Annotated in this window: 56 protein-coding genes and 1 tRNA gene (1 of these 57 running past the window's edge); 34 read left to right on the top strand and 23 right to left on the bottom strand. The window is 67.7% G+C overall.

Annotated features, from left to right (window positions below; translation table 11 throughout):
• Nucleotides 1-56: 56 nt before the first annotated feature.
• The gene (locus ACFQQC_RS14765; RefSeq protein WP_376863220.1) at nt 57-698 is read right to left on the bottom strand and encodes a hypothetical protein; all 642 of its coding nucleotides are present in this window, start codon (nt 696-698) and stop codon (nt 57-59) included.
• A 1,232-nt stretch (nt 699-1,930) separates the two neighbouring features.
• On the opposite strand from ACFQQC_RS14765, the gene ACFQQC_RS14760 reads away from it, so the two are divergent.
• The 5 genes from ACFQQC_RS14760 to ACFQQC_RS14740 all read left to right on the top strand — a co-directional run bounded on the left by ACFQQC_RS14760 (nt 1,931) and on the right by ACFQQC_RS14740 (nt 6,450).
• Nucleotides 1,931-2,536, top strand: coding sequence for a hypothetical protein (locus ACFQQC_RS14760; protein ID WP_376863219.1), 606 nt, complete (start codon nt 1,931-1,933; stop codon nt 2,534-2,536).
• Between the two features lie 430 nt (nt 2,537-2,966).
• On the top strand, nt 2,967-3,686 hold the full coding sequence (locus tag ACFQQC_RS14755; RefSeq protein ID WP_376863217.1) for a helix-turn-helix transcriptional regulator: 720 nt from the start codon (nt 2,967-2,969) through the stop codon (nt 3,684-3,686).
• 79 nt (nt 3,687-3,765) lie between these two features.
• On the top strand, nt 3,766-5,277 hold the full coding sequence (locus ACFQQC_RS14750) for a serine hydrolase domain-containing protein (protein ID WP_376863216.1): 1,512 nt from the start codon (nt 3,766-3,768) through the stop codon (nt 5,275-5,277).
• Between the two features lie 193 nt (nt 5,278-5,470).
• Nucleotides 5,471-5,920 carry a hypothetical protein gene (locus ACFQQC_RS14745; protein WP_376863214.1) on the top strand — a complete coding sequence of 150 codons (450 nt, stop codon included), beginning with the start codon at nt 5,471-5,473 and terminating at the stop codon, nt 5,918-5,920.
• A complete protein-coding gene (locus ACFQQC_RS14740) occupies nt 5,917-6,450 on the top strand; it encodes a MarR family winged helix-turn-helix transcriptional regulator (protein WP_376863213.1) in 534 nt (177 codons plus the stop codon). Before ACFQQC_RS14745 ends, ACFQQC_RS14740 begins: the two co-directional genes overlap by 4 nt.
• A 329-nt stretch (nt 6,451-6,779) precedes the next feature.
• Here ACFQQC_RS14740 and ACFQQC_RS14735 read toward each other — a convergent pair whose 3' ends face one another.
• Entirely contained in the window at nt 6,780-7,049 is a 270-nt protein-coding gene (locus ACFQQC_RS14735; protein WP_376863212.1) for an usg protein, read from the bottom strand.
• Nucleotides 7,046-7,282: a hypothetical protein gene (locus ACFQQC_RS14730; protein ID WP_376863211.1), complete on the bottom strand. Its 237-nt coding sequence runs from the start codon at nt 7,280-7,282 to the stop codon at nt 7,046-7,048. The genes ACFQQC_RS14735 and ACFQQC_RS14730 overlap by 4 nt, the downstream gene beginning before the upstream one ends.
• Nucleotides 7,283-7,555: 273 nt before the next feature.
• Between ACFQQC_RS14730 and groES the strand changes: the two genes are divergently transcribed.
• Nucleotides 7,556-7,870 (top strand): co-chaperone GroES, encoded by a 315-nt coding sequence (gene groES, locus ACFQQC_RS14725; RefSeq protein ID WP_376863210.1) that lies wholly within the window; start codon nt 7,556-7,558, stop codon nt 7,868-7,870.
• A 55-nt stretch (nt 7,871-7,925) separates the two neighbouring features.
• Nucleotides 7,926-9,545, top strand: coding sequence for a chaperonin GroEL (gene groL / locus ACFQQC_RS14720; protein WP_376863209.1), 1,620 nt, complete (start codon nt 7,926-7,928; stop codon nt 9,543-9,545).
• A gap of 644 nt (nt 9,546-10,189) precedes the next feature.
• On the opposite strand, the gene bdcA is transcribed toward groL, so the two are convergent.
• Nucleotides 10,190-10,903 (bottom strand): SDR family oxidoreductase, encoded by a 714-nt coding sequence (bdcA, locus tag ACFQQC_RS14715; RefSeq protein WP_376863208.1) that lies wholly within the window; start codon nt 10,901-10,903, stop codon nt 10,190-10,192.
• 75 nt (nt 10,904-10,978) lie between these two features.
• Between bdcA and ACFQQC_RS14710 the strand changes: the two genes are divergently transcribed.
• A complete protein-coding gene (locus ACFQQC_RS14710) occupies nt 10,979-11,569 on the top strand; it encodes a TetR/AcrR family transcriptional regulator (protein WP_376863207.1) in 591 nt (196 codons plus the stop codon).
• A 24-nt stretch (nt 11,570-11,593) separates the two neighbouring features.
• Here ACFQQC_RS14710 and ACFQQC_RS14705 read toward each other — a convergent pair whose 3' ends face one another.
• Nucleotides 11,594-12,349 (bottom strand): SDR family oxidoreductase, encoded by a 756-nt coding sequence (locus ACFQQC_RS14705; RefSeq protein ID WP_376863206.1) that lies wholly within the window; start codon nt 12,347-12,349, stop codon nt 11,594-11,596.
• A gap of 70 nt (nt 12,350-12,419) precedes the next feature.
• Here ACFQQC_RS14705 and ACFQQC_RS14700 point away from each other — a divergent pair, with 70 nt between their 5' ends.
• The 5 genes from ACFQQC_RS14700 (at nt 12,420) to ACFQQC_RS14680 (ending at nt 18,542) form a co-directional block, all read left to right on the top strand.
• The gene (locus ACFQQC_RS14700; RefSeq protein ID WP_376863205.1) at nt 12,420-13,073 is read left to right on the top strand and encodes a TetR/AcrR family transcriptional regulator; all 654 of its coding nucleotides are present in this window, start codon (nt 12,420-12,422) and stop codon (nt 13,071-13,073) included.
• The gene (locus ACFQQC_RS14695; protein ID WP_376863203.1) at nt 13,073-14,005 is read left to right on the top strand and encodes an AEC family transporter; all 933 of its coding nucleotides are present in this window, start codon (nt 13,073-13,075) and stop codon (nt 14,003-14,005) included. Before ACFQQC_RS14700 ends, ACFQQC_RS14695 begins: the two co-directional genes overlap by 1 nt.
• A 277-nt stretch (nt 14,006-14,282) precedes the next feature.
• A complete protein-coding gene (locus tag ACFQQC_RS14690) occupies nt 14,283-15,497 on the top strand; it encodes a patatin-like phospholipase family protein (RefSeq protein WP_376863202.1) in 1,215 nt (404 codons plus the stop codon).
• 73 nt (nt 15,498-15,570) lie between these two features.
• Complete coding sequence (locus tag ACFQQC_RS14685) at nt 15,571-17,970, top strand: ATP-binding protein (RefSeq protein WP_376863201.1); 2,400 nt, start codon at nt 15,571-15,573, stop codon at nt 17,968-17,970.
• Entirely contained in the window at nt 17,970-18,542 is a 573-nt protein-coding gene (locus ACFQQC_RS14680) for a 2'-5' RNA ligase family protein (protein ID WP_376863200.1), read from the top strand. Before ACFQQC_RS14685 ends, ACFQQC_RS14680 begins: the two co-directional genes overlap by 1 nt.
• Here ACFQQC_RS14680 and ACFQQC_RS14675 read toward each other — a convergent pair.
• Nucleotides 18,539-19,024 (bottom strand): VOC family protein, encoded by a 486-nt coding sequence (locus ACFQQC_RS14675; RefSeq protein ID WP_376863199.1) that lies wholly within the window; start codon nt 19,022-19,024, stop codon nt 18,539-18,541. The genes ACFQQC_RS14680 and ACFQQC_RS14675 overlap by 4 nt on opposite strands.
• Before the next feature lie 68 nt (nt 19,025-19,092).
• Here ACFQQC_RS14675 and ACFQQC_RS14670 point away from each other — a divergent pair, with 68 nt between their 5' ends.
• A complete protein-coding gene (locus ACFQQC_RS14670; protein ID WP_376863198.1) occupies nt 19,093-19,440 on the top strand; it encodes an arsenate reductase in 348 nt (115 codons plus the stop codon).
• Between the two features lie 113 nt (nt 19,441-19,553).
• Here ACFQQC_RS14670 and ACFQQC_RS14665 read toward each other — a convergent pair whose 3' ends face one another.
• Together ACFQQC_RS14665 and ACFQQC_RS14660 are read right to left on the bottom strand one after the other, a co-directional pair.
• The gene (locus ACFQQC_RS14665) at nt 19,554-21,773 is read right to left on the bottom strand and encodes a glycoside hydrolase family 3 N-terminal domain-containing protein (protein WP_376863197.1); all 2,220 of its coding nucleotides are present in this window, start codon (nt 21,771-21,773) and stop codon (nt 19,554-19,556) included.
• A gap of 146 nt (nt 21,774-21,919) precedes the next feature.
• A complete protein-coding gene (locus tag ACFQQC_RS14660) occupies nt 21,920-22,159 on the bottom strand; it encodes a DUF2188 domain-containing protein (protein WP_376863196.1) in 240 nt (79 codons plus the stop codon).
• Nucleotides 22,160-22,388: 229 nt separating this feature from the next.
• Between ACFQQC_RS14660 and ACFQQC_RS14655 the strand changes: the two genes are divergently transcribed.
• Genes ACFQQC_RS14655 through ACFQQC_RS14645 form a run of 3 tightly spaced genes read left to right on the top strand, consistent with a single transcriptional unit; the run spans nt 22,389 to nt 23,679 of the window.
• Entirely contained in the window at nt 22,389-22,799 is a 411-nt protein-coding gene (locus tag ACFQQC_RS14655; RefSeq protein WP_376863194.1) for a hypothetical protein, read from the top strand.
• Between the two features lie 27 nt (nt 22,800-22,826).
• Nucleotides 22,827-23,366, top strand: a complete 540-nt coding sequence (locus tag ACFQQC_RS14650) for an RNA polymerase sigma factor (RefSeq protein ID WP_376863193.1) — start codon at nt 22,827-22,829, stop codon at nt 23,364-23,366.
• Entirely contained in the window at nt 23,356-23,679 is a 324-nt protein-coding gene (locus ACFQQC_RS14645; RefSeq protein WP_376863192.1) for a hypothetical protein, read from the top strand. Before ACFQQC_RS14650 ends, ACFQQC_RS14645 begins: the two co-directional genes overlap by 11 nt.
• Here ACFQQC_RS14645 and ACFQQC_RS14640 read toward each other — a convergent pair.
• Complete coding sequence (locus tag ACFQQC_RS14640; RefSeq protein ID WP_376863191.1) at nt 23,643-24,449, bottom strand: endonuclease/exonuclease/phosphatase family protein; 807 nt, start codon at nt 24,447-24,449, stop codon at nt 23,643-23,645. The two genes, ACFQQC_RS14645 and ACFQQC_RS14640, sit on opposite strands and share 37 nt — an antisense overlap.
• Nucleotides 24,450-24,609: 160 nt before the next feature.
• On the opposite strand from ACFQQC_RS14640, the gene ACFQQC_RS14635 reads away from it, so the two are divergent.
• The 8 genes from ACFQQC_RS14635 (at nt 24,610) to ACFQQC_RS14600 (ending at nt 31,737) form a co-directional block, all read left to right on the top strand.
• A complete protein-coding gene (locus tag ACFQQC_RS14635) occupies nt 24,610-24,987 on the top strand; it encodes a DUF6249 domain-containing protein (protein WP_376863190.1) in 378 nt (125 codons plus the stop codon).
• A gap of 25 nt (nt 24,988-25,012) precedes the next feature.
• Nucleotides 25,013-25,567, top strand: coding sequence for an RNA polymerase sigma factor (locus ACFQQC_RS14630; RefSeq protein ID WP_376863189.1), 555 nt, complete (start codon nt 25,013-25,015; stop codon nt 25,565-25,567).
• Nucleotides 25,557-25,967: a hypothetical protein gene (locus ACFQQC_RS14625; RefSeq protein WP_376863187.1), complete on the top strand. Its 411-nt coding sequence runs from the start codon at nt 25,557-25,559 to the stop codon at nt 25,965-25,967. Before ACFQQC_RS14630 ends, ACFQQC_RS14625 begins: the two co-directional genes overlap by 11 nt.
• A gap of 57 nt (nt 25,968-26,024) precedes the next feature.
• Entirely contained in the window at nt 26,025-26,861 is an 837-nt protein-coding gene (panB, locus tag ACFQQC_RS14620) for a 3-methyl-2-oxobutanoate hydroxymethyltransferase (RefSeq protein ID WP_376863186.1), read from the top strand.
• Between the two features lie 93 nt (nt 26,862-26,954).
• Nucleotides 26,955-27,734, top strand: a complete 780-nt coding sequence (locus ACFQQC_RS14615) for a tetratricopeptide repeat protein (protein WP_376863185.1) — start codon at nt 26,955-26,957, stop codon at nt 27,732-27,734.
• 23 nt (nt 27,735-27,757) lie between these two features.
• Entirely contained in the window at nt 27,758-29,176 is a 1,419-nt protein-coding gene (locus tag ACFQQC_RS14610; protein ID WP_376863184.1) for a PQQ-binding-like beta-propeller repeat protein, read from the top strand.
• A 32-nt stretch (nt 29,177-29,208) separates the two neighbouring features.
• Nucleotides 29,209-30,831 (top strand): ribosome biogenesis GTPase Der, encoded by a 1,623-nt coding sequence (der, locus tag ACFQQC_RS14605; RefSeq protein WP_376863183.1) that lies wholly within the window; start codon nt 29,209-29,211, stop codon nt 30,829-30,831.
• Complete coding sequence (locus ACFQQC_RS14600; RefSeq protein WP_376863182.1) at nt 30,832-31,737, top strand: DUF2071 domain-containing protein; 906 nt, start codon at nt 30,832-30,834, stop codon at nt 31,735-31,737. It begins immediately after the preceding gene.
• Here the strand turns inward: ACFQQC_RS14600 and ACFQQC_RS14595 are convergent.
• The 3 genes from ACFQQC_RS14595 to ACFQQC_RS14585 form a co-directional block, all read right to left on the bottom strand.
• Entirely contained in the window at nt 31,685-32,494 is an 810-nt protein-coding gene (locus ACFQQC_RS14595) for a LytTR family DNA-binding domain-containing protein (protein ID WP_376863181.1), read from the bottom strand. The two genes, ACFQQC_RS14600 and ACFQQC_RS14595, sit on opposite strands and share 53 nt — an antisense overlap.
• A gap of 8 nt (nt 32,495-32,502) precedes the next feature.
• Entirely contained in the window at nt 32,503-33,174 is a 672-nt protein-coding gene (locus ACFQQC_RS14590) for a hypothetical protein (protein WP_376863180.1), read from the bottom strand.
• A gap of 73 nt (nt 33,175-33,247) precedes the next feature.
• A complete protein-coding gene (locus ACFQQC_RS14585; protein ID WP_376863179.1) occupies nt 33,248-34,003 on the bottom strand; it encodes an SDR family NAD(P)-dependent oxidoreductase in 756 nt (251 codons plus the stop codon).
• A gap of 67 nt (nt 34,004-34,070) precedes the next feature.
• On the opposite strand from ACFQQC_RS14585, the gene ACFQQC_RS14580 reads away from it, so the two are divergent.
• The gene (locus ACFQQC_RS14580) at nt 34,071-34,328 is read left to right on the top strand and encodes a CopG family ribbon-helix-helix protein (protein ID WP_376863178.1); all 258 of its coding nucleotides are present in this window, start codon (nt 34,071-34,073) and stop codon (nt 34,326-34,328) included.
• Nucleotides 34,325-34,645 carry a type II toxin-antitoxin system RelE/ParE family toxin gene (locus ACFQQC_RS14575; protein WP_376863177.1) on the top strand — a complete coding sequence of 107 codons (321 nt, stop codon included), beginning with the start codon at nt 34,325-34,327 and terminating at the stop codon, nt 34,643-34,645. Before ACFQQC_RS14580 ends, ACFQQC_RS14575 begins: the two co-directional genes overlap by 4 nt.
• Here ACFQQC_RS14575 and ACFQQC_RS14570 read toward each other — a convergent pair.
• The 6 genes from ACFQQC_RS14570 to ACFQQC_RS14545 form a co-directional block, all read right to left on the bottom strand.
• Nucleotides 34,639-34,983 carry a VOC family protein gene (locus ACFQQC_RS14570; protein WP_376863176.1) on the bottom strand — a complete coding sequence of 115 codons (345 nt, stop codon included), beginning with the start codon at nt 34,981-34,983 and terminating at the stop codon, nt 34,639-34,641. The genes ACFQQC_RS14575 and ACFQQC_RS14570 overlap by 7 nt on opposite strands.
• Nucleotides 34,984-34,989: 6 nt before the next feature.
• A complete protein-coding gene (gene purF / locus ACFQQC_RS14565; RefSeq protein WP_376863175.1) occupies nt 34,990-36,504 on the bottom strand; it encodes an amidophosphoribosyltransferase in 1,515 nt (504 codons plus the stop codon).
• 29 nt (nt 36,505-36,533) lie between these two features.
• Nucleotides 36,534-37,130: a CvpA family protein gene (locus ACFQQC_RS14560; RefSeq protein WP_376863174.1), complete on the bottom strand. Its 597-nt coding sequence runs from the start codon at nt 37,128-37,130 to the stop codon at nt 36,534-36,536.
• Between the two features lie 27 nt (nt 37,131-37,157).
• Nucleotides 37,158-38,522, bottom strand: a complete 1,365-nt coding sequence (gene radA, locus ACFQQC_RS14555) for a DNA repair protein RadA (RefSeq protein ID WP_376863172.1) — start codon at nt 38,520-38,522, stop codon at nt 37,158-37,160.
• A gap of 77 nt (nt 38,523-38,599) precedes the next feature.
• Nucleotides 38,600-39,637: an alanine racemase gene (gene alr / locus ACFQQC_RS14550; protein WP_376863170.1), complete on the bottom strand. Its 1,038-nt coding sequence runs from the start codon at nt 39,635-39,637 to the stop codon at nt 38,600-38,602.
• Nucleotides 39,638-39,684: 47 nt separating this feature from the next.
• Nucleotides 39,685-40,764, bottom strand: coding sequence for an ABC transporter ATP-binding protein (locus tag ACFQQC_RS14545; protein ID WP_376863169.1), 1,080 nt, complete (start codon nt 40,762-40,764; stop codon nt 39,685-39,687).
• Between the two features lie 140 nt (nt 40,765-40,904).
• On the opposite strand from ACFQQC_RS14545, the gene ACFQQC_RS14540 reads away from it, so the two are divergent.
• Nucleotides 40,905-41,471 carry a biliverdin-producing heme oxygenase gene (locus tag ACFQQC_RS14540; protein WP_376863167.1) on the top strand — a complete coding sequence of 189 codons (567 nt, stop codon included), beginning with the start codon at nt 40,905-40,907 and terminating at the stop codon, nt 41,469-41,471.
• A 12-nt stretch (nt 41,472-41,483) separates the two neighbouring features.
• Nucleotides 41,484-43,628: a histidine kinase dimerization/phosphoacceptor domain -containing protein gene (locus tag ACFQQC_RS14535; protein WP_376863166.1), complete on the top strand. Its 2,145-nt coding sequence runs from the start codon at nt 41,484-41,486 to the stop codon at nt 43,626-43,628.
• A 2-nt stretch (nt 43,629-43,630) separates the two neighbouring features.
• Here ACFQQC_RS14535 and ACFQQC_RS14530 read toward each other — a convergent pair whose 3' ends face one another.
• On the bottom strand, nt 43,631-45,739 hold the full coding sequence (locus ACFQQC_RS14530; RefSeq protein ID WP_376863165.1) for a DEAD/DEAH box helicase: 2,109 nt from the start codon (nt 45,737-45,739) through the stop codon (nt 43,631-43,633).
• A gap of 192 nt (nt 45,740-45,931) precedes the next feature.
• Between ACFQQC_RS14530 and ACFQQC_RS14525 the strand changes: the two genes are divergently transcribed.
• Both ACFQQC_RS14525 and ACFQQC_RS14520 read left to right on the top strand, forming a co-directional pair.
• The gene (locus ACFQQC_RS14525) at nt 45,932-47,608 is read left to right on the top strand and encodes a caspase family protein (protein WP_376863164.1); all 1,677 of its coding nucleotides are present in this window, start codon (nt 45,932-45,934) and stop codon (nt 47,606-47,608) included.
• 15 nt (nt 47,609-47,623) lie between these two features.
• Complete coding sequence (locus tag ACFQQC_RS14520; protein WP_376863163.1) at nt 47,624-48,136, top strand: hypothetical protein; 513 nt, start codon at nt 47,624-47,626, stop codon at nt 48,134-48,136.
• Between the two features lie 13 nt (nt 48,137-48,149).
• Here ACFQQC_RS14520 and ACFQQC_RS14515 read toward each other — a convergent pair.
• Nucleotides 48,150-48,224 (bottom strand) — tRNA-Val (locus tag ACFQQC_RS14515).
• 137 nt (nt 48,225-48,361) lie between these two features.
• Between ACFQQC_RS14515 and ACFQQC_RS14510 the strand changes: the two genes are divergently transcribed.
• Nucleotides 48,362-49,597 (top strand): DUF418 domain-containing protein, encoded by a 1,236-nt coding sequence (locus ACFQQC_RS14510; protein WP_376863162.1) that lies wholly within the window; start codon nt 48,362-48,364, stop codon nt 49,595-49,597.
• Here ACFQQC_RS14510 and ACFQQC_RS14505 read toward each other — a convergent pair whose 3' ends face one another.
• Both ACFQQC_RS14505 and ACFQQC_RS14500 read right to left on the bottom strand, forming a co-directional pair.
• The gene (locus tag ACFQQC_RS14505) at nt 49,598-50,887 is read right to left on the bottom strand and encodes a dicarboxylate/amino acid:cation symporter (RefSeq protein WP_376863244.1); all 1,290 of its coding nucleotides are present in this window, start codon (nt 50,885-50,887) and stop codon (nt 49,598-49,600) included. It abuts the gene before it with no gap.
• A 92-nt stretch (nt 50,888-50,979) separates the two neighbouring features.
• Nucleotides 50,980-51,732 carry an SDR family oxidoreductase gene (locus tag ACFQQC_RS14500; protein WP_376863161.1) on the bottom strand — a complete coding sequence of 251 codons (753 nt, stop codon included), beginning with the start codon at nt 51,730-51,732 and terminating at the stop codon, nt 50,980-50,982.
• 105 nt (nt 51,733-51,837) lie between these two features.
• Between ACFQQC_RS14500 and ACFQQC_RS14495 the strand changes: the two genes are divergently transcribed.
• On the top strand, nt 51,838-52,245 hold the full coding sequence (locus tag ACFQQC_RS14495) for a winged helix-turn-helix transcriptional regulator (RefSeq protein ID WP_376863160.1): 408 nt from the start codon (nt 51,838-51,840) through the stop codon (nt 52,243-52,245).
• Here ACFQQC_RS14495 and ACFQQC_RS14490 read toward each other — a convergent pair.
• The gene (locus tag ACFQQC_RS14490) at nt 52,212-52,925 is read right to left on the bottom strand and encodes an HAD-IA family hydrolase (RefSeq protein WP_376863159.1); all 714 of its coding nucleotides are present in this window, start codon (nt 52,923-52,925) and stop codon (nt 52,212-52,214) included. The genes ACFQQC_RS14495 and ACFQQC_RS14490 overlap by 34 nt on opposite strands.
• A 70-nt stretch (nt 52,926-52,995) precedes the next feature.
• On the opposite strand from ACFQQC_RS14490, the gene glmU reads away from it, so the two are divergent.
• On the top strand, nt 52,996-54,171 hold the 5' portion of the coding sequence (gene glmU / locus ACFQQC_RS14485) for a bifunctional UDP-N-acetylglucosamine diphosphorylase/glucosamine-1-phosphate N-acetyltransferase GlmU (protein WP_376863157.1). 174 nt of this gene lie beyond the right edge of the window; the window shows 1,176 of its 1,350 coding nt (coding positions 1-1,176); it begins with the start codon at nt 52,996-52,998; the stop codon falls past the right edge of the window.

Here is a 54,171-nt window from a genome sequence, read left to right as displayed (position 1 = left end):
GAGTGAGTCCGCAAATGGTCGGGAGACGAAGTTCGCCTAAGGGTGGAAAGCGGACGTCATACGGAAGTTCGGAAATGCGAGTGGGCGACGCTGGCCCCGTAAAAGAATGCAAACGCCAAGTTGAAAGCTCCACCTACAATCGGAGCTCCAAGCGGTGCAGGCAGATAGGTCGCGTTGGACAGGAGCAGATAAATCGCGCCTGGACTTACCACGGCGAACCAGATCGGCCAGTTTGTGGCTCGGGTGAGGATAGCGGCGGCCAACAGAAGTGACGCTGGAACCCCTACAAGCCCTCCCACCAGAAAATGCTTCGATAGGTAGGCTCCTACCAAATCGCTGTTCGAGCTGGCGGTCACCAACGCTAAAGCGAAGCTGCCCCATACGGCATGCGTGGCCGTCGCGATAACGGCGACGAGCAGGAACGCTCCCGCGACGCTAACTCGCAGCCATAAATGTCGCACTGCCATTCGCCCGTAGACATGACCGGCCCCAAGCGCATAGCCAAAGCCGCCCACCACTGAAGTAAGGCCACCAAGAGCCAACTGATCAGGATCTGTCCGCCGGACTACATCGAGCGAACTGCTCAATGCATCGTTGCCGGACCCAAACTGCCCATAAAAGAGCATGTCGCCGACAAACATGGCGAAGGCGCCAATCAATCCAGCGTAGCCGCACAGGCGAACGGTTGCAGTGTTCATCTCATCCTCCCGCGACGGTTGTATCTTGTTAATCTGATTGAGCAAGGTCCATGAACATCCGCAACGGGTCGCGAAGCGACATTCGCATAGGGTCCAGCAGCAGACCTACGCCGCCCAGGCTACAGCCGTGGAATAGTTCTCTCCATCTTCCACCGCGGCGCACCACCGCCGTCGCTACGAAATCGCGCGCTGGCGTTCGCTAAAAGGGCCAGTCCCCTACCTTGAAGCAGACCTGTCCGTAATCTGAGAAGGCTGGGCGCATTCGTTCGGGGAAAGCTCAGCCGGAAACATTCCGCTACCAATGGAAGTTGGTGACACCGATTGGTTAGTCACGGCAAGTTCATAGTCCCCCGGCTTGCGTTTTCCCGCATAGATGGAATGTTTGTGGCGGTTCGGATCTTCAGGAGTTCGCATGCCAGGCCATGAGTTAGCCGAGGTCGTCGTAAACGGGAAAAGACTGACCTTCTACTATAACTATCCGAGTTGGATGGATGGGGGCCGTGGAAGTGGTGGATTGCCAGGGGCGGATGCTGAAATAGGCCATGAGGACGAGGCGCTTGAGCAATGCGTGCCTATTGGCGGACTCTCTGACGATCAGAAGCTCAAAGTTCTTCTAGAGTTTGCCTTGGCTGTTTGGGCGGAAGAGATCAAAACAAACTTTGCCACTAATAGTGAGTGGGGGTCTATATTTTATATTGATCAGAACGGAGAGGTTAAATGGACCTCTCCAGCCACCACACCCGGAACGCCAAATGCGTCTTTCGATTGGAATAGCTCCGACCTGCCACAGCTAGGCGGAATGACGGATTACAGCCGAATAATCGCGATTGCTCACAGTCATCCCCGATACAATCTTGGGGGGAGTGGGCCTAACACCGACTATTACGATCCTGCGGACCCATTTCGTCTGCTCCGGCCGTCCCTACCTCACGTAAATTACGCAGGTACAAATCAAGGTGGAGACTGGGTCAGCTTCGACCACGTAGTGAACCAAGCGAATTGGCAGCGGATCCATGCTGGGGGCGCGGGCCCCCGAAGCGATCTAAGCCTCGTGATCGTCGGCGATACGGTTACAACTTCCGGAACCGAGACGAGGATCAATCGGTATGGTGCGTCAGACCATGGCTACGGGTCATTAGCTTATCCACCCGGCGGGGCCCAAGATGGGCTTTCTGGAGCGAGAGGCAACGTGCCACACATGGCGCTCCCGCCCTGCAAGGACTGATGCGGACATGTTAATCCTTTCCCTCTTAGCCGCAACCGCGGTCGTCCCTGATCCGGACTATTCAGGGCTTGGCTGGTTTCACGCTTCCCAGTCGGGAATGACGGCTCCGCAGTTGGTCGTGCATATCGAGCAGTGGAACAATCGCCTTCCGCCTGATGACCCTCACTGGGAAGTCGCCGTCACCATCGGTCGCACTCCGGCCCGTTCGGAACCTGCGTCCTACATCGCACTGCGCATTCGGGACGGCGCCGTCCAGTCAGCCGACACCCGGGATTGCGGCGCCGATGCCGTCCTGCTGGAGGTCAGCAATCTGGCGCCGGACTACCTGTTTGCGCCCCGACCAGACACGGACGATCAATGGCCATTGCCGCAAGGCGGTGGAGCCGGGACGTCGTACACTGTCCATTCGACCAGTGCTCAGAAGCCGGCGGCGGGTGAAGAGCGTTCGGGCGCGGCCGAGCTGCAGGTCAGCCTCACAGCGACCCGTGGCCCCATCGCCGCTTGGGGCGAGCGTTTCAGAGACGCGCTCAACCAGTGCGAATGGGTCCCGGAGCCGGCCCTGAAGCCGCCGCCCGTCGCCCGTGTATCGATCACCGACCGCGTGGGAAACTGAGCAGTTCTGTTCGTCTGCGACGGGCCGTGAAGCTACATCCGCAGAGTCCCCAGAGTTAGACCTAAGCAGCCCAAGCCACAGCCGTGGAGTAGCTTTCTCCATCTTCCACGGCGGCGCACCACCGCGGGAGCTACGAAGTCGCGCGCAGGCGTTCGATTCGAGCGCCAATTCATCGCCCTGGAGCGACCTTCGGAGAGTCTGTAGTGGGTGAAAGCGGAGTCACACTTGGCGATGCGTGAATGTCCACTTCTGGGCGGCATGCCAACTTCCGCTCCTGGCGCGTCTCGGACTTTGGCCCTGCTGGGGTTCTGCCGCTTAGCTGACGCCCGATAAGCGGACCCGCTGGGCCTCCCCTCAGGGTCGCGTGGATAAATTGCTTCAAGTGCATCTGAAAGCAGGATCCCGGTCCTCCTGATGGAGGGAGACCTTGATGATCACGACCGTGCTGTCCGAAACCCGCACCCATCGGCGGGTCCTGACCCACTATGCGCCTGACGAAGAATGTCGGGCGCACCGGCATTCGGAGGCCCAGATCTCCCTGTTGCTCGCGGGAAGCTATGTCGAGGACGGCACGAACGGCCTCCATGCGGTCGCTGGATCGAGTCTGAGCTGCAAACCCGGCGGCTTCGAACATCAGAATCGCTTCGGAGACCACGGAGCCCTGATCCTCTCGGTACACGACAAGACGCGGATGGCGGCCATCGCCGGTTACTCCGTCTCGGCCCTCGAGACGCGGCTCGCCGGTATGCGATTGCTCGACCGGGCGGTCGCAGGCGAACCCCTGGGGGTGGTCGGGACGAGTCGGCAGGGCGGCGCCCGTGAGGCCGAGCCGACCCAGCCCGCCTTGCGTGACGCCCGACGCAGGCTGCTCGGTGAGCCGGATCTCTCCGTCGCGCACCTGGCGCGATCGGTGGGCGTTCATCCGGTCCACCTCGCGAGGCTGTTTCGCAACGCCTTCGGGCAGCCGCCCGCCCGGATCCGGCGCGAGGTTCGTGCCGCCCGTGTGATCGACCGGATCGTACGCTCCAAGGCGTCTCTGGCGGAGATCGCCTTCGCAGAGGGTTTTTCCGACCAGGCCCATATGACCCGGGCGGTCGGGCAGGTCAGCGGATGGAGCCCCGGGGGGCTGCGTTGGCTGCTGGCGACCTGACGCGGATGTTTCCTCCGTTCAAGACGTTCGGCCCGCCCTCGTTCATCGCGGCTCCATCCTCAGTTCAAGGGCGCCCCTCATGAAGTCTTCCCATGCTTTCGCCGCTGTGTTGTCGCTCGCCCTGCTCTGGGCGCCAGCGCTCCGCGCCCAGACGGCGGACGCCGCACATGCGGCCGACATCGACGCCTTTGTGCGCAAGGCGATGGCGAGGGTCGAGGCGGTTCCAGGGCTGGCTGTCGCGGTCGTTACTGGGGATGAGGTCGTCATGACCCTCGGCTATGGCGTCGCGGATGTGCGGACGGGCGCACCGGTCGATGCTGAAACCGGATTCTATATCGCTTCGGCTACGAAATCCTTCACCGCGTTGGCGGTCGCGGGAATGGCCGCGCGGGGTGAGGTATCTCTGGATTCTCCGGTCTCGGCCTGGACCGGGAATCCTGAGGCGGCTTCGGGCTTGGTCGGTTCAGTCTCGCTCACCGATCTGCTGAGCCACAGATCGGGCCTCGACAACAATCCGATCGCCTTCCGAGCCGCCTATTCCGGCGATCATTCGCCGACAGTGATGCAGCGGCTCGCGGCGGAGACGGTGCAGCGGCCTGATACGCCCCGAGGCGTCTTCCGTTACTCCAACGCGGGCTACAATCTGGCGACCACCCTTCTGGAGGCAAGCCGCGGCCGCGACTGGCGGGTCATGGTCCGGGACGAGGTCCTGGCGTCTGCGGGCATGACGCAAACCACGGCCTGGATTTCGGAGGCGGGGAGGGCGCGAATCCTCGCCGTCGGCCATCTGGGCGACGGTCCGACGCCGAGAGTGAGCCCGCTGCAGAAAGTGGACGCCACCATGCAGTCCGCAGGCGGCCTGGTCTCCACCGCTCATGACATGGCGCGCTGGCTAGAGTTGCAGATCAACGATGGGCTGATCGACGGCAGGCAGGTCTTTCCGGCGGGGCTGATCAGATTCACGCACCGCCCCCTGGTGACCCAGGACACGGCGTTCGGAGCCTATCATCGCGATGGCTACGGCCTCGGATGGCAGGTCGGCCGTTACGGCACAGACGTCCTCATCCATCACTTCGGCAACTTCTCCGGCTCGCGGGCGCATGTCTCCTTCATGCCGGATCGGCGTCTGGGCGTTGCGGTGATGGTTAACGAAGATCTGGTCGCCGGCGCACTCGCGGATGTTGTGGCCAACTATGTCTATGACCGGTTTGCCGAGCGGCCGGATCTGGACGCCGTCTACGAGGCGGAACTGGCGACCCTCGTCGAACGGCGGGACCGACGCCGAGCCGGACTGGCGGCGGCGCGCGCAGAACGGGCCGCACGGCCGTGGTCTCTGTCGCGACCGATGACGAGCTACGTCGGGACCTATGTGAACCCGGCCATGGGATCCTTGCAGATCGGCCAGTTAGACGGGCGAATGACCGTGGCGATCGGCGTCCTGTCCGCCGTGGCGGAAGCCTATACGGACGCGGAAAGCGTCCGTGTTGAGCTGGTCCCTTTCCAGGGCGAGGTGCTGTCGTTCCAAAGCCCGGACACGCTCGTGTTCGAGGGAGAGACATTTTTGCGAGCCGGCATCCGGCTGATTCCCTAGACGCTGAGCGGTGGGCTGTCGGAGAGGCGGTGTCTTGGCCGGGCGCCGGCTCGGTCAGAAGCCGTTGGGTCGTTCAGACCGAGTGGCGACGGCGGCGGGCGGTTGAGCGCCGCGGGTTTGCCATGATCTCCGTGCCATCATCTCGTGGGAGCCTCACTTCAGACTGGCCTGATCCATGCGGAGGATTCAACTTATGAAACAGTCTGGATGGAGCGGGATGCTCGTCGCGTCTGTCATGCTTGGGAGCTGCTCGCCCGGCGCCGCTGTGACCGACGATGGCGACCTGCCTGTGTTGGTCAGGAGCAGCATCCGAACCAATGCGTCGCTGCAGGCCCTCGCGCAAGGGACTTTGCATCTGGATAGGGCTGGGTGCCTCCGAATCGGCGAAGGCGGGCCCTTTGTCATCTGGCCGTATGACAGCCGTGTCTCCCGTACGGCGGAAGGCCTCGTCCAGGTCACCGACGGCTTGTCCGGACAGGCCATCGACGTCGGCCAGGAATTCGCCGTGGCTGGCGCAGGCGTGGACGTCCCGCCGACCGAACTCAGGGAGCCAATTCCGCCCGCATGCGCGACGGGTCGATTCTGGCTCGCTGGACCCGTGATGAGTGAGGCGGACCGCCTGGCGGTGACCAACAGACGGTGAGCCTCGGGTTGGCGCCGCGCGCGTCCGGAGACCAGGGCGGATGCGATCCAGATCATTGGCCGGGTCATCTGGCTGGGTCGGCAATACGAAGACAGCGTCACGCGGATGCTGGCGGACACGGGACTGTCCTATTCGGACCACGACGTGCTCGCGACCCTGCGTCGGGCCGGGGAACCGTACGAACTGACGCCGAACTTGCCCGGCAGGTCCTGCTCACGTCCGGCGGCCTAACGGCGTGCCTGCGTCGACTTGAGACCGCAGGCCTGATCTCGCGCCGGAGCGTGCCGGAAGATCGGCGGCGGCTTCTGGCCCGGCTGACTGACGCAGGATACGACTTGATCGAGTCCTTCGTTGATCAGCGTTTCGCGGCCGCGAACCAAGCTTTGGCCGTCCTCGATCGGCAGCAGAAAGCGGACCTCGAAGCGATGCTGCGCCAGCTTATCTCGGAACCAGTGGGGCCCCGAGGTTCGAGTGGGTCGAGTCCGGGCCAGGTCTGGCTGAAGCGCCACCGTGGTGCCTTGTCCCGTTGATGTCCGGGGCGGCACCGCGAAGGTCGCTTATGCGGCGGGAGCGCAATGTCCGCTGATGGCGCGTTGCCGCCGTCCCGGGGAGGAAGGGGCGGAAACGGCTGTGGTCGTCCTAGGGGACAGCCGCTGTCAGGCCTGCGTGGGTGGCTCCGCGGCACTGGAGATCACCTGAATTGGCGCGGCTGGAAGGTGCGGAATCTCAACCGGGTGTCCCGGGCGGGCGTCGGCGTGCGATCGGAGGCGCCAGAGGATGTTGGCGACGAGCTTACGACCTGATCTCCGGCGCGATGAAGCAGCGTTCTCGTCGTCCGGTTTATGTTTCGACAAACGGGTCACCGCAGAGGGATGACGCCGTCGACCGCCCGCCATTCGGTAGGCCCGATCAGCCGCCCATGGGCGATCCGGACCGAATGTAGGGACGCCTCGATCTCCAGCCGCCAGTGGTCGAGAAAGTCGAACAGCACGGGAAAGTCGGGCGCCAGATCGTACTCCTGCCAGACAAACAGTTGCAGAATCGAGGGGGCGTCGGGGCGGTAGTAATGGATCTCGGCGAGGGTGAGCCCGTACCCCTCCAGCTGAGCGATGACGCCGCGATCGATCATGGCGCCGCGGCGCCGGGGACCCGGGGATCGTCCAGCCCGCGGAAGGCGTTGAGCAGCGTGTCGATCGACGCTGTCCGGCGCGGGGGAGATGGGATCGCCGTTTTTTGCGAGGGGGCCGATGCCGCGCGACCGGACGCCCAGGCGGCGAGGTTGGCGCGCTGGACCTCAGGCTCCAGGCCGGGCCGACGATCGATATCGAAGGGGTGAAGGTAACGGGAAAACGGCTGCGACATGGCCAATCTCCTATCCGTGTGTCGCTCCTCTCCACGCGCGGGCAGCGCGCATGCGGCTTGGGATTTTGTTGCGCCTTCGGCTCCCGTCAAGGGGCGCGACGAGCACGTGAAATCGCCTCCCGAGACCCCGGCCGCAGGCCCGGTTCCCGCGCCGTCAAAAAAATTTCGGTCGGCGTCTTGATCGCGAAAATCGCCTTGCCCAGCTCACGCCCGCCTCTCGGTTCCAGGGCCGGGAGGGCCATCACAAACCGTTTTGCATCTGGAGGTTTTGCCATGCATTTCCGCCCCTTGCACGACCGTGTGGTCGTCCGTCGCATCGAGGTCGAGGAGAAGACTTCGGGCGGCGTCATCATCCCTGACACCGCCAAGGAAAAGCCGCAGGAAGGCGAGGTCGTGGCCGTCGGTCCGGGCGCCCGTGACGACGCCGGCCAAGTCGTCGCCCTTTCCGTCCAGGTAGGAGACCGGGTCCTGTTCGGCAAATGGTCGGGTACGGAGGTCCGCATCGACGGCGAGGACCTGCTGATCATGAAGGAGAGCGACATTCTCGGTGTGATCGAGGCCGTCGAAGCGCTGAAGAAGGCGGCCTGATCCGGTCGTCGTCGTCCCGAACCCACAGAAAGGATTTGAAGAAAGGAGCAGGCAGATGGCTGGCAAGGACGTGAAATTCGCCTCGGATGCGCGCGACCGCATGCTGCGCGGCGTCGACACCCTGGCCAATGCGGTCAAGGTGACCCTCGGTCCCAAGGGCCGCAATGTGGTGATCCAGAAGAGCTACGGCGCGCCGCGCATCACCAAAGACGGCGTCACCGTCGCTAAGGAGATCGAACTCGCCGACAAGTTCGAGAACATGGGCGCCCAGATGCTGCGCGAGGTCGCCAGCAAGCAAAACGACAAGGCGGGAGACGGCACCACCACCGCCACCGTCCTCGCCCAGGCGATCGTGCGCGAAGGCTCCAAGGCGGTGGCCGCCGGCATGAACCCGATGGACCTCAAGCGCGGCATCGATCTCGCCGTCGGCGCGGTGGTCAAGGATCTCCAAAGCCATGCCAGGAAAGTCGTCGCCAACAGCGAGATCGCCCAGGTCGCGACCATCTCCGCCAATGGCGATGAGGAGATCGGCCGGATCCTGGCCAAGGCGATGGAAACGGTCGGCAACGACGGGGTGATCACGGTGGAGGAGGCCAAGAGCCTTCAGACCGAGCTAGAGACCGTCGAAGGCATGCAGTTCGACCGCGGCTACCTCTCCCCCTACTTCGTCACCAACGCCGAGAAGCTCAAGGTCGAACTCGACGATCCCTACATCCTGATCCACGAGAAGAAGCTCTCGAACCTTCATGCTCTGCTGCCCCTGCTGGAGAAGGTCGTCCAATCGAACCGCCCTCTGCTCATCATCGCCGAGGATGTGGAAGGCGAGGCGCTGGCGACGCTCGTGGTCAACAAGCTGCGCGGCGGGCTCAAGATCGCGGCGGTCAAGGCCCCCGGCTTCGGTGATCGCCGCAAGGCGATGCTGGAGGACATCGCCATCCTCACCGGCGGCAATGTGGTCTCCGACGATCTCGGCATCAAGCTGGAGACGGTCACCGTCGATATGCTCGGCCGCGCCAAGAAGGTGGTCATCGACAAGGACAACACGACCGTCATCGACGGCGCCGGGCAGAGGGCAGATCTCGATCGTCGCGTCGCGCAGCTGCGTCAGCAGCTCGAGGCCACCACGTCCGACTATGACCGCGAGAAGCTGCAGGAGCGCGTAGCCAAGCTCGCCGGCGGCGTCGCGGTGATCCGGGTCGGCGGCGCCACCGAGATCGAGGTCAAGGAGAAGAAGGACCGGGTCGACGACGCGCTGCACGCCACCCGGGCCGCGGTCGAGGAAGGCATCCTGCCGGGCGGCGGCATCGCCCTGCTGCGGGCTATCAAGGCGCTGGACGGCCTGAAGGCCGCCAACGACGACCAGCAGTCCGGCATCGACATTATCCGCCGGTCGCTGCGCGCCCCGACGCGGCAGATCGTCGAGAACGCCGGGGAGGACGGGGCCTACATCATCGGCAAGCTGCTCGAAAGCGAGGACTACAGCTGGGGCTTCAACGCCGCGACCGGCGAGTACCAGGACCTCGTCAAGAGCGGCGTGATCGACCCCGCCAAGGTCGTGCGCACTGCGCTCCAAGACGCCGCGTCGGTCGCCTCGTTGCTCATCACCACCGAGGCGCTCGTGGCCGAGGCGCCCAAAGAGGAGAAGGCCGCGCCGATGCCGGCGATGGACTACTGAGGGAAGTCGGGGCCGGCGAATGCCGGCCCCGACGTTCAGGTCTAGACTGCACGGCTTCTAGGCATCAGCCTTCCTGAGGGTCTGGCGAGATGCACTGAGCGGTGGTGCATTGGCTTCGAAGCAGGCGTTGTTCAACCCGCGTGTCGGCACGCGATATTCACAGGGGACACCCCGTCAACGACCAACCCGCAAATGAGCACCCAAGCTCCCAAACAAGTCAGGGACGAACCTTCTATCATCGACGCCGAAGGTCTGCTTTCGGGATTGATGCCAACGTCCGCTGCTAGCGCATTCGCGACTTTTGGCTGATGATCCCAGTGACGGTATCGTCGAAGCCCGCCCAGTCGCTCTTGTCGGTATCGCAAGCGCTCTAAGGGCTGCGCCCAGCTGTGCCTAGCGGAGCAATCGCCGGCAATCACGTGCCGATAGATGACGAGATCACTGAAATTTTATAGTGACCAAATTGCTCTTTGTTTTCAGTAGCCGTGCAAGGTTGTCGGTATCGTTGACGGCAGAAACTGTAGATCAAAGAAAAGGCGCTGATAAATCAGCGCCTTCTGGTCCATTGGACAATCGAGTGGGAATAAGGTCCTGAGCACGGGCGAGGTCGGCGACGGCCTCGCCCGTGTCATGACAGCCGGTCGTCAGGCGCCGAAAGCGCCGTCGATGGTGTGCATGGCGCCGGTCACGAAGCCGGCTTCGGGGCCCGCCAGCCAGGCGACCATGCCTGCGACTTCTTCCGGACGACCATGGCGCTTGATGGCCATGAAGCTGTGCATCAGCTCCTTCATCGGGCCGTCTTCCGGATTGGCGTCGGTGTCGATGGGGCCGGGCTGGACGACATTGATGGTGATGCCGCGCGGGCCGAAGTCACGCGCCAGGCCGCGGGCGAGACCCTGCAGGGCCGACTTGCTGACCGCATAGGACGCCATGCCGGGCACCGGCATCCGGTCGCCGTTGACCGAGCCGATGACGATGATCCGCCCGCCGTCCGGCATCTGCCGGGCCGCTTCGACGGAGGCGTGATAGGGCGCGTGGATATTGACCTCGAACAGCCGGTCAACGGCGTCCGGGTCCTGCTCGAGGGCGTCGCCGAACAGGGCGAAACCGGCGTTGACGACCAGGACGTCCAGCGGCCCGCTGTCCCGCACACGCGCGATGACCGCGTCGCGATCCGCGCTGTCGGTCTGGATCGCGACGGAACCGGTCTCCGTCGCCAGCTGCTCGGCCGCATCGCGCGAACCGGCCCAGGTGAAGGTGACCTTGGCGCCGTCCGCCGCGAAGCGCCGCACGATTGCAGCCCCGATGCCGCGGCTGCCGCCGAGGACCAGAACCGACTTGTTCTTGAACGAGGTCATGTGACCCTCCTTGAGGTTTAATGTAGTGGACGCTACATAAAACTCGAAAGGCCGGGGTCAAGGATTTTTGTAATAATGACTACAAATAAAGCGAGGGCGCGGGGCAGGCCGCGTCGGTTCGATCCGGATGAGGGGGTGGCGACGGCGCAGCAGCTGTTCCACGCGCGCGGCTATGACGCCGTCAGCGTCGCTGACGTGACCGAGGCGCTGGGGATCAATCCGCCCAGCTTCTACGGCGCCTACGGGAGCAAGGCGCAGCTGTACGGACGGGTGCTGGACCGTTGGGCGATCACCGGCGCGATACCGATGTCCGACATCCTGCGGCCGGATCGCCCGGTCGCGGAGGCCCTGGTCGATCTTCTGGAGGAGGCCGCCCGCCGCTACGCCGGAGCGCCGGAAGCGACGGGCTGCCTCGTTCTGGAAGGCACGCGGTCGAACGACCGTGACGCCCGCGACGCGGCATGCGGGGTCAATCGCGCTGCCGAGGAGGCGATCCGGGCCTACATCGCGGCCCGTCATCCGGATGAGGCGGACCGGCTGACTGACTTTGTCAGCACGACCATGTCCGGCCTTTCGGCCAAGGCGCGCAACGGAAACAGCCTGGACCAACTGCTGTCCACGGCCCGGCTGGCCGGTACGGCCATCGCCGGTGTGCTTCCCGCCTGATCAGGGCGGGAAGCGGACGACGGATCAGGCCTCGGCGGCCCAGGCGATGGCGTCGGGGCCTGCGGGAAGCACCATCGGGCAGTCCGGGTCGGTCGCGGCGCGGTAGACAGCCTCGGCCACGTCCTTCGCCGTGGTCACCGGTCCGGCGGCGGCGGCCTGCATGGCGGCCATGGTGCGCTGGGTGAAGTCGGCGTAGGCCTCGGGGAAGCCGCCCGCCTGCTGGATCTGGCCGCGGGCGCTGTCGCCGAAGCGGGTCGACGGCGCCATGCCGGGCATGACGATGCGGGCGCGGATGCCGAACTCCGCCAGCTCCGGCGCGGCCGACTCCGTCAGGGCGTTCAGCGCCGCCTTCGAGGCGCGATAGACCGACAGCAGGGGCAGGGGCTTGTAGAGCGAGCTGGAGCTGACGTTGACGATGGCGCCCGAGCGTCGGGCGCGCATGGCGGGCAGGACGGCCTGCATCATGGCGATGGCGCCGAACAGGTTGGTCTCGAACAGGCTGCGGGTCGTGTCCATCGGCGTGCCCTCGATGGCGTTCAGCCAGCCGATCCCAGCGTTGTTGACCAGAACATCCACGGGGCCCGCGGCGGCGACTGCGGCCGCGATGCTGTCCGGGTCCGCGACGTCCAGCGCCAGAACGCGCAGGTGGTCGGAGGCGGGCAGGGTGCTGGCGGACGGGTCGCGCATGGTGGCGATGACGGTCCAGCCCTTGTCGAGGAACTCGATCGCGGTCTCGCGACCAAAGCCGGTCGAGCTGCCGGTGATCAGAACGGTTTGCATGGGAAACGCCTTGCGATGAGCGGGGGGAGGCCTCAAAATATGAAGCATCCTTCAGTTTCGGAATTCGCATTTGAACCGGCCCGAGCCCGCCCTGCTGCAGCCCCGCAAAACGCCACAACAGGCCCGTTCGGCCGCCACCATCAGGGCGATCCGGGAGGCGACCGTTCAGGTTTTGCTGGCTGACGGCATCGGGCGGCTGACGACCACCCGGGTCGCCGAGCGCGCAGGGGTGTCGGTCGGGACCATGTACCAGTATTTCCCGCACAAGCAGGCCTTGCTGTTCGGCATCGTCGAGCGCCAGCTGACAGCGACCGAGGACGCGATGCGTGACGCCTGCGCGCGGCTGGCGGGACGTGACCTGGCGGGGATCGCGCAGGGGCTCCCCGAGGCCTGGCTGGCCGCCAAGACGGCGGACATCGTGTCGTCGCGCGCGATCTACGGCATCGCCGCCGAGTTCGACCTTTCGGACCATATGGAGCGGGCGATCAGTGTGATGACGGCGCTGTTCGATGACCTGCTGGCCAGCGCGCCGGGAACGCGGTTCGCGGATCGGGCCTCTGTCGCCTTCATGCTGACGGCGATGCTGGGCGGTTCGGTCAGGGTGGTCATGGAGGCCGATCCGTCCGAGGAGAACCTGGCCCGCCTGCGCGAGGAACTGCCCCGCGCCTGCTACGCCTACCTCGCCTCCGCCAATCTGGACGGCGCCGGAGCAACGCAGGTCTGATGTCCGTCGCCCTGATCGTCCTGCCGATCTTCGGCCTGATCCTGGCCGGTTTCGTCGCGCGTCGCACGGACACGCTCGGGCCGGCGGCGACGCGCGAGCTGAACCGGTTCGTGGTCAACCTGGCCTTGCCGGCCCTGCTGTTCGACATCGTGGCGAGCGCGCGCTGGGCGGATATCTGGCGGCCGGGCTTCATCGGCGCATTCGGGATCGGCGCGGGGGCGGTCTTCGCCCTGACCCTGGCCCTGCGGCTGTGGAAGCGAAGGACGCTGGCGGACGCCTCGGTCGAGGGACTGGGCGCCGCCTATGCCAACACCGCCTTCATCGGTTTCCCGCTGACCGTGGCGGCGCTCGGGCCGGGCATGCTGACGCCGACGCTGATCGCGACCCTGCTGACCGTCTGCCTGCTGTTCGCCGTGTCCATCGTGCTGATCGAGATCGGCCTGCAGGAGGAGCGCAGCGGGCTGAAGGTGGCCCGCAAGGTGCTGATCGCGCTGGCGCGCAATCCGCTGGTGATCGCGCCGACCCTGGGCGCGGTCTTTCTGGCGGCGGGCTGGACCGAGCCGCAGCCGCTGCACGTCTTCCTGGATCTTCTGGGTGGTGCGGCGGCGCCCTGCGCGCTGGTCACGCTGGGGCTGTTCCTGGGCGAGAAGGTCGCCGGGCCAAGGCCGGCGGTGGGGGACATCGCCCTGCTGACCGGGCTGAAGCTGCTGGCCCAGCCGCTGCTGACCTGGGCGCTGGCGGTGCATGTCTTTCGCCTGCCCGCGCCATTGGTGCATGGGGCGGTCCTGCTGGCCATGCTGCCGACCGGGACCGGGGCTTTCATGCTGGCCCAGCTCTATGGACGGGAGGCGGCTCTGACGGCGCGGGTTGTGCTGGTCACCACCCTGCTGTCCGTGCCGCTGATCATCGGCTGGCTGAGCTGGATCGGCTGATTTGATCCGCATCAAGGCGCCGGCGCGGGCCGCGGCGCACAGAAAGCTCCACAAACGGAGCCTGTCATGCCTGAAGCCGCTATTCCCGTCGTCGCCGCCATCGTCGGCCTGTTCGCCGTTTTCATGATCGTGGTCGGCGGCGTTTCCGTCTGGACGAATCTGCCGGACGGCAAATGACCGGCGGAAAAAGCGCCCCGCCGGCGGGGTGACGCGCAACAACCTGCGCTGTTGGGGATTTCCCATCGCAGACCCCGGATCAGGCAGGTTGGAGACGATGATGGCGCGCCGGTCAGGATTACGCGGATGGCTGCGTCTGGGCGCGGTCGTGGCGCTCGCGGGGGGACTGTCCGCCTGCGGAACGCTGGCCCGGATCGATCCGCTGCCGGTGCGGACGCTGGACGCCCCGGTGTCGCCGACGCAGGACCCGCGCATCCGGCCCGGCGATCAGGTGCGGTCGCATGAGGTGATCGAACTATTCACCCGCAGGCTGGCGCATCAGGAGGGCACCGGCGCGGTGCTGGCCCTGTCCGGCGGCGGCGCCAATGGTGCGTTCGGCGCGGGCGTGCTGGTCGGCTGGAGCGAGGCGGGAAACCGGCCGCAGTTCGATATCGTCACCGGCATCAGCACCGGCGCCCTGACGGCGCCGTTCGCCTTCCTGGGCGCCGACTGGGATGACGAACTGCGCGAGGCCTATACCGGCGGCGGGGCGTCCAACATCCTCAGTCCGCGAGCGCTGGCGGGGTTGATCCATCCCAGCCTGTACAGCTCCGCGCCGCTGCGGCGGCTGGTCGAGCAGAATGTGACGCCGGAGTTGCTGCGGGCCATCGCCGCCGAGCATGCGAAGGGGCGGCGGTTGCTGGTGGTGACCACCAATCTGGACACCCAGGAATCCATCGTCTGGGACATGGGCCAACTGGCGAGCCAGGGCGACGAACAGGCCCTGCTGCTGTTCCGCGAGGTTCTGGTGGCCTCGGCGAGCATTCCCGGCGTGTTTCCGCCGGTGATGATCGCGGGCCTGCAGGGCGATCAGATCGTCGAGGAGATGCATGTCGACGGCGGCGTGAACATGCCCTTCCTCGGCGTGCCGGAAGACATCCTCGCGGCCGGGCAGCGGACGCCGGGCGCCGAGCGGGCGTCCCTCTATGTGCTGATCAACGGCCAGACCGGGCGGACGACGGGCGTGGTGCGCGGCAGTCTGCCGGCGATCCTGACCCGCACCTATGAAAGCATGAGCAAGGCGTCCACACGGACCCATCTGGCGGCCAATGCGGCGTTCGCGGCGCGCAACGGCGCCCGCTTCCATGTCGCGTCCATTCCGGCGGATGCGGACGCCTCGGCGCTCAATTTCGAGCACGATTCGATGGTGCGGGTGTTCGAGATGGGGCGGGCCCGGGCTTTGGCGGGCGAGGCCTGGGTCAGCCCTGCGGCGGAGCTGGCGGCCCAGCCTCCTGTGGTTGCGCCGATTGCCCCGCAAACGCCCGCCGCGAACTGATTTGAGGCCTGTGTCGCTAACCAAACATCAGGACTGATGGGCTAGGGTTTTCGTGAGCCTGTAGAGAGTTCCGATGGACGAAGCCCAACGCCTTGCCACTGTCCGCTCACTGAGAGCCATCGGTGTTCCGCCGGCTCCGGCGATCGACGGCGCCGTGCGGCTTGCGTCCCAGCTGATGGACTGCCCCATCGCCCTGGTCACCCTGATCGAGGATGAGGTGCAGTGGTTCAAGGCCAGCCTGGGCGTGGACGGCTGCTCGACCTCACGGCAGGATTCCTTCTGCACCCATGCGCTCAGTCTGCAGGCCAATGCGGTGATGGTGGTCGAGGACGCGACGCGGGATCCGCGCTTCGTCGACAATCCGCTGGTCACCGGCGAGATGAACATCCGGTTCTACGCCGGGGCGCTGTTGACCGCGTCGGACGGGGCCAGTCTCGGCACCCTGTGCGTGATCGACACCCAGCCGAGGGCGCGGCCGGAGGAGGCGAAACTGGATCAGTTGCGCGATCTGGCTCGGCTGGTCGTCGCCGATCTGGAGCGCACGCGGGCGGATCGTCTGCGTCGCGAGAACGATCATATGCTGGCCATGGTGGAGGGCCTGTCCGGCGTTGGCCACTGGCGGGTCGACATGGTGGATCAGCAGGTGATCTGGTCTGACGAAGTCTATGCTATCCATGGCGTTACGCGGGACAACTTCGCTCCTACCTTCGAAGCGGCGGTAGACTTCTATCCCGAGTCGGATCGCGAAGTGCTGGCCAGGCACTGGGCCCGGACCATGGCGGGCGAGGGGCCGTTCTCGGTCGAGCTGTGCATCAACCGGGCGGACGGAAAGAAGCGGCGCGTCGTCGCCAAGGGGGCGGCGGAGCTGTCCTTCGACGGCCAGTCTCCGGCCCTGTTCGGCGTGTTCCAGGACGTCACCGACCAGCGCGAGGCGATGGCGGTGATGGAGCGCAGCCGCGGCCGTTACAAGCTGCTGGCGGACCACGCCGCCGACGTCATCGCGCGGGTGCAGCTGGACGGCTCGTCCAACTACATCTCTCCGGCGGTCGAGCGGTTGCTGGGCTGGACCCCGGCCGAGATGGCCGGGCGATCGGCGGCGTCGTTCGTCCATCCCGACGATCGGGCCCGATTGATGGAGACCTTCGCCGAGATGGGGCAGGGGCGCGGCTCGGCGACCTTGGAGCACCGCCTGCTGCACCGCGACGGTCGGGCGGTCTGGGGCGAGACCCGGATGCGGCTGATCCGCGATGACAACGGCCGCCCGGTCGAGACCGTGGTGGTCATTCGCGACATCTCCCGCCGCAAGGCGCTGGAGGTCCAGCTGATGCAGGCGCGGGCCGAGGCGGAGGCCTCCGCGACGGTGAAGGCCGACTTCCTGGCCAATATGAGCCACGAGCTGCGCACTCCGCTGACCAGCATCATAGGCTTCACCGGTCTGGCGCTGGGGCAGGACCTGCCGGACACGGCGCGCAACTTCATCGGCAGGGTCGACAATGCGGGCCGGGCGCTGCTGTGCACGGTCAATGACATCCTCGACTTCTCCAAGCTGGAAGCCGGGCAGGTGGCGATCCGGCCGCAGCCGATGGACATGGAGACGCTGGCGACGGCGACGCTGGAGCTGTTCACGCCTCAGGCGGGGGCCAAGGATCTGGGCCTGACGCTGGACGCGGACGCCGGTCTGCCGACGCTGGTCGCCGACCCGGACCGCCTGCGCCAGATCATGCTGAACCTCGTCGGCAATGCGGTGAAATTCACCGGTCAGGGCGGGGTGCGGCTGGAAGTGCGCTGGAACCCCGCCAACGAGCGGCTGCGGGTGGCGGTGCACGACACTGGCGACGGCATTCCGCAGGACAAGCTGGACCGGCTGTTCCGCCGCTTCTCACAGGTGGACGGGGCGCAGAACAAGACCACAGGCGGCACCGGCCTGGGGCTGGCCATCTGCAAGGGTCTGGTCGAGGCCATGGACGGCGTGATCGGCGCGAACAGCGTCGAAGGGCAGGGCAGCGTCTTCTGGTTCGAGATCCCCGCGTCCCGCGCCGAGCAGGAAGAGGCGCCGGCGGGCACCCCGATGGCGGCGGCCGAGGTCGGCGGCCTGCGGGTGCTGGTGGCGGACGATCACCCGGCCAACCGCGAACTGGCGCGCGCCTTCCTGAGCGGCATGGGCGCCGAGGTCGAGGATGCGGCGGACGGGCTGGCGGCGGTCCGGCAGGCCAATGAGACGGCCTATGACGTCATCCTGATGGATATGCGGATGCCCGGCATGGGCGGGCGCGAGGCGCTGAAGGCGATCCGCGCCGGGACGGGCCCCAATCGGGACACGCCCATCCTGGCCTATACGGCCGACGCGGGCGAAGGGCTGGAGGCGGACCTGATCCGTGACGGCTTCTGCGGGGCGGTGTCCAAACCGGTGGCGGCGGAAGCGCTGATCCACGCCGTGTCCGAGGCCTTGCACTCCAGCGATTTGGCGGCCTGATGCAGGACCTTCTCGACTTCGGCCAGCCACAGACCATCGAACGCCTGTTCGTCGGCCTGATGCTGCCCGCGGCGCAGGCCGAGCAGGCCGCGGAGGTGCGTCGACGGTCGAAGGATCTGTACGGCCTGAACGGCGGAGAAGTGCGGACGGATCGCCTGCACGTCACCCTGATCCACGTAGGCGATTATGCGGGCAGCATCCGGGCCGATGTGGCGGCCGAGGTGTCGGCGGTGATCGAGGAGATGGAGCGTCCGTCCTTCGTGGTGTCGTTCGATCGGGTCGGCAGTTTCGGCGGCGCGCCGGGCAAGCACCCGCATGTGCTGCTGGGCGACGAGGGGCTGGCGGCGCTGAAGGCCTGGCGGCGTGAGCTGTGGGACGCCATCCACCGCCGGCTGAAGAAGACGCTGTCCAACCCGCAGTTCAATCCGCACGTGACCCTGTTGTACGGCGATGCGCGTCTGCCGGAGCGGGCCGTGGCGCCGATCTCCTGGCGGGCGACCGAGGTCGAGCTGATCCACAGCGAGGTGGGGCGCTCGGCTTATCACACGCTGGGACGCTGGCCGCTGGGCTAGCCTCTGGCGGCCGCCTCGAGGGCGGCGACGTTGAGCCGTTTCATCTGCATCATCGCGTTGAAGACCCGCAGCCTCACATCGGGCGAGCCGTTGGACAGAAGCTCGGTCAGGACATTCGGCACGATCTGCCAGGACAGGCCGTAGCGATCCTTGACCCAGCCGCACTGTTCCGCCTCCGGAACCGCCGACAGGGCCTCGGTGAGGCGATCGACCTCGGCCTGATCGGCGCAGTCGACCTGCAGCGAGACCGCCTCGTTGAATTTGAACTCCGGCCCGCCGTTAAGCGCGGTGTAGGGGCTGCCGGCGAGGGTGAACTCCACCAGGATGACATCGCCCGCCTTGCCGGCGGGATAGTCGCCCGGCGCGGTCTGGATCTCGTCGATCCGCGAATCCGGCAGCAGGGAGACGTAGAAGCGGGCGGCCTCCTCGGCCTCGGTCTCGAACCACAGGCAGGGAATGATCTTCTGGCGCGGGGCGGTCATCGGAGCTCCGGGGTTGCGGCCTTGTCTGGCGTGCGGCAGACCCGCCTCAAACGCATGAGGCCCCCACGATGATCCCCACCCTCTACGGCATTCCCAACTGCGACACGGTCAAGAAGGCGCGCGTCTGGCTGGACCAGCACGGGCAGGCCTATGCCTTCCATGACTACAAGAAGGCCGGGATCGACCGGGAGACGCTGGCGAGCTGGGTGGCGACGCACGGCTGGGAGATCGTGCTGAACCGCGCGGGCACGACGTTCAAGGCCCTGCCGCCCGAGGACAAGGCCGACCTGACGGCGGACAAGGCCATCGGCCTGATGCTGGCCAATCCGTCGATGATCAAGCGTCCGGTGCTGGACGTCGACGGCCGCACGACCGTGGGCTTCAAGCCCGATATCTATGCGGCCGTCTTCGGCTGAGGAGACCATTTTTGCTTCAGGTCGGAACGACCTGAATCCAAAAAATGGTCCATCATCAAACTGGAGCGAAATCTGAGCCGGTTTGGACTGCGTCCAACCCGACCGATTTCGCTCTAGACCAGGGTAAACTGGGCCGCCTGACCCGACTGGGCGTCGGGCGCCAGCCACACGTCGAACAGGCCCGGCTCGACGGTCGGCTGCAGGTCGCGGCCGAGGAACAGCAGGTCGGCGTGCTTCAGCGGCATCGACACCTCGATGCTGCCGCCTGCCGGCACCTCGACCCGCTTGAAGGCCTTCATCAGGCGAACCGGCTGGGTGACCGAGGCGGCGCGATCGCGGATGTAGAGCTGCACCACTTCCGAGGCGTCGCGCTCGCCGCCGTTGGTCAGGGTGACCGAGACGGTCAGCTCATCCGCCGCCGTCATGGTCTGCGACGACACCATGGTCGGGCCATAGGCGATCGGCGCATAGGTCAGGCCGTGGCCGAACGGATAGAGAGCCGCATGCGGCACCTCCCGGAATTTCGAGGTGAACTCCCGGTCGGTCGGCTGGGACGGCCGGCCGGTCGACTTGTGCGCGTAGTAGAAGGGCGACTGGCCCGAGCGGAACGGGAAGCTGACCGGCAGGCGGCCGGTCGGGGCGTGGTCGCCGAACAGGACGTCGGCGATGGCGTTGCCGCTTTCCGAGCCCAGGAACCAGGTGACGAGGATCGACTGGGCGCCCTGGACCACCTCGGCCAGCTCCATGCCGCGGCCGTTGCGCAGCAGGACGACGACCGGCTTGCCGGTGGCCGCGACGGCCTCGGCCAGCGCCAGTTGCGGGGCCGGGATGCCGATGTCGACGCGCGACTTGGATTCGGCCGACATCTCGCTGGATTCGCCGATGGCCAGCAGGACCACGTCGGCGTCGGCGGCGGCCAGGACGGCGGCCTCGATCCCGCCATTGATCGGGGCCTCGACGTCCGAGCCCTTGACCACGGTCAGGTGGGCGTCGTCGCCCAGCGCGTTGCGCAGGCCTTCCTCCAGCGAGACGGCCAGCGCCATGTCCTTGAACACCGACCAGGGACCGAAGATATCGGTCTTGTCGGCGCCGAACGGGCCGATCAGGGCGATGCGCTTGCCGGTCTTCGGCAGCGGCAGCAGGTCGTTCTCGTTCTTCAGCAGGACGATCGACTTGCGACCGGCCTCACGGGCCAGGTTCAGGTGTTCACGGCTGCCCGTGACGCGCTGTTCGATGCGAACGTCGGCGCCGCGGTAGGGATTGTCGAACAGGCCCAGGGCGGCCTTGGTCATCAGCACCCGGCGCACGGCCTGGTCGACGCGCTCGATCGGCACGTCGCCCGACTGGACCAGTTCGGGGATGTGCTTGAGGTAGAGGCCGCTCTTCATCGACATGTCGACGCCGGCCATCAGGGCCAGACGCGCGGCGTCACGGCCGTCGGCGGCGTAGCCGTGGGCGACCAGTTCCTGCTCCGAGGTGTAGTCAGACACGACGAAGCCGTTGAACTGCCACTCGCCGTGCAGGATGTCGGTCAGCAGCCATTTGTTGCCGCTGGTCGGCACGCCGTTCAGGTCGTTGAAGGCGCTCATCACCGACAGGGCGCCGGCGTCGAAGGCGGCCTTGAACGGCGGCAGATAGACCGAGCGCAGCATCAGCTCGCTCATGTCGGTGGAATTGTAGTCCATGCCCGCTTCGGCGGCGCCGTAGGCGGCGAAATGCTTGGGCGTGGCGACCAGCGACGACCAGTGGCTCAGGTCATCGCCCTGGAAGCCCTTGGTCCGCGCGACCGCGAACAGGTTGTTGAGCAGCACGTCCTCGCCGGCGCCCTCGACCACGCGGCCCCAGCGCTGGTCGCGGGCCACGTCGACCATGGGGGCGTAGGTCTGGTGCACGCCCGCGGCGCCGCCTTCGACCGCCGCAGCGCGCGCGGTGCGCTCGGCCAGGTCCAGATCCCAGCTGGCGGCCTCGCCCAGCGGAACCGGGAAGGTGGTCTTCAGGCCGTGAACGATGTCGGCAGCGAACAGCAGGGGAATGCCCAGCCGGCTTTCCTTGATCGCCATGTCCTGGACATAGCGTGTCGAGCCGGCGCCGACGCCGTTGAACAGGGCGCCGATGCGGCCCGCGCGGATGTCCGCGGCGGTCTGGGCCTGATCCGAATCGAAGGTGTCGCCGGGGTTGATCCCCTCCGGACGCCACCGGAACGGGTCGTTCATCAGGTTCAGCTGACCGGCCTTCTCCTCGATCGTCATACGAGCGATCAGGGCGTCGACACGCGACAGATTTTCCCGGGTCTGCGCGGCGGCGATCCGGGGAGCCATCATCATTGCAGCCATAAGGGCGCCTCCTGCAAGCAGTCGTCTACGGGAAGGGGCTGAACTGCGTAATTGCTGCATGTAACCGGTTCCACTGAAGTCGGGGCACGACTAGCGGTCACGGCTCAAGAAGCCTAGCCCGAAACGATCAAAACCGGTTGCGGCAATCAGCCCTCGACGGTCGTGTCCGGCCGATCGTGCCCGTCGGCGCGCTCCGTGACCCACTTTCCGTTGGTGTCTTCCCACTCGATCCAGGCGTCCTCGTCCGAGACCTTCTGTTCGCGCGAGGCGGCGACAGCGGCGGCGCGGGCGGCGTCGTGGCTGGGGAAGGTTTCCGAGAAGGTGTCGCCCAGCTTGTAGGCCCAGCCTCCGTCATGCTCGACGATTCGGTAGGTGATCTGAACCATGATGTGGCTCCGGCAAAGGGGAGGGACTGGTCGCAGCCGTTGCGACAGCGACGCGGTTGCCGACTCGTACGCCGTGGAAGGCCGTTCGGCTAGCGGGCCTTGCGAGCTTCGGCGCGCGGCGTGAACCTGCCGGTGGAAAATCATCCGGTCCCGCATCCAATCCGACGGGCGGCGCCGACTACAGGATGAAAGCGCGGGGGATGGCCTCCGCCGGTCAGGGGCGACGACGATGGACACTCTCTTCTATCAGTTCTGGTGGCTGATCTTCCCGATCGGGTTCGGGATCATGGGCGCCTACAACAGCTATCTCGGCTACCGCCGCCAGCGGGACGCCCTGAACCTGATCAAGACCTATGCGGAAAAGGGGCAGGAGCCGCCGGAAGCGCTGTTGAAGGTGCTGCAGCGGCCGCTGGATGACGACGGCTGGAGCGGCGGAGCATCGGGACACCGGCAGCCGACAAACTACTGGTCGCTGTTCGGCCTGTTCACGGCGCTGAGCGCCGGCTTCCTCGGCTCGCGGTTCGTCATCGGCGGTCTGGACGACGGCGCCGTGGTCGCCTTCAGCATCGTCGGCTTCGTCATGGGCGCGGTGGCCGTCTGGGCCCTGATCTGCGCCCTGACCACCCGCCGGGACCGGTGAGGCGCCGGCTCGGGGGGAGACCGGATCGTGCTGGGGGAGCTGACAGACGCCGAACTGGTGCGCCGCGCGCTCGCCGGTTCGGACGTGGCCTTCTCGCGGCTGGTGGAGCGCCATCAGGCGGCGGTGCGTGGCTTCGTGCGCCGCTTTCTGGGCAGCGGCTGGGCCGAGGCGGACGATGTGGCCCAGGACGCCTTTCTGGCGGCCTGGGGCTCGCTGCGGACGCTCAAGGATCCGGCGGGGGTTCGGGCCTGGGTCTGCGGCATCGCCTGGCGCAAGGCGCAGGACCGGATCAGGGGCTCGCGGCGCGGCGCGGCCCGGGACGCCGGCTGGATGGAGACGGTCGAGGCCCCGACCGGCATCGCGCCGGAAGAGAAGCTGGCGCTGCAGGCGGCCATGGCGGAGCTGCCGACGGATGTCCGGGCCTGCGTCGCCCTGTGCCTCGCCGACGGCTGGTCGCACGGCGAGGCGGCGGAGGCGCTGGGCTTGCCTCTGGGCACGGTGAAGTCCCATGTTGCCCGGGGACGGGCGCGCCTGCTGAAAGCGCTCGGAGGATCCGATGACGCCTGAACAGAAACTCGCCGCCCTGTTCGCCGCCGAGGCTCCGCCCCGGCGCGACTATGCGTTCGAGGTCAGGGTGGCCGAGCGGGTCGCGCGCCGGCGCGCCTGGCTGGCCGTCGCCGCCATGCTGCCCTGGCTCGTGGTCAGCGGCATTGTCCTGTGGGCGCTCAATCCGTTGCTGGAGACGCTGGCGCGGGACCTGGCCCTGCTGATCACGCCGGTCGCCTTCGTCGCGGTGCCGGGGGCGGTCGCCGGGGGAACCGGCCTGTGGCTGATCGGCCTGCTTCAGCGCAGGGTCAGGGTGGCGGCGACGCCGAAATGATCTGACGGATATTCTCCGGCCGTCGGGGTCGCGCCGATCAGGGTCGCCGGTCCCGCCGCGAAACGCGCCCGCTCGGCGAAGATATGGTCGATGACCCGCTCCGGATGCCCCTTGGCGGGATTGAGCGTCGTCGGGACCGCGCCGCGGGGCAGGGCGCTGATGAAGCGCTCGCCGGTCAGGACGTTCAGTCCCGCATCCTCCTGCACCGCATTGAAGTCGCCCATGACGACGAGCGGCGTCCCGTCCGACGGCAGCCAGTTCAGCAGGTCGGCGATCTGGCGCGCGCGCACCGCCTGGGCGTCTTCCTGCCAGGCCAGATGGGTGTTGACCACATCCACCGGCTGACCCGCGACCTCGACCCGCACCCGCACCGCCGTCCGGTAGTCGTCCAGCGGCTCCAGTTTCGTCGAATCATGCGCCAGCACCGGCAGGCGGGTCAGGATGGCGTTGCCGTATCGCCGGGGCGCGTCTTCCGGATCGGTGGAGACAAAATGCATCGTATAGCCGCCCAAGGCGTCGGCCAGGGTCCGCGCCTGGTTGGGCAGGCCGACGGCGGCGTCTTCCAGCACTTCCTGCAGGGCGATGACATCGGCGTCAGCGGCGCGCACGGCCTCGACCAGCAGCGGCTCGCGCGCGGCCCAGTCGCCCATGTTGTGCCAGATGTTGAAGGTCAGCAGCCGCAGCGCGCGGGGCGGGGTTTGCGGCAGGCTCGCGCAGGCCGTCAGCGGCATCACGGTCAGGCCGGCGAGCAGGGTGCGGCGGTCCAGCATGGCGGGGCTTCCTTTGTCTGGTCGTCTCCATAACGCGCGGCCGGCGCCTTACGAAAGTTTCACGCTCCGGTTCGCATCCGCAGGGCCCGGTCGCCGCCTCTTGTCGTCAGAAGGCCGGGGCGTCAGGCTCCGGTTGAACACGATCCGAAAGGTCACTCACATGGAATGGGGTCTTCTCGTCCCGCTCTCGCCCTTCATCATGATCATCGCCGTCGTCGGCTTCCAGACGTGGCAGAAGATCAAGGCGCAGAAGGAGATGCAGCAAACGCTGCGCGCCGCGATCGACAAGGGCCAGCCGTTGCCCACCGACGTCATCGAATCGATGAGCGCCTCGATCCACCGTCCGCCGTCGGCCAACCGGGACATGCGACTGGGGGTCATCCTGCTGGCGGTCTCGGCTGGCGTGGCCCTGTGCGGCGCGGCCTTCTCCTATTTCGCCGAAGAGGCGCTCTACGCCTTCCTCGCCTTCGCCGCGATCCCCGCGACGGTCGGCGTGGCCTTCCTCGGCCTGAGCGCCTTCAACAAGAACAAGGACTGAGGCGGGCAGGGACGGGGAAACCATCATGGCCCAACCCTTGGTCGATCGGCACGATGTCGAGCTCGCCGCCTCCGCGGCGGCGGGCGGACGTCGGGAGTTCGGCGAGCTGGTGCGCCGCCACGGCTCGGCCGTGCGCGCCCTGCTGCGCCGGATGGGCGCCCAGCCGGCGCTGGCGGACGACATCGCCCAGGACGCCTTCATCCAGGCGTTCGAGCGCTGCGCGGAGTTCCGGGGAGACGGAACCTTCGCGGCCTGGGTGAAGCGGATCGCGGCGCGCCTCTATATCAAGCGGGTGGCGAAGGAAGCCCGCTACGTGGCTGAAGTTGAAACCGAAGAGGTCGTCGCGGCGCCCGATCCGGGCGGGCTGATGGACCTTGATGAAGCCCTCAAGGGGCTGAGCGAGACGGAGCGGCTCTGCGTCTCCCTGTGCCACGGCGCGGGGATGGCCCATCCGGAGATCGCCACGGCCCTGAATTTGCCACTCGGCACGGTGAAATCTCATGTCAAACGTGGTCTCGATAAACTCCGCGCGCGGCTCCAGCCCGCTGAAACCCTGGGGAGAACGCAGCATGTCAGCTGATGAGTTCGATCCGGCGATCGAGCGCCTGTTCGCCCGAACGCCGCCCACGCCCGACGCGCCCCTGTTCACGGCGGAAGTCGAAAGCCGCCTGCAGCGGGGATCGCGCATCCGCTGGGCCGTCCTCGGTCTGGCCGGAGCGGTCGGCGGCGCCGTCGCGGTCCGTGAAGTGGTCACCATCCGCCTCACCGAGGATCCCGGCGAGCCCGCCGCTGTCGTGGGGCACGGCCTGGAGGCGGCGTCCGTCAACGCCCAGACGGCCCTGCAGGGCGGGCTGGACAGGCTGGGCGTCGGTTCGTTGGACCTGTCGTCCATGGGCGGAATGCAGATGGTCACCGTGGTCGGCGGCGCCCTGATCGCGATCGCGGCGATGGCCCTGTTCCGGCTGTCCCAGGAAGTGTGACGTGACGGTGAGGCTCCGGCGGCCTATCTAGGCGGCTTCCAGAACCGGAGCCTCCTCATGTCCAGCCAGAAGCAGGAAACTGTTCGTCGTCTCGCCGCTCCCGATATCCGGGCGCGCAAGGGCGGGGAGCCGCTGGTCTGCCTGACCGCCTATGACGCCCCGACCGCCGAGATTCTCGACGCCCACTGTGACCTGCTGCTGGTCGGCGACAGCGTCGGCATGGCGGTGCACGGCCTGCCTAACACCGTCGGCGTCACGCTGGAGATGATGATCCTGCACGGGCAGGCGGTGATGCGCGGCTCGAAGCGGGCCATGGTGGTCATCGACATGCCCTTCGGCACCTACGAAGGCGCCAAGGAGGTTGCTTACGAGAACTGCGCCCGGGTCATGAAGGAAACCGGCGCGCAGGGGGTCAAGCTGGAGAGCGGCCCGACCGTGGCCGAGACCATCGCCTATCTGGTCCAGCGCGGCATTCCGGTCATGGGGCACGTCGGCCTGCGCCCGCAGGCGGTGCTGACGGACGGCGCCTTCAAGGCCAAGGGGCGGACCGAGGAAGAGCGCCTGCGCGTCATCGCCGAGGCCGAGGCCACAGCCGACGCCGGCGCCTTCGCGGTGGTCATCGAGGGCGTGGCCGAGGGACTGGCGCGCGAGATCACCGAGGCCATCGACAAGCCGACGGTGGGCATCGGCGCCTCCGCCGCCTGCGACGGCCAGATCCTCGTGGTCCACGACATGCTGGGAATGTTCGACTGGACGCCCAAATTCGTGCGCCGCTACGCGGATCTGCGGGGGGAGATGGATCGCGCCATCGCCAGCTACGCCGCGGACGTCCGGAGCCGCCGTTTTCCTGCCGAAGTCGAGACCTACTTCTCGAAAAAGCCCGCCACGCAGTAAAGCCTGCGTTGCGGGGGCGGGGCTGACCTACTAGGGTCCGGCCGGATTGAAATTAAACGGCTCTGATCGCCGTGCGCTGGGGGCGATTGTTCCGTGTCTGATGTCTTCGAACAGGTCGAGGAGGAGCTTCGCTCCGAACGCTACAAGCGTCTCGCCCGTACCTGGCTGCCCGTTCTCGGCGGTCTTCTGCTGGTCGCCCTGATCGCCGCCCTGTCGTGGTGGGGCTGGCAGTCCTGGCAGACGTCCAAGGCCGACAAGGCGTCGATCGCCTATGAGCGTGGCCTCGAATCGCTGGACCAGAACAACGCCGTCGGCGCGGACGCCGCCTTCGCCCAGGCCGCCAAGGAAGGCAACGGCGCCTACAAGTCGCTGGCCCTGCAACAGCGCGCCGGCATCGCCCTGACGGCCGGTCGTGACGCAGAAGCCCTGACCTTCCTCGATGAGGCCGCCAAGGCGTCGCGCGATCCGCGACTGTCGGACGTCGCCGGTTACAAGGCGCTGCTGCTGGCGATCGAAGTCGAGACCATGGAGCAGATCCAGGCCCGCGCCGACGCCCTGAGCGGTGATGATCGCCCGTTCCGCATCTATGCGCAGGAGGCCCTGGCCTTCGCCATGCTGCAGCACGGCAAGGCGAACGAGGCCCGGGACATCCTGACCGTGATCAAGAGCGATCTGGACACGCCGCAGGCCGTGACCACCCGCGCCCAGCTGGCGCTGGATGCGATCGATTCGGGCAGCGCCGCCAACCTGCAGGCGATCCAGCGCCAGATGGCCGCCGCTCCCGCCCAGGCCGCGCCCGAGGCGCCCGCCGCCCCCCAAACCGCTCCGCAGGCGCCGGCCGCCCAGCCGCCCGCCGCTCCGGCCCGCCCGTGATTTCGGCCTCCAGGACGTTCGCCATGAACCGTGTGCTCAAAGTCGCCCTGCTGTGCGGGCTCGCCGTCACCGTCGCCTCGTGCGGCACCGTCCGTCGCGCCCTGCCGTTCGGCCTGGGCGGAGGGGATGAACCCGCTGCCACCGCCACGGCGGGCGAGCGGATTTCGGTGCTGGAGTTCGAACAACAGCTGGCGCCGTCGGCGGCGCTGTCGGGCCGTGACTTCTTCCTGCCGGGACCGCAGGCCGCCGTCGCCTGGACCCAGCCGGGCGGAACCGCCGAGAACGCCGTTGAGCATGTGATCGCCGGAGCGGACTTCACTGTCGCCTGGCGTCGGGACGTCGGAGCCGGCTCCAGCCGTACGCGTCAGGTGATGGCGCCGATCGTCGCCGATGGCGGTCGCGTCTTCGTGCTGGACGGCGAGGCCACTGTCTCGGCCGTTGACGCCGCCTCGGGCGCGACGACCTGGAAGACCAACATCAAGCCGGAAGAGCGCGAGGGGCGTCGCCGCTTCTTCGGCCTCGTCGGCGGCTCCTCGACGGGCGGCGGCTTCGGCGGCGGCGTCGCCGTGGGCGGCGGCAAGGTCTACGTGGCCTCGGGCTACCGCACCGTGACCGCCCTGGATCAGGCCACGGGCGCTGTCCTGTGGACCACGCCGGTCGACGTGCCCATCCACGGCGCGCCGACCTTCGCCGGCGGCCGCGTCTTCGTCGTGGACGTCGAGAACCAGATGTTCGCGTTCAACGCCAACACGGGCCAGCAGGAATGGTCCTATCGCGGCATTCCGGAGCCGGCCCGCCTTCTGCGCGCCTCCAGCCCCGCCGTGACGGGCGACACGGTCATCGCCCCGTTCTCGTCCGGTGAGGTCGTCGCCCTGCGCTCCGCCACCGGCCAGGCGCTGTGGAATCAGGTGCTGTCGCGCACCAGCCGCACCAACGCCCTGTCGGAAATCCGTGACATCGCCGGTCGTCCGGTCGTCAGCCGCGGCATCGTCTATGCCGTCGGTCACTCGGGCGTCCTGCAGGCCATGGACGTCCGTTCGGGCCAGGCCAGGTGGCAGCTGCCCATCGCCGGCGTGAATGCGCCGCTGCCGGTGGGCGACGTGGTCTATGTCGTGTCCAAGGACGGTGAACTGACGGTCGTCAACCGCGACACCGGCCAGGTCTACTGGACGCGCGACCTCAACGAAGGCCGCACCCGCCAGGAAGGCGGCTTCCTGGGCTTCTGGGATCGCACCGTGACCCCGGAATGGTCGGGACCGCTGCTGGCGTCCAACCGTCTGCTGCTGACCAACTCGGACGGCGAACTGGTCGCCTTCGATCCGAAGACCGGAACCCAGACCGCCAGCGTCCGTCTGGGCGGCCCCGCCTTCATCGCTCCCGCCGCCTACAACGGCGCGATCTATGTGCTCACCGACAAGGGTGATCTGGTCAGCATTCGCTGACGGAATCCCTCGAACTGCGTTAGAAGGCCGACATGGCTCTGAAGATCGCCATCGTCGGCCGTCCCAATGTGGGCAAGTCGACCCTGTTCAACCGCCTCGTCGGCAAGCGCCTCGCGCTGGTCGATGACCGGCCGGGCGTGACCCGGGACCGTCGCTATGCCGACGGCAACATCGGCGACATGGACCTGACGCTGATCGACACGGCGGGCTACGAGGACGTCACCGACGAAAGCCTCGAGGCCCGGATGCGCGAGCAGACCGAGGCGGCCATCGAGGACGCCGAAGTCATCATGTTCATGATGGACGCGCGCGAGGGCGTGACCGCCCTGGATCGCATCTTCGCCGACCGCCTGCGCAAGGTGCACAAGCCGATCATCCTGCTGGCCAACAAGTCCGAGAGCCGCGAAAGCGGCGGCGGCGTGGGCGAGGCCCATGCGCTGGGCTTCGGCGAGCCGGTGGCCATCTCCGCCGAGCACGGCGAAGGCATGGCGGACCTGTACCAGGCCATCCTCGCCGCCTCGGCCGACATCTTCATCGAAGAGGTCGAGGAGGCGGACAAGCCGATCCGCATCGCCGTCATCGGCCGTCCGAACGCGGGCAAGTCGACGCTGGTCAACCGCCTGCTGGGCGAGGACCGCCTGCTGGTCGGGCCGGAGGCGGGCATCACGCGCGACTCCATCTCGGTCGACTGGGAGTACGAAGGCCGCGCCATCCGCTTCGTCGACACCGCCGGCATGCGCCGCAAGGCGCGGGTGCAGGAGAAGCTGGAGAAGCTGTCCGTCGCCGACACCATCCGGGCCATCACCTTCGCCGAGGTGGTCATCCTGATGATGGACAAGGACAACGCCTTCGACATCCAGGACCTGCAACTGGCCGATCTGGTCGAGCGGGAAGGGCGGGCGCTGATCTATGTCGCGTCCAAGTGGGATCTGGAGGAAGAGCCCCAGTCCCGCATGGCCAAGCTGAAGACCATGGCCGAGGACAAGCTGCCCCAGCTGAAGGGCACGCCGTTCGTGGCTTTGTCGTCCCACTCGGGCCGGGGCGTCGAGCGCCTGATGCCCGCCGTGCTCAAGGCCTATGACACCTGGTCGGTCAAGGTGAAGACCAAGGACCTGAACACCTGGCTGTCCATGGCGACCCAGCGGCACCCGCCGCCCGCCGTCGACGGCAAGCGCATCAAGCCCAAATACATCGCCCAGACCAAGGCCCGTCCTCCCACCTTCGTGTTGATGGCCAACCGCGCCGAGGCGATGCCGGACCACTACAAGCGCTATCTGGTCAACTCGATCCGCGAGAGCTTCGACCTGCCGGGCACGCCCATCCGCCTGACGGTCAAGTCCAGCGGCGTGAACCCCTATGCCGAGGGCGGCGCCAAGTCGGGTCCGGAACGCTACAAGGGCGACGCCAAGACCGCGCCGCGCCGCGTGAAGAAGGCCAAGGAGGCCGAGGAGCGGCTGTCCAACCTGCCCGGCAAGGCGCTGGAGCAGAAGAAGACCCGCAAGCACCAGCCCAAGATCGTCTCGGGCGTGAAGGCCAGCTCGTCCAAGAAGGCCGGCTCCTCCATCGCCGTCCAGAAGGGCGCGCGCGGCGGGGCCCGTCAGGTCTCCCGCTCGGGCCGCATCCGCACCGGGCAAAAGGGCGGCGCGAAGAAGTAGGTGACGGTCGGGGGGCTGGTCAGTCGCTATCAGTCGCCCGGTCGGGGGCTTTTGGCCCGGATCGAGAACGCAATAGCCAATTGCGAGACCTTGAGGACGGTAAGACGGGCAACCCTGTCGCGCCTGCCGTTTCCTGTTCTGGCCAGCGATGTCCGGTCGGTTCTCTACGCCAACTGGCTGATCCCCGTCGAAGCCGTGGCCGGATGGGTCCCCGAAGGCGTCGAGCTGGAAACGTTCGACGACAAGGTCGTGCTCACCGTCCTTTCCTATCGACATGGAAGTTTCGGGCCCGCCTTTCTGGGGCCGTTGCGGCGGATGTTTCCTTCGCCGCGTCAGAGCAATTGGCGTCTGTATGTCCGCCGGGTTCATGGCCGGACACCGGAGCGGGCCACAGTCCTGTTCCTGGGCAACGTCTTCGATAGCGCCCTCTACGCGTTGGGCGTCCGGCTGGTTAGTGACGTCATGCTGTCCCACCGGGCAGGACGCTTTGATCTGGAGGATACGGAAGAGCGTATCCGCCTCTCGATCACCGGGCCGGGCAGCGCTCCGGAGCTGTCGCTTGCAGCCGTCCGAACTGCGAACGGCAGGCTGCCGGCTGCGTTCGAGGCGGCCTTCGGGGGCTGGGGGCGGGCGATGGGCGCCTTGACGCTACAGGATACGGCGATTGCGCCGCTGGTCGGTGGCGAAGGTCTGGCGTCCGCTGATATAGACCTGCCGATCGCGCTCGAGAGCATCGTTCCCTTGACCCTGACTCACTTCGAGCCGGGGGCGGCATTGACGGCGTTCGGCGCGACTGAGCCGCCGTTCTGCTTCCTTGTGCCGGAGGTGCCGTTCCGGGTGTTGGGCGAGCGGATTATCCGGCGGTCTTCAGCCGCGCCAGCAGCCCGTCCCGATAGGACCGGCTGACCACCAGCTCGGCCCCGCTGTCCAGCGTCAGCCGCCAGGCGCCGTCGGACAGCGGTTTGAGCGCCCGCACCCTTGCGAGGTTCACCAGCGTCGAGCGGTGACTACGGGCGAAGCCGTGGGGCGTCAGGCGGGCCTCCAGCGTTTGCAGGGTCTCGCGCAGCAGGCCCTCGCGGTCGCGCCAGTGGACGACGACGTAGTTGGCCGCAGAGGCGATCCATTCGACATCGGCCAGATCGACCGGAACCCGGCCCTGACCCACGCTGACCATCAGCCTCTCGCTGGACGGCGCCGGCGTCCGGCGGGCCTCGGCGAGGGCGGTGGACAGGGCGTCCATCTCGGCCTTCTGGCGGATCGCGCGACGCCAGTGGGCCGCCGCCAGCCCCGCCGCGCACAGGGCGGTCCACAGCAGCAGGGCGACCGGCAGGCGGTCGATGAGGCGGGCGGCGATCTCAGCGGCGCTCCAGTGCGCGCCCCGGAAGACCCGATCCACGGCGGTGGAGGCCCAGGCCGACAGCAGGATCACCGGCGGAGACAGGGCGGCCAGAACACCTATCGCCCGCCACTCGGCGCCGAACCGCCTCAACACCCGCCAGACCAGCAGGCCGCTGACCGCCGTCGGGGCATAGAGCAGGGCGGCCCAGATCAGCGAGGTCGCGAACTCCGCCCCGTGGTCCCGGCGCAGGAACCAGGACGCCGACAGGATCGTCGCCCCATAGCTGTAGGCCGCGAACAGGCCGAGCCCGACGCCGAAGGACATCCGCCGCATCAGGCCGCCACGCCCCGCCGCCGCTTCTGGACGATCAGCCCGGCGATCCAGATCAGGGTCAGGGCCTGGAACACCAGTGTCGGCCAAAGCGCGCTCCAGGGGGCGGGAAGGAACTGAAGGAAGTTGCCGGAGAAGGCGCTCAGCACCGCCGAGTAGGCGCCGACCATTTTCCACAGATGCTCATACCGCCACAACTCGGGACTGAAGGGCCAGTCGGTCGGGCGCAGGAACCGCCAGACGTCCCACAGCCCCATGCTCAGGGTCCCGTAGACCAGCGCCATCGAGATCGCCGCCGGGCCGACGTTGCGGCCGGTCACGACCTGCCACAGCACAAACAGGCCCACGCCCGCGATCCCCAGCGTGACCAGCCAGTCGAACGCCCTGGCCCGGTCGGCGCGTCTCAGGTCCGGCCGCTTGCGCCCCAGCACCCGCAGCCCCGAGAACAGGGTCAGGGTGGCCGAGGCCGACAGGGCCAGCAGATAGGAGTTCATCTTCAGGATCGTCATGGCCCAGGCCGCGGCCAGCAGGACGGACATGCAGACGGCGAAGATCCGACCGCTCAGCCGATGGGCGCGGCCGCCCTTGCGGGTGAGGATCGGGAGTCCCCCGATCAGGACGGCGCCGAAGCCGGTGACGATGTGAAGGGCGAGGAGGAGGGGATAGATGGACATGCCGCGATCACGGCCGTTTCCATCACCTCAACTCAACGCCCGGGGGACGGGATGCGGCCCCCGGGGACGAACGTCAGACCAGCGCGCTCGCCTGCGGCCCCGCGTTCCATTCCTTGAAGCTGACCGTCAGGGGCGGGGTCAGGTCCGGGCGGGCCAGTTCGACGATCAGCGGGCCGATAGCCGAGGGATGGATGTTCTGCTGCGGATCTTCGCCCGGATAGGCCTGGGCGCGCATGGCGGTGCGCATCCGGCCCGGATCGAGGATCGACACGCGGATCGACATCGACTCGGTTTCGTCGGCCCAGCATTTCATCAGCGCCTCGGCGCCCGCCTTGGTCGCCGCATAGGCGCCCCAGAAGGCGCGCGGGACGGTGGCGACGCTGGTGGTCAGGTGGATCACCCGGGCGGCGTCCGACGACTTCAGCAGCGGCTCCAGCGAGCGGATCAGGCGATAGACGGCGGTGAAGTTGGTCTTCTCGATCTTGGCGAAGCCGCGCGGGTCGGCGTTCGAGACCGGGGTCAGGCCCTCGGCGCCCATGGTGGCGGCGGCGTTGACCCAGATGTCCAGCTTGCCGAACCGCTCGTACAGGGCCCCGCCCATGCGATCGATGGCGCCGCCGTCCACCAGATCGAACGGGATCAGGGTGGCGTGCTGGCCGGTGGCGGCGAAGATGGCGTCGTCCAGTTCTTCCAGCCCTCCTGTGGTTCGCGCCGTGGCGATCACGTGCGCGCCGGCCCTGGCCAGCGCCAGCGCGCTCTCATAGCCGATGCCGCGCGAGGCCCCGACGACGAGGGCGATACGGTCTTTCAGGGGAAGGTCGGAAGTCATGGCGGCGTCGTAGGTCTGGCAGGGCGAGGGGTCAATGTGTTACATTGTGTTCTCGTTGGAGATCGAGATGGCCAAGACCGCGACGCTCAATCTGCGTGTCAGCGAAGAGCTGAAGTCGAAGCTTGGCCAGTTCGCGGAGCGGACGCAGAGAACGCCCTCCGCCGTCGCCGAGCGAGCCATGGAAGCCTTCCTCGACCGTGAGATGGAAATGCTCGAAGCCATCGAGCAATCCCGCGAGGATTTCAGCGAAGGCCGGACCGTCTCCCATGAGGATGCGATGGCCCGCATCCGCGCGACCATCGACGAGCGCAGATCAAAGGCGTGAGGGCCGTCCGCTGGTCCGAAACGGCGCTGACCCAGTTCGAGGCCGCCATCGCCTACCTCGCCGAAAGAAACGTGACGGCGGCGGATCATCTGGCGGATCGGCTGGAAGAGACCGTCGCGGCTTTGGCCAAACGTCCCATCGGTCGCCCCGGCTATCGCGACGGCACCTATGAGAAGTCCGTCCTGAAGACCCCGTACCTCATCGTCTATTCGCTATTCGGCGGGCCGGACGGGGAGCTCTGGATCCACCGGGTCTTCCATACGGCGCAGGACTGGACGGGCTGGGCTCCGTATCCGGATGAAGACGCTCATCAATAGCCCTTCGCGGGCTTCCACAGGCTGAAGCTGACGCCCTGGTCATCCGAGACCACGACGCCTCGTCCCGAGGGGCTGTCGGACGGGATGGCCGCCTTGCCGCCCAGCTCGACCACGCGGGCGCACAGGGCGTCGACGTCCTCGACCCGGAAATACAGGTGGCTGAAGTCCTTCACCCGCTCGACCTTGGTCAGACCAAAGGGCGGATCGCTGTCCACGACATGGGCGTAGGTCGCGCTCGACGCCGCGTCGTCGAACCGCCAGCCGAACAGGGCGCCGTAGAAGGCCTTGGCCTTCTGGATATCGAGGGTGTCGAGGGTGAAGTAGCCGAGCTGGACCATAGGTCCTTAAGCGCTCACCAGCAGCGAAAGTTGCCGGGTGTTGTCCTCGCGGCCGCCTTCCTCGATTTCACGGTCCAGCAGGCGGGTCGGATAGTCGCCCGTGAAATAGTGGTCCGTGAACTGCGGATTGACGCTGTCGCGGGCGCCGGCTTCCATGGCGCCGTACAGGCCGTCGACCGACAGGAAGCCGAGCGAGTCGACTTCCAGATAGGCGCGCATCTCCTCCAGCGTCTTGTTGGCGGCGATCAGCTGGTCTCGCTCGGGCATGTCGATGCCGTAGAAGTCCGGGTACAGGATCGGCGGCGAGGCCGAGCGCAGGTGGACCTCCTTGGCGCCGGCGGCGCGTACGGCGCGCACCAGCTTCACCGAGGTGGTGCCGCGCACGATCGAATCGTCGATCAGCACCACGCGCTTGCCGGCCAGGACCGACTTGTTCGGGCTGTGCTTCATGCGCACGCCCTTCTGACGGGCGCCTTGGCTGGGCTGGATGAAGGTGCGGCCCAGATAGTGGCTGCGGATGATGCCCATTTCGTAGGGAATGCCGCTTTCCTGCGCATAGCCCAGCGCGGCGGGCACGCCCGAATCCGGCACCGGCACGACCACGTCGGCCTCGATCGGAAACTCGCGGGCCAGACCCTGGCCCATGCGCTTGCGGACCTCATAGACGGACTTGCCGTTCACGACGCTGTCGGGACGGGCGAAGTAGACATATTCGAACAGGCAGGGACGGGCCGCCTTGACCGGGAAGGGCTTGATTGAGCGCAGGCCCTCGTGATCGATCACGATGACCTCGCCGTGCTCGACGTCACGTTCGAAGGTCGCGCCGATGGTGTCCAGCGCGCAGGTCTCGGACGCCAGCACCCAGGCCTCGCCCAGACGGCCCAGCACCAGCGGACGGATGCCCAGCGGGTCACGGGCGCCGATCATCTTGGAACGGGTCTGGCAGACCAGGGCGTAGCCGCCCTCGATGCGGCCCAGCGCATCGATGAAGCGATCGACGATCTTGGCCTTCCGGCTGCGGGCGATCAGGTGGAGGATCACCTCGGAGTCCGAGGTCGACTGGAAGATGGCGCCTTCCGAGACCAGCTGGCTGTGCAGGTATTTGAAGTTGGTCAGGTTGCCGTTGTGGGCGATGGCGATGCCGCCCTGGTCCAGATCGGCGAACATCGGCTGGATGTTGCGCAGGAAGCTGCCGCCGGCGGTGGAGTAGCGGGTGTGGCCCACGGCCGCCGATCCCGGCATGCGCTCCGCCAGATTGGCGCCGCCGAACGCGTCGCCGACCAGGCCCATGTGGCGCTCGGTGTGGAAGCGGGCCTCGTGGACGCTGGCGATGCCGCAGGCTTCCTGTCCGCGGTGCTGCAGGGCGTGCAGGCCCAGCGCGACGACGGAGGAGGCTTCGTCTTGATCCGCGCCCCAGACGCCGCAGACCCCGCATTCCAGACGCGGACGGTCGTCGTCGGCGTCACGATGGTGCTCCCGATGGACGATCGGGGCGGCGATGGAATGGTCGAGGCGGCTCATCGTGGGGCTCCGATGAAGCAGGGGGAAGTCTAGCGGGCGGCGGACGCGGGCGAAGTATTGTTTGTTTCGGGCGAGGGCAAGGCTTCTTCTTCGGAAAACCCTTGGCTCACGGACGAAGATACGACGGGGGTCAGGGCGTCCACGCCCTTGCCGATGCCCGGCAGGATGATCTGGATGGCCCGCGCGGCCCCGGCGGTCAGCGGACGCACAGCCGCCTCGCTCAGCCAGTTCGGGGTGCGCTCGCCCGGCATGGCGGCCACGATGACCAGATGGATCGCGCCCAGCAGCACCAGACCGCGCGTCGCGCCGACGATAATGCCGACGACCCGGTCCACCCCGCCCAGATGCGGATGCGCCTGCGCCTTCTTCGACAGGATGGAGCCGAAGATGCGGATGCCGAAATAGATCAGCAGGAAGGACAGGATGGCGGCGAAGATGGTCCCGGCCCAGTCGGGATTGACCAGCATCCGGCCCAGCGGGGCGGTCAGGGGCAGGGCGACCAGGGCGACGAAGGCCGCCAGCACGAAGCTGAGCAGGGTGATGATCTCACGCGTCCCGCCGCGCACCCAGCCGGCGGCGGCCGAGGCGATCAGAACCAGAATGGCGACGACGTCAAAACCGTTCATGCGCGCTCGAAACCCCGACGTTCAGCTTCAATAGCGGTTTTGCGAGATTCGTTCGACGGCTTCGCCGAGGCGGCTGATGCCGGTGATCTTCACGCCCTTGTCCTTGACGGTCAGCACCGGGGAGAGGGCCTGGTCGAAGCCCAGCTTCTGCGCCTCGCGCAGCCGCGCCTCCGCCCGGCCCACCGCGCGCAACTCGCCGGACAGGCTGATCTCACCGAAGACGACGCAGCCCTGCGGCAGGGGCATGTCCATGGCCGAGCTGATCAGGGCCGCCGCCGCCGCCAGATCGGCCGCCGGCTCATTGATGCGCAGGCCGCCCGCGACGTTCAGGTAGACATCCTGATCGCCGAAGCTGATGCCGCAACGGGCCTCCAGAACCGCCAGCACCATGGCCAGACGGCCCGTGTCCCAGCCGACGACCGCGCGACGTGGCGTGCCATAGGCGGACTTGGACACCAGGGCCTGCATCTCGACCAGCACCGGGCGCGAGCCTTCGATGCCGGCGAAGACCGCCGCGCCGGGCGCCCGGTCCTTGCCCTCGCCAAGGAAGAGGGCGGACGGGTTGCTGACCTCGCGCAGGCCGCTGTCGCCCATCTCGAACACGCCGATCTCGTCGGTGGCGCCGAAGCGGTTCTTGCCGGCGCGGAGGATGCGGAAGGGATAACCCCGCTCGCCCTCGAAGCTGAGGACCGCATCGACCATGTGCTCGACCACGCGGGGACCGGCGACCTGGCCGTCCTTGGTGACGTGGCCGACCAGAACCACGGCGGGGCCGCCGGACTTGGCCAGCCGCACCATTTCGCTGGCGCAGGCGCGGACCTGGGTGACCGAGCCGGGGCCGGCCTCATGCACGTCGGACCACAGGGTCTGGATCGAATCGACGATGACGATGTCGAAGGTCTCGCGCTTCAGGGTGCCGAGGATGTCGCGCAGGGCCGTGGCCGAGGCCAGTTCGACCGGGGCCTTCTCGAAGCCCATGCGGCGGGCGCGCGAGCGGATCTGCTCCACCGCCTCCTCCCCGGAGATATAGGCGACGCGGCGACCGGCGAGGGCGGCCTTTGCGGCCACCTCCAGCAGCAGGGTCGACTTGCCGACGCCGGGATCGCCGGACAGCAGCAGGGCCGAGCCCGGCACCACGCCGCCGCCGCAGACCCGGTCGAATTCGGCCACCCCGGTGATGATGCGCGGCGGCTCGGGCGTGTCGGACTGCAGGGTCTCGAACTGCAGGCCTTTCGCGCGGCTGGTCGCGGCGGGCTTCAGCGCGCCGGGCGGGGCCGAGCGGCTCTCCTCGACGATGGAGTTCCATTGGCCGCAGGCGCTGCACTGCCCGGACCATTTGCCGTGCACCGCCCCGCAGGACTGACAGACGTAGATTGAGCTATCCTTGGCCATGACGCTGGCTTAGCGCAGGCGGAGCCGTTCGGGCAGGGGGACTGCTCGGGCATACGTCCAAAAATGACGCATGGGCGTCAGCCGACGTAGAGGCGCGGGACCCTGAGGGTGATCGAGGTCAGCAGCTCATAGCTGATGGTGCCTGCCGCCGCCGCCGCGTCGTCCAGCAGGCGGTTGGCGCCGTACAGCTCGACCTTGTCGCCGACCGACACATCCAGATCGCCGATGTCCACCGCGCAGACGTCCATCGACACCCGTCCGACGATGGGGCGCAGGGCGCCGCCGACGAAGACCTGTCCCTTGGGGCTGTAGCTGCGCAGCAGGCCGTCCGCGTAGCCGGCGGCGCAGGTGGCGATCCGCGTCGGGCCGATGGCGTGGAAGCCGCGCGAATAGCCGACCGTCTCCCCCGCCGGCACGTCGCGCACCTGCAGCACCTCGGCCTCCAGGGTGACGACGGCGCGGATGCGCGGGTCAGGACGGCCTTCCGGCCCGCCGCCGTACAGGCAGATGCCCGGGCGCAGGGCGTCGAAGGCGTAGTCGGGCCCCAGGAAGACGCCACCGGAGTTGGCGAAGGAGCGGGTCACGCCCGGATAGCGTTGCGCCGCTGCCGCGAAGGCGTCGCGCTGGCGGGCGTTCATCGGCTCGGTCGGATCGTCGGAACAGGCGAGGTGGCTCATCACCAGTCCCAGACCGTCGAACGGCTCCGGCGCATCCTCAAGGCGGAAGCCCAGCCGGTTCATCCCGGTGTCGATCTGCAGACCGCAGGGGCCGCCGTCCGCCGCCCGCCACTCGGCCAACTGGGCCGGGGTGTTCAGCACGGGGCTCAGGTTCGCCGCGATCAACCGTTGCGCATGGCCGGTCAGGCAGCCGTCCAGCACATGGATGACCGGCTCGGGGCCGAGCGCGCTGCGCAGGGCCTCGCCCTCGGCGGTGCGGGCGACGAAGAAGGTCCGCGCGCCCTCGGCCATCAGGCGCGAGGCGCAGGCGATGGCGCCCAGACCATAGCTGTCGGCCTTGACCACCGGATGCACGGGCGCGCCGCCCACGGCCTGGAGGGTGTGGAAGTTCGCGGCGAGCGCGTTCAGGTCGATGGTCAGCGTGGCCGGGGAGGGCATCCGCTCATCTAGAAGCAGCGCCTTGTGCGACGCAACAAGCGTTCCGCTCAGAGACGATCGAAAGCGGCGCCGCCAGCGTCGAACAGATGCGCCAGTTCCGCCGGAACGGTCAGGGTGAGGTTCTCGCCCGTCTTCGGCCGCACATCGCCGGGCAACTGCAGCGTCAGCGCAGTGTCGCCATAGGCGGCATAGGCGAAGGTGGCGTGTCCCAGGGTTTCGGCGAAGGTCACGGCGGCCTTGATGCCGGTCTTGCCGTCGGTCGCCAGATGCTCGGGCCGGATGCCGACCGTGACCGCATCACCCACCTTCGCCGCCGAGGCGTCGACCGCGATCTTCAGGGTGTCGCCCTGCGCCGTCTTCACCGTGGCGCCCTTGGCGGTCGCGGTGACGATCTCCGCCGGGATCAGGTTCATCTTCGGGCTGCCGATGAACTCGGCCACGAACAGGTTGCGGGGACGCTCGTACAGTTCCATCGGCGCGCCGACCTGCTCGATGATCCCGCTGTTCAGCACCACGATCCGGTCCGCCAGCGTCATCGCCTCGACCTGATCGTGGGTGACATAGATCATCGTCGTCTTCAGCCGCTCGTGGAGGCTGGCGAACTCGTAACGCATCCGCACGCGCAGGGCGGCGTCGAGGTTGGACAGGGGCTCGTCGAACAGGAAGACCTCGGGCTCGCGCACGATGGCCCGGCCGATGGCGACCCGCTGGCGCTGGCCGCCGGACAGAGCCTTGGGCTTGCGTTCCAGATAGTCGGTGATGTTCAGCGTCTCAGCGGCGGCCCGCACCCGGCGGTCGATCTCGGCCTTGTCCGCCTTGGCAAGTTTCAGCCCGAAGGCCATGTTTTCATACACGCTCATGTGCGGGTAGAGCGCGTAGGACTGGAAGACCATGGCGATGCCGCGGTCCGACGGGGACAGGTCGTTGACCGTGCGGCCGCCGATCTCGATCTGGCCGCCGGAGGCGTCTTCAAGCCCGGCGATGGTGCGCAGCAGGGTGGACTTGCCGCAGCCGGACGGGCCGACGAAGACGACGAACTCGCCGTCCGCAATCTCGAGATCGATCCCCTTCAGCACCTCGGTCGTCCCGAACCGCTTGGTCACGCCGGTCAGCCGGACGTCCGCCATGTTTCCTGCCCATTACAACTGGTCGGCTGGCGGCGTTGATCGCCGTCTGAGCCGTTCGAGCGACAGCGTAAACGGTTACACGCCCGGATCAATGGCCGCATTCAAGGTGACTCTGTCGCAGAGTCTGTTACGGAGAATGAATGTCAGTCTCGCCCGTTCTGCAGTCCCTCCGCACCGCTACCGCCGACATCCACACCGCCATCGAGACCCAGGCCGACGTCGAGCGGCGTCTGCGCGATCTGGACGAACGGCCCGCGATGGTCGCCCGGTTTCATGTCCTGCACAGCGCCGTCGAGGCCGCCATCGCCCCCTGGCGGGCGTCGTTCGAGGCGGATGGCTATGAGCCTGACCGCCGTTCGCCGCTGATCCTCACGGGACTGGAGGCGCTCGGCGTCCCGACGCCGGCCGACGAAGCGGTTGTCGCCCTCCCGACATATGGGCAGGCCATTGGTTGGGTCTATGTGGCCGAGGGCTCCATGCTGGGCGGCCGGGTCATGCAGAAGGCCATGGTTCGCGACGGCATCCCCCTGACCGGCCTCGATTTTCTGGATCCCTGGGGGGATGGAACCGGATCGCGTTGGCGGGCATTCATGCACGCGATGGACTCTGCGTGCGCATCGGGGCGGGCGGTTGAGGAGGACGTCGTGAAGGGGGGAATCGACGCGTTCGATCTGGCCTTCAGACTGCTGGTTCCACCTGCCCGGTAAAGTTTCGAGTGCATGACCGACACCGTGGCGCTGGCTGACCGACTGGATCTCAACGCCTGCGATCGCGAGCCGATTCATGTGCCGGAAGCCATCCAGCCGCACGGCCTTCTGCTGGTCATTGAAACCGCCGGGCTGACGGTTCGTCAGGAGGCGGGACGCCTCGCGCGCGTCACCGGCGAGGACAGCTGGCTGGGGCGGTCCGTCGAGGGCTTGCTGGGCAGCCGGATCACCGAGCGGCTGCGGGCCTCCGGTCTGGGCGACGACGGCTTCGTCGGGCGCTGGCGCGGCGCCGACGGTCTGGACTACGACGTCATCGCCCGCCCGCATGACGGCCTGCTGATCGTCGAGATCGAGCAGAGCTCGCAATCCGCCCAGCCGGGCATCGAACTGATCAGCCGCCTTGATGTCGCGGGCGCCGCCCTGGAGCGCGCGCCCAGCGTCCGGGCGGTCTGCGACCGCGCCGCCGAGGCCTTCCGCACCCTGACCGGCTTCGACCGGATCATGATCTACCGCTTCCTCGAGGACGAGGCGGGGCAGGTGGTGGCCGAGGCCCGTTCGCCGGAGGTCGAATCCTTCCAGAACCACCACTTCCCGGCCACCGACATCCCGCGGCAGGCGCGGGCCCTGTACCTGCGCAATCCGGTCCGGGTGATCCCCGATTCCCACTATCAGCCGGAAGCCCTGCGCCCGGCGGCGGAGCGACCGCTGGACATGAGCGACTGCGGCCTGCGCAGCGTCTCGCCGGTCCATCTCCAGTATCTGCGCAACATGGGCGTACGCGCCTCGGCCTCGGTCTCGATCATCATTGACGGCGATCTCTGGGGGCTGGTGGCCTGCCACAGCGCCCGGCCGCAGCTCCTGCCGTTCGAACTGCGCATGGCGGCGACGACACTGGCGCGCAATCTGGCCCGTCAGATCAAGGCCAAGGGGGACGCTGAACTCTATCGCGAGCGCATTCGGTTGCGTCAGCTCGAGGATGAGCTGATGGGGCGTCTGTCGGCGGACCGTCCGCTGGAGGAGGCGCTGGCCGACAACGGTCGGGATCTGGCGGATCTGGTCGACGCCGACGGCGTGGCCATTGTCGGGCCCGGTGGGCAGTACCGCTTCGGCGTCACCCCGCCGGAAGCCGCCATCCGCGATCTGGCCCAATGGGTCGCCGACCAGCCCGGGCTGCGTCCCGTCTCGACCCACGTCCTGTCCCAGCGCCGTCCGGAGGCTTCCGCCTTCACGACCGAGGGCAGCGGCCTTCTGGGCGTCCACCTGCAGGGGGACCGACCCCTGACCGTCCTGTGGTTCCGGGCCGAGATCGTCGAGACCGTGCGCTGGGCCGGTGATCCCTCCACGGCCCGCAAGACGGGCGACAAGGCCGTCCTGACGCCGCGCAACTCGTTCGAGGCCTGGTCCGAGACGGTGCGAGGGCGGTCGCGCCGGTGGACCCCGGCCCAGGTCGAATCGGCCGGCCGGATGCGCGACGCCCTGATCGACTTCGCCTCGGTCAGCCAGCTTCGCAGCCTGAACCGCTCGCTGCAGGCGTCGCTGAGCGAGCGCGACCTGCGGCTGGAGCAGCAGGAATTCCTGATCCGCGAGGTCAACCACCGGGTCCAGAACAGCCTGACGCTGGTGTCGTCCTTCCTCGGCCTCCAGGCCCGTCAGGCCGATCCGGCCTCGCAGGCGCAGCTGCTGGAGGCGCGTCGTCGCGTGCGGGCCGTGTCGATGGTGCACAGCCGCCTGTACCGCGCGGAGGCCGGCTCAACCGTTGATCTGGAACGCTACTTCGTCGAGCTGATCGATGACCTGGGCGCCTCGGTCGGCCCGGACTGGAACGCCGAGCTCCAGCACGATCTGGCGCCGGTCCGTGTCGAGGCGGGCAGGGCGGTCACCCTCGGCCTGATCCTGACCGAACTGATCATCAACGCCCAGAAATACGCCTATGACGGCCAGCCGGGGCCGATCCGCATCCGCCTGCAGGAAGACGGGCGCAACCTGCGTCTCGCCGTCGAGGACGCCGGCAAGGGCGGGCACAAGGTCGGGCAGGGCTTCGGCTCGATGATGATCGAAAGCCTCGTCACCCAGCTGGGCGGGCAACTCGACTACCGCGACGGCGACCCGGGCCTTCATGCGCTGCTGAAGGCCCCGATCGGCATCGAGGAGGTCTGAGGTCAGCCGCGCGGCTTGCCCTTGAACGGGGGCTTGCCGCCGGGCTTCTTGAAGCCGGGCTTGGGCTTGCCGGTCCACGGACGATCACCGCCGGTCGCGGCGCCCGCGCCGTCGGTGCGCGGCTGCCAGGGCTTCTTCGGACCCTTCTTGTCGACCCACGGCTTCTTGCCCTCTGGGGTCGGGTCGTCCTTGGTGCGCTTGACCCATTTCTTGCCCGCGCCGCCGTCAGCCGCCGGGGCGGCGTCGTGGTCGGTGCGCGGCGCCCACGGCTTCTTCGGCGCGTCGCCCTCGGCGCGGTCCTCGCGGGCTTTCCAGGGCTTCTTCGGCGCATCGCCGTCCTGACGCGGCTCGCGCGACTGCCAGGGCTTCTTCGAGCCTTCGCCGTCGAAGCGCGGCTTGCGGAAGGGCTTGTCGCCCCGATCCACACCACGATCCCCACCGCGCTCGCCCTGCGGCTTGTCCCACTTGCGCAGGCTGCGTTCGCCGGCGGCCGGAGCCACGGCGTCCTGGATGGTCACGCCCTCGTCGTTCGACTGGGCCATGGCCGCGCGGAATTTGGCCTCGGCGTCGGCGGTGATCTCGAATTTGGTCTCGCGGTCGAAGATCTTGATCGAGCCGACGTCGCGCTTGGTGACGTGGCCCAGACGGCAGATCAGCGGCAGCAGCCACTTCGGATCGGCGTTCTTCTCGCGGCCGATGTTGACGCGGAACCAGGTCATGTCGCCGCCGCGGGCGAAGTCGACCAGCGGGCCGTCCTTCTGGCCGCGCTCGTTGCGGCCGGTTTCCTGGGCGCGCTTCATGCGCTCGTCGTCCTGCACGTCCTCGGGGGGCGGCAGCTTCTCGCGGTACAGCCGGATCAGGGCGGCGGCGACGTGCTCGGGCGAGGTCCGCTCCAGCAGCTCCTTGCCCATGGCGATCGATTCCTCGTCGGCCTCGGCCATCAGGATCGGATCGGTCAGCATCCGCTCGTGATCCTTGGCGCGGATCTCGTCGGCGGACGGGGCGCCCGACCACTCGGCCTTGATGGAGGCCGAGTTCAGCATCATCTCGACCTTGCGACGGCGCGTGTGGCTGACCATCAGCACCGAGACGCCCTTCTTGCCCGCGCGGCCGGTGCGGCCCGAACGGTGCAGCAGGGTGGCCTTGTTGACCGGAATCTCGGCGTGGATGACCAGCCCCAGATCGGGCAGGTCCAGACCGCGCGCGGCGACGTCGGTGGCCACGCAGACGCGGGCGTGACCGTCGCGCAGGGCCTGCAGGGCCTCCGACCGGAGCGACTGGGTCAGTTCACCCGACAGGCCGACGACAGAGAAGCCGCGCTCGCGCAAGGACGCGGTCAGGTGCTTAACCCGCTCCCGCGTATTGGCGAACACCAGGGCGCCCGGGCTCTCGAAATAGCGCAGGACGTTGACGACGCCGTGCTCGATTTCGTGCGGGGCGATGCGGATCGCCTTGTATTCGATGTCGCCGTGCGAGGCGTTCTTGACCACGGTGTCGATGCGGAAGGCGTCGCGCTGGTAGGTCTTGGCCAGTTCGGCGATGTCGCGCGCGATAGTCGCCGAGAACAGCAGGGTGCGGCGCTCCGCCGGGGCCTGATCCAGGATGAAGGTCAGATCTTCCTGGAAGCCCATGTCCAGCATCTCGTCCGCCTCATCGAGGACGACGACCTTCAGTTCGGACAGGTCCAGCGCGTCGCGCTCGATGTGATCCTTCAGGCGACCCGGGGTGCCGACGACGATGGCCGCTCCGCGGTCCAGTACCCGGCGCTCGGCGCGCGGGTCCATGCCGCCCACGCAGGTGGCGATGCGGGCGCCGGTGTTGGCGTACAGCCACTCCAGTTCCTTGGACACCTGCAGCGCCAGTTCGCGGGTCGGGGCGATGATCAGGGCGACCGGCGCGGCGTTGTCGGCGAACCGCTCGGCGTCGCCCAGCAGGGTCGGGGCCATGGCCAGGCCGAAGGCGACGGTCTTGCCCGAGCCGGTCTGGGCCGAAACCAGCAGGTCGCGGCCGGATTCGGCCTCCAGCACGGCGGCCTGGACGGCGGTGGGCTCGGCATAGCCGCGTTCGGAAAGCGCGCGGTCGAGCGCGGGATGGCTGGCGGGGAAGGGCATGGGCAGGGTCCGTAGGGCGCCAACGCGGCGCGCGCCAGCCTTATCCGGCGAGCGAAGGGCGGGGCATGTGCTCCGCAATCAAGGCGGAAGCGCGGCCCTGAGAGCGATGATCGGTCGATTTCTGACGGAAGTTCAGTCCGGCGCTGACAATCCGGACGGGCGAGGGCAAGCTGGACGCAACAAGGGGATCAGATGCTTCGCACCATTTTCGCCGCCACCACGGCCCTGACTGTTCTTGCCGCACCGGCCCATTCGCAGGATCGTCCGCGCGACACGCCTCCGGCCGGATCACCGGCGGGGCGTCCCGCCAGCGGCCCCGCCTCGACGCCGCCGGCCTCGACCTCGCCCTCGACCGGCCCCGTCGGGCCACGCGCCCATGCATCCCCGGAGTCGATCCGGTTGGGCCAGACGATCAACGGCAGCCTGCGGGAGGGCGACGCCACCCTGAACAGTGGCGAGTTCGTCGACAGCTGGACCTTCAGCGGGCGCCGGGGGCAGCGGCTGGACATCCGCCTCAGCTCCACGGCCTTCGATCCCTATGTGATGATCACCGGCCCGGGCGGCTTCTCCGAGTTCAATGATGACGACGCCACGGTCCAGGCCTCGGTCAACAGCCGCCTGCTGGTCACCCTGCCTTCCGACGGCGACTACATCATCGCCGCCACCAGCTATGAGCCGGGCGAGCGGGGCGACTATCGCCTGTCGGTCGAGGACGGAACCGGCGTCGCCCAGGCGCAGCCGCGGGTCCATGATTCCGAACGCGCGGCGCCGGGCGGCGCCATCCAGATCGGACAGACGATTTCGGGCTCGCTGTCCTCCGGCGACGAGACCCTGCAGAGCGGCGAGTATTTCGACCGCTACACCTTCTCCGGCCGTCGCGGCGAGCGGGTCGAGGTCGAGCTGACCTCCTCGGCCTTCGACGCCTACACCATCGTCCGTTCGCCCTCGGGAGAGCAGTTCGACAACGACGACGGCGAGGACGGCACCGACAGCCGCCAGCAACTGATCCTGCCGGAAGACGGCGAGTATGAGGTTCAGGTGACGTCCTACCAGCCGGGCGAGACCGGCTCCTATCGCTTCACCGTCGAGCCCGGCCGCGAGTCGGTGCGGCAGGCGGCGGCGCCGGGCGGGCGGCGGATCTTCGCCGTCATGGTCGGGGTTTCGGACTATGGCGGGGCGAGCAGCAACCTCGACTTTACCGACGAGGACGCCGTCAAGCTGGCCGAGGCGCTGGAGCAGGGCGGATCGCTGAACGAGGCCAGCGTGGTCCTGACCAATGCGCAGGCCACCGTCGAGGGGGTGCGCTCGGCCTTCGCCCGCGTCGCCGCCGAGGCGGGGCCGGACGACATGTTCCTGTTCTTCTTCTCGGGCCACGGCAACCAGACCGAGGTCGCTGCCAGCGGGATCGAGCCGGATGGGAAGAGCGAGACCCTGGTCCTGCGCGACGGCGAGATCAGCGATGTCGAGATGGGCGAGATGTTCAGTCGCCTGAACACCCGCCTGTCCCTGCTGGTCATCGACGCCTGCTACTCGGGCGGCTTCGCGCGCAATGTGGTGGACCGCCCGGGCGTCATGGGCCTGTTCAGCTCCGAAGAGGATCTGACCAGCGCCGTGGCCAGCAAATTCCGGGCGGGCGGCTACCTGTCCCACTTCCTGCGCGAGGGCATGGTCGGGGCCGCCGACATGGACGGCGACCGGCTGGTCACGGCCGGTGAGCTGTCCACCTACCTTCGTCGTCAGTTCCGCACCGAGGTCGAGGACGTCGAATCGGAAACCCAGGACGGCCAGAGGAATTACCAGAACCTGGTGATCGACCGTGGCGGGGTCCAGGTGGACGACGTGATCGTGCGTCTGCCGACCGCGCCGTAGCAAAGGAGTGAGCTCATGAAGGCATTGACCGGCATTCTCTGCGGCATTCTCGTCATCGCAGGCGGGAGCGTCGCGAGCGCCCGGCCGACCGGCGACGAACGCGCCCTCGTCGGTGTGACCTGGTCCGGAGGCGAGCCGGAGGAGGTCGCGGGCTACGAGTCCTATGGCGGCTCCTACGTCGGGGATCCGCTCGCGGTCAGCCTGTTCCGCTCCACCAGCAATCCGCGCGACTGGATCGTGGTGTCCAAGCGCGAGGTGGGCCGCGACGGCCAGCACGCGCTTTGGAGAGGGCTGGATACGATTCGCCTGAACGCGGCGTCGGAAGAGACGTTCGCCGCCTTTGAATGCCGCCGGGGCGCCGCGACCGGCGAGTTCTCGGCTGAGGCCGGCCTGATCGGCTTCGTCGGACGCACCGAGGCGGCCCCGGGCCTGCTGAGGGCCGAGCAGGCGGTGCAGGTCGGCGCCGATGGCCAGTTGTCGCGCGTCAGCGGTCCCGTCATCTGTGCTGACGAGGCTGCGGGCATCTGATCTGAAGGGGAAATGGTGGATGTGACAGGGATTGAACCTGTGACCCCCTCGGTGTGAACGAGGTGCTCTCCCGCTGAGCTACACATCCATCTTTCGGGCCCCGAAGCGGTGCGCCGACCGGGGAGGCGGGGGACATAGCCCGGTCATTCCCGGGAGGCAAGGCCCAAAGCCATCGACAGCGCCCCATATGGCAGGCAATGTCCCCGCCGAACGAGGGTTTCCGAAATGACGACCGGGACCGGGGTGGCGGGGCAGGTTCAGATGACGCCTGTCAGCGAGAGGCTGGTGGTGATCGATACCCTCAGGGCCATCGCCCTGTTCGGGGTGATCGTGATGAACCTCACCGCCATGGTGATGCTGTTCAAGGCCGGGGCGGTGCTGGAGGCGGCCCAGCCCATCGACCTCGGTCTGGGGCTGTTTGACCTGACCTTCCTGCAGGGCAAGGCCCGTTCGGCCTTCGCCTTCCTCTTCGGGGTCGGATTCGGCATCCTGATGCAGCGGGCGCAGGCGAGGGGCGCCGGCTTCGCCAGCTTCTATCTGCGTCGCGCCCTGATCCTGCTGGCCATCGGCCTGTTCAACCTGGCCTTCCTGTTCTGGGGCGACATCCTGATCGTCTACGCCCTTCTGGGCATGGTGCTGATGCTGTTCCGCAATGTCGGGCAGAGGCCGCTGCTGGGCCTCGGCCTGGGGCTGATCCTCCTGCCGCCGGTCATGGCGGGCGGGATCGAGGCCGCGACCGGCGCGCCGCTGGCCAATCTGGCGGGGTATGCGCCGGGGGGCGTGGACGCCGCCTTCGCCGCCCAGCTGCCCGCCTATGTCTCCGGCGACTATCTGGCCTTCGTCGTCGCCAACCTGCGCTACTACCTGCTGCACAACGCCGGGGAGACCGCCTATGTCGTGGTCTATGACCTCGGGGTGCTGGGCCTGTTCATGCTCGGGCTGTGGGCGGCCAGACGAGGGCTGTTCGAGGACATCGAGCGCCATCGTCCGCTGCTGCGCCGGATCGTCTGGATCGCCCTGCCGCTGGGGCTGGCGCTCAGCGCCGTTCACGCCACGCGGCGTCTGGGCATACCGCTGGACGGCGCCGCCTATGGTCTGGTCACCGCCGCCTATATGGGCCTGCCGATCATGGCCTTCGGCTATCTGGCCATCCTGACGCTCTGGATCAGCCGGGGCGGGCGCTGGCTGACGACCCTGTTCGCGCCGATGGGGCGGATGGCGCTGACCGGCTATCTGGGCTCCAACGCCATCGGCGCCTTCGTCTGGTACGGCTGGGGTCTGGGCCGGATCGAGGATCCGGCCTGGCTGGGCATGGCCAAGATGAACCTGTTCGCGGTCGCGGTCTTCGCGGCGCTCTGCGTGTTCAGCGCCGTCTGGCTGAGGCTGTTCCGCTTCGGCCCGGCCGAGTGGCTGTGGCGCAGCCTCACCTACGGACGCCTGCAGCCCCTGCTCAGGCGTTGATCAGATCCCGGCGGCCTTCACCGTCTCCGGCGATTCCGCGTCCGGATCGCCCGGCAGCCAGGCGACACGGCCGTCGTAGATATCCTCGTTGAGGATCTTCTCCTCCCTGGCGACCAGCACCGGGACCAGCATCTGCCCGGTGACGTTCGTCGCCGTCCGCATCATGTCGATGATCCGGTCGATGGCGACGATATAGCCGATCCCCTCCAGCGGCAGGCCGGCGGTGGCCAGGGTCAAGGTCAGCATGACGATGGAGGTGCCGGGCACCCCGGCGGTGCCCAGCGAGCCTAGCACGGCGGTCAGGCCGATCAGGATGTACTGGGTCAGGCTGAGGTCGATCTGGAAATACTGGGCGATGAAGATGGCCGCGATGGCCGGATAGATGGCGCCGCAGCCGTCCATCTTGACGCTGGCGCCCAGGGGCACCGCGAAGGCGGCATAGGCTTGCGGCACGCCCAGGCGCTCGACCGTCTGGCGCAGGGTGATCGGCAGGGTGCCGAGCGAGGAGGAGGTGGCGAAGGCCGTCTGCTGGGCCGCGAAGGCGCCGCGGAAGAAGCTGGTCACCTTCAGGCCGTGCAGCTTCAGCAGTCCGGAATAGACCACCAGAATGTGGAACAGGCAGGCGGCGTAGATGGCGAAGATGAACTTGCCCAGCGGCAGCAGCGCCTCCCAGCCATAACCCCCGACCACCGAGGCGATCAGGCCGAACACGCCGATGGGGGTCAGCTGGATCACCCAGCGGGTGATGCGGAAGACGACGGCGGCGCCCTCGTCCACCAGTCGCCGCACCCCCTGCGCCCGGTCGCCCAGCGCCACCAGCGCCGCGCCGACCAGGGCGGAGAAGAAGATGATCTGAAGGATCTTGCCTTCGCTCAGGGCGGCGAAAGGATTGGTCGGCACCACGCCGATCAGCACCTCCAGCGGCGTCGGGATCTCCCGTTCGCGCACCACGCCCAGCGGCAGGTCGCTCAGGCCGACGCCGGGGTTGATCAGGTGACCGACAGCGAACCCGACCAGCACGGCCAGCAGGGAGGTGATGGCGAACCAGACGATGGTCCTGACCGCCAGCCTCACCGCGCCGACCCCTTCACCCAGCTTGGCGATGGAGCTGGCGATGGTGAACAGCACCAGCGGCGCCACCACCATGCGGATCAGGTTCAGATAGACGTCGCCGATCGGCCCCAGCCAGGTCTCCGCATTCTCCCGCAGGATCAGGCCGGCGAGGATGCCGAGCGCGAAGCCCGCGGCGGTGCGTTGCCAGAGCGGGATGGCGAAGAAGCGACGGAGCATGACGGCGGCCTTGGGGAGGGCAGGGCCGATCAAGATGTGCCTCGTTGCGCCGAACCGCAACCGTTTCGGCTGCGATCCGGCCCGTCTGGAGGTCAGTGCGTGCCGTCGTTCAGGATCGAATAGACCTTTGCGTAGTCGCCCCGCGCCTCCGCGCCGCGCAGGAATTTGACCCGCTCAACGAGGATTTCATCGGCGTTCCCGGCCTCGAACAGCGACAGGCTTTCGGCGGTGAAATCGGCCAGCGGCATGGAGTTCGGGTTCTCTGCATGGCCCGGCATGAGGTCGGTGGCCACGGCGGGCGGGGCCCATTCCAGCACCTCGACCGAGGTGTCCTTCAGTTGGGTCCGCAGCGACTGGCTCCACGAATGGATGGCCGCTTTGGTCGCCGAATAGGTCGGGGTGGCGGTCAAGGGTACGAAGGCCAGGCCCGACGAAACCGTGACCACGGTCGCCTTCGGTTTCGTCTTCAGATGCGGGAGGAGAGCGGCGGTCAGCCGGATTGGTCCCAGCAGGTTGATGGCGATGGTCTGCTCGACGACCGACAGGTCAATGGCGTCAACGGTCAGGTCTTCGGCCTGCATGATCCCGGCGTTGTTGATGACGACGTTCAGGTCCGGATGAGCGGCGATGACGCGGGCGGCGAAGGCGGTCACGTCAGCGGCGTCGGCGACGTCCAGCGTTTCGACGGCCATGCCGGGGTTGGCGGCGGCGACGGCCTCCAGCGCGTCGCGACGGCGACCGGCGATGATGACCCTGGCGCCGCGCGCATGCAGGGCCTCGGCCATGGCCTTGCCGATGCCCGAGCCGCCGCCGGTGATCAGGATGGTGTCGTTGCGGGTGTCCATGGGAATGCTCCGTGGGTTGGAAATCCGATGGGCGATCATCTATACCTGACACTCTCCATCAGAAAGTAGGCACCTAAACGTGCTGTACTTACCGAAAGGAAAGTCATGGCCGCGCCTGCCGTTCACGCCTATCCGCACCCGAACCATCCGCCCCTGTCGCCCGAGGTCGAGGCGCTGGTGATCGAGGTCATCGGGCGCGTTGCCGACAAATGGACAATGATCGTGCTGGAGGTTCTGATCGAACACGGCGAGCAGCGCTTCAGCCGGATCGCCGAACTCAGCAACGGCATCAGCCAGAAGATGCTGACCCAGACCCTGCGTCAGATGGAGCGCGACGGTCTGGTCATCCGCACCGTCCATCCGGTCATTCCGCCGCGCGTCGAATACCGGCTGACCGACATGGGTTTCGCCCTGTCGGAGGCCTTCTGCGGCGTCTGGCTGTGGGCCGAAAAGAACTTCGACCGCATCGGCAAGGCCCGTCAGGCGTTCGACGCTGCCAAGGCGGCGGGCTGAGCGGCGAACCCCGCCACCAGACCCTCGACTTCGCTGAACCGGTCGATCAGCACCGTGCCGCCCAGTTCGGCGGGCGGGGTCGGACTGTAGCCGAAGGTGCAGACGATGCAGGGCAGGCCCGCGTCGCGCGCCGCGCCCGTGTCCGGCGCCGCGTCCCCGACCATGACCGCCCGCGCCGGATCGCCGCCGACCATCCGCACCGCCTCGATCAGATGGGCGCCCGACGGCTTGCGGGCGCTGACCTTGTCCGGCCCGACGATGGCCGCGAAATGTCGGGTCAGGTCCAGCCTTTCCAGAAGAATTTCAGACAGGTCCGTCCGCTTGTTGGTGGCCACGCACAGGATCGCCCCGCGCGCCGCCAGCCGCTCCAGCGTCTCCACCACGCCGGGGAAGGGGCTCGAATGATCGGCGATGTGCGCGACGTAGTCGGTCAGGAATTCCTCGAACAGGGCCGGGGCGTGGGCCTCTTCCCAGCTGGCGCCCGCGCGCTCGAACCCGTGCTGCAGCAGGGCCCGCGCCCCGCCGCCGATCAGTTCGGCCGCGCTCTCCATCGGCGCCTCGGGCAGGCCGTGCCTGACCAGCATCCGGTTCAGCGTCCCGACCAGATCCTGATGGGTTTCGACCAGCGTCCCATCCAGGTCAAAGACGACGGTCCAGCCGTCCAGGTCGCGCGTCGTCATCAGCCCGTGTCTCCCGTCGTCGATTGCGATGGTCTAGAACCGGAGGCCTGACTATCGACCGGACCGATTCATGACCACCCACGCCGAATCCCGCGCCGCCATCATCCTTGCCGCCGGGCAGGGAACGCGCATGAAATCGCCGCTGCCCAAGGTGCTGCACCCGGTCGGCGGCCGCGCCATGCTGGACCACGCCATCGACGCCGCCGAGGCTCTGGGCTGCGAGCGGATCGTGGTCGTCGTCGGCTCTCATTCTCCGGAAGTGCGCGCCCATGTGGTCAAGCGGCTGGGGGAGGACGCCATCGCCGTGCAGGATCCGCCCGCCGGCACCGGCCACGCCGTCCGCGCCGCTGAGGCTGTGCTGGGCGACTTCAAGGGCCAGGTGGTCATTACCTACGGCGACGTCCCCCTGCTGCGCGCCTCGGACATCGAGCCAGTCTTCGGAGAGAGCGAGGGCGTGCGCGTGATCGGCTTCGAGGCCCGTGATCCCGGCGCCTACGGTCGTCTGGTCATGGACGGCGAAACCCTGACCGCCATCACCGAGGCCAAGGAGGCGTCGGCCGAGGTTCTGGCCATCACCACCTGTAACTCGGGCGTCATGGCCGCGCCGGTCGGCCTGCTGTTCGAACTGCTGGCCGAGGTGAAGAACGACAACGCCAAGGGCGAATACTATCTGACCGACGTGGTCGAACTGGCGCGCAAGCGCGGCGCCCCGACCCGCGCCGTCATGGCGGCGGAGGACTCGGTCATGGGCGTCAACGCCCAGGGCGAACTGGCCGTCGCCGAGGCCCTGTTCCAGAAGGTCCAGCGCGAGACCTTCATGGCCGCCGGCGTCACCATGCCCGCGCCCGAGACCGTCCATTTCAGCTGGGACACCGAGGTCGGCGGCGGCGCGACCATCGAGCCCTATGTCGTCTTCGGCCCCGGCGCGAAGATCGCGGGCGGCGCCCGCATCCGCAGCTTCAGCCACATCGAGGGCGCGGCCGTGGCCGGCGGCGCCGAGGTCGGCCCCTATGCCCGCCTGCGTCCGGGCGCGAAGCTGGCCGAGGGCGTGAAGATCGGCAACTTCGTCGAGGTGAAGAACGTCTCGATGGCCAAGGGCGCCAAGGCCAACCACCTGGCCTATCTCGGCGACGGCGAGGTCGGGGCGAAAGCCAACATCGGCGCCGGGACCATCTTCTGTAACTACGACGGCTTCTTCAAACACCGCACCGTGGTGGGCGAGGGGGCCTTTGTCGGCTCGAACAGC

It is taken from the genome of Brevundimonas sp. GCM10030266 (assembly GCF_042666595.1).
Lineage (GTDB): Bacteria > Pseudomonadota > Alphaproteobacteria > Caulobacterales > Caulobacteraceae > Brevundimonas.
The sequence above is the reverse complement of the archived record's forward strand: the minus strand, read 5'-3'. Positions and strand labels throughout refer to the sequence as shown.

Excerpts from the sequence above, each read along its gene's own strand:
- ACFQQC_RS14670 (WP_376863198.1), top strand. The coding sequence starts at position 19,093 with ATGATCCCCACCCTCTACGGCATTCCCAACTGCGACACGGTCAAGAAG.
- ACFQQC_RS14680 (WP_376863200.1), top strand. The coding sequence starts at position 17,970 with ATGCAGGACCTTCTCGACTTCGGCCAGCCACAGACCATCGAACGCCTG.
- ACFQQC_RS14695 (WP_376863203.1), top strand. The coding sequence starts at position 13,073 with ATGTCCGTCGCCCTGATCGTCCTGCCGATCTTCGGCCTGATCCTGGCC.
- ACFQQC_RS14610 (WP_376863184.1), top strand. The coding sequence starts at position 27,758 with ATGAACCGTGTGCTCAAAGTCGCCCTGCTGTGCGGGCTCGCCGTCACC.
- ACFQQC_RS14655 (WP_376863194.1), top strand. The coding sequence starts at position 22,389 with ATGGACACTCTCTTCTATCAGTTCTGGTGGCTGATCTTCCCGATCGGG.
- ACFQQC_RS14730 (WP_376863211.1), bottom strand. The coding sequence starts at position 7,282 with ATGTCGCAGCCGTTTTCCCGTTACCTTCACCCCTTCGATATCGATCGT.
- ACFQQC_RS14530 (WP_376863165.1), bottom strand. The coding sequence starts at position 45,739 with ATGCCCTTCCCCGCCAGCCATCCCGCGCTCGACCGCGCGCTTTCCGAA.
- ACFQQC_RS14735 (WP_376863212.1), bottom strand. The coding sequence starts at position 7,049 with ATGATCGATCGCGGCGTCATCGCTCAGCTGGAGGGGTACGGGCTCACC.
- alr (WP_376863170.1), bottom strand. The coding sequence starts at position 39,637 with ATGCCCTCCCCGGCCACGCTGACCATCGACCTGAACGCGCTCGCCGCG.
- ACFQQC_RS14765 (WP_376863220.1), bottom strand. The coding sequence starts at position 698 with ATGAACACTGCAACCGTTCGCCTGTGCGGCTACGCTGGATTGATTGGC.
- ACFQQC_RS14690 (WP_376863202.1), top strand. The coding sequence starts at position 14,283 with ATGGCGCGCCGGTCAGGATTACGCGGATGGCTGCGTCTGGGCGCGGTC.
- ACFQQC_RS14585 (WP_376863179.1), bottom strand. The coding sequence starts at position 34,003 with ATGACTTCCGACCTTCCCCTGAAAGACCGTATCGCCCTCGTCGTCGGG.
- ACFQQC_RS14590 (WP_376863180.1), bottom strand. The coding sequence starts at position 33,174 with ATGTCCATCTATCCCCTCCTCCTCGCCCTTCACATCGTCACCGGCTTC.
- ACFQQC_RS14570 (WP_376863176.1), bottom strand. The coding sequence starts at position 34,983 with ATGGTCCAGCTCGGCTACTTCACCCTCGACACCCTCGATATCCAGAAG.
- ACFQQC_RS14640 (WP_376863191.1), bottom strand. The coding sequence starts at position 24,449 with ATGCTGGACCGCCGCACCCTGCTCGCCGGCCTGACCGTGATGCCGCTG.
- ACFQQC_RS14755 (WP_376863217.1), top strand. The coding sequence starts at position 2,967 with ATGATCACGACCGTGCTGTCCGAAACCCGCACCCATCGGCGGGTCCTG.
- ACFQQC_RS14635 (WP_376863190.1), top strand. The coding sequence starts at position 24,610 with ATGGAATGGGGTCTTCTCGTCCCGCTCTCGCCCTTCATCATGATCATC.
- ACFQQC_RS14595 (WP_376863181.1), bottom strand. The coding sequence starts at position 32,494 with ATGTCCTTCGGCGTCGGGCTCGGCCTGTTCGCGGCCTACAGCTATGGG.
- ACFQQC_RS14625 (WP_376863187.1), top strand. The coding sequence starts at position 25,557 with ATGTCAGCTGATGAGTTCGATCCGGCGATCGAGCGCCTGTTCGCCCGA.
- ACFQQC_RS14535 (WP_376863166.1), top strand. The coding sequence starts at position 41,484 with ATGACCGACACCGTGGCGCTGGCTGACCGACTGGATCTCAACGCCTGC.
- ACFQQC_RS14675 (WP_376863199.1), bottom strand. The coding sequence starts at position 19,024 with ATGACCGCCCCGCGCCAGAAGATCATTCCCTGCCTGTGGTTCGAGACC.
- ACFQQC_RS14580 (WP_376863178.1), top strand. The coding sequence starts at position 34,071 with ATGGCCAAGACCGCGACGCTCAATCTGCGTGTCAGCGAAGAGCTGAAG.
- ACFQQC_RS14520 (WP_376863163.1), top strand. The coding sequence starts at position 47,624 with ATGAAGGCATTGACCGGCATTCTCTGCGGCATTCTCGTCATCGCAGGC.
- panB (WP_376863186.1), top strand. The coding sequence starts at position 26,025 with ATGTCCAGCCAGAAGCAGGAAACTGTTCGTCGTCTCGCCGCTCCCGAT.
- ACFQQC_RS14495 (WP_376863160.1), top strand. The coding sequence starts at position 51,838 with ATGGCCGCGCCTGCCGTTCACGCCTATCCGCACCCGAACCATCCGCCC.
- ACFQQC_RS14540 (WP_376863167.1), top strand. The coding sequence starts at position 40,905 with ATGTCAGTCTCGCCCGTTCTGCAGTCCCTCCGCACCGCTACCGCCGAC.
- der (WP_376863183.1), top strand. The coding sequence starts at position 29,209 with ATGGCTCTGAAGATCGCCATCGTCGGCCGTCCCAATGTGGGCAAGTCG.
- ACFQQC_RS14510 (WP_376863162.1), top strand. The coding sequence starts at position 48,362 with ATGACGACCGGGACCGGGGTGGCGGGGCAGGTTCAGATGACGCCTGTC.
- ACFQQC_RS14560 (WP_376863174.1), bottom strand. The coding sequence starts at position 37,130 with ATGAACGGTTTTGACGTCGTCGCCATTCTGGTTCTGATCGCCTCGGCC.
- ACFQQC_RS14630 (WP_376863189.1), top strand. The coding sequence starts at position 25,013 with ATGGCCCAACCCTTGGTCGATCGGCACGATGTCGAGCTCGCCGCCTCC.
- ACFQQC_RS14525 (WP_376863164.1), top strand. The coding sequence starts at position 45,932 with ATGCTTCGCACCATTTTCGCCGCCACCACGGCCCTGACTGTTCTTGCC.
- ACFQQC_RS14705 (WP_376863206.1), bottom strand. The coding sequence starts at position 12,349 with ATGCAAACCGTTCTGATCACCGGCAGCTCGACCGGCTTTGGTCGCGAG.
- ACFQQC_RS14760 (WP_376863219.1), top strand. The coding sequence starts at position 1,931 with ATGTTAATCCTTTCCCTCTTAGCCGCAACCGCGGTCGTCCCTGATCCG.
- groL (WP_376863209.1), top strand. The coding sequence starts at position 7,926 with ATGGCTGGCAAGGACGTGAAATTCGCCTCGGATGCGCGCGACCGCATG.
- radA (WP_376863172.1), bottom strand. The coding sequence starts at position 38,522 with ATGGCCAAGGATAGCTCAATCTACGTCTGTCAGTCCTGCGGGGCGGTG.
- ACFQQC_RS14710 (WP_376863207.1), top strand. The coding sequence starts at position 10,979 with ATGACTACAAATAAAGCGAGGGCGCGGGGCAGGCCGCGTCGGTTCGAT.
- ACFQQC_RS14500 (WP_376863161.1), bottom strand. The coding sequence starts at position 51,732 with ATGGACACCCGCAACGACACCATCCTGATCACCGGCGGCGGCTCGGGC.
- ACFQQC_RS14685 (WP_376863201.1), top strand. The coding sequence starts at position 15,571 with ATGGACGAAGCCCAACGCCTTGCCACTGTCCGCTCACTGAGAGCCATC.
- ACFQQC_RS14660 (WP_376863196.1), bottom strand. The coding sequence starts at position 22,159 with ATGGTTCAGATCACCTACCGAATCGTCGAGCATGACGGAGGCTGGGCC.
- groES (WP_376863210.1), top strand. The coding sequence starts at position 7,556 with ATGCATTTCCGCCCCTTGCACGACCGTGTGGTCGTCCGTCGCATCGAG.
- ACFQQC_RS14490 (WP_376863159.1), bottom strand. The coding sequence starts at position 52,925 with ATGACGACGCGCGACCTGGACGGCTGGACCGTCGTCTTTGACCTGGAT.
- ACFQQC_RS14645 (WP_376863192.1), top strand. The coding sequence starts at position 23,356 with ATGACGCCTGAACAGAAACTCGCCGCCCTGTTCGCCGCCGAGGCTCCG.
- ACFQQC_RS14505 (WP_376863244.1), bottom strand. The coding sequence starts at position 50,887 with ATGCTCCGTCGCTTCTTCGCCATCCCGCTCTGGCAACGCACCGCCGCG.
- ACFQQC_RS14745 (WP_376863214.1), top strand. The coding sequence starts at position 5,471 with ATGAAACAGTCTGGATGGAGCGGGATGCTCGTCGCGTCTGTCATGCTT.
- ACFQQC_RS14545 (WP_376863169.1), bottom strand. The coding sequence starts at position 40,764 with ATGGCGGACGTCCGGCTGACCGGCGTGACCAAGCGGTTCGGGACGACC.
- purF (WP_376863175.1), bottom strand. The coding sequence starts at position 36,504 with ATGAGCCGCCTCGACCATTCCATCGCCGCCCCGATCGTCCATCGGGAG.
- ACFQQC_RS14750 (WP_376863216.1), top strand. The coding sequence starts at position 3,766 with ATGAAGTCTTCCCATGCTTTCGCCGCTGTGTTGTCGCTCGCCCTGCTC.
- bdcA (WP_376863208.1), bottom strand. The coding sequence starts at position 10,903 with ATGACCTCGTTCAAGAACAAGTCGGTTCTGGTCCTCGGCGGCAGCCGC.
- ACFQQC_RS14665 (WP_376863197.1), bottom strand. The coding sequence starts at position 21,773 with ATGGCTGCAATGATGATGGCTCCCCGGATCGCCGCCGCGCAGACCCGG.